The organism is Prevotella sp. P6B4, assembly GCF_000619985.1.
Lineage (GTDB): Bacteria > Bacteroidota > Bacteroidia > Bacteroidales > Bacteroidaceae > Prevotella.
This window is the reverse complement of the sequence record NZ_JHVE01000012.1, coordinates 57672-113408: the sequence shown is the minus strand read 5'-3', so window position 1 is coordinate 113408 and position 55737 is coordinate 57672. Positions and strand designations below refer to the sequence as shown.

General features: G+C 47.2%; 48 protein-coding genes and 5 pseudogenes (1 of these 53 cut by a window edge). 20 read left to right on the top strand and 33 right to left on the bottom strand.

What is annotated here, in order from left to right; all coding sequences use genetic code 11:
- Window positions 1–219: pseudogene (locus T491_RS0109495) on the bottom strand (IS5/IS1182 family transposase); the annotation flags it as partial.
- A 132-nt stretch (window positions 220–351) separates the two neighbouring features.
- On the bottom strand, window positions 352–1485 hold the full coding sequence (locus tag T491_RS0109490) for a transglycosylase SLT domain-containing protein (RefSeq protein ID WP_028903680.1): 1134 nt from the start codon (window positions 1483–1485) through the stop codon (window positions 352–354).
- Between the two features lie 117 nt (window positions 1486–1602).
- Here T491_RS0109490 and hisG point away from each other — a divergent pair, with 117 nt between their 5' ends.
- The 3 genes from hisG to hisC are packed head-to-tail and all read left to right on the top strand — an operon-like array spanning window position 1603 to window position 4791.
- Window positions 1603–2454, top strand: a complete 852-nt coding sequence (gene hisG / locus T491_RS0109485) for an ATP phosphoribosyltransferase (RefSeq protein ID WP_028903679.1) — start codon at window positions 1603–1605, stop codon at window positions 2452–2454.
- A complete protein-coding gene (gene hisD, locus T491_RS0109480) occupies window positions 2451–3737 on the top strand; it encodes a histidinol dehydrogenase (protein WP_028903678.1) in 1287 nt (428 codons plus the stop codon). Before hisG ends, hisD begins: the two co-directional genes overlap by 4 nt.
- Before the next feature lie 19 nt (window positions 3738–3756).
- Entirely contained in the window at window positions 3757–4791 is a 1035-nt protein-coding gene (hisC, locus tag T491_RS0109475; protein ID WP_028903677.1) for a histidinol-phosphate transaminase, read from the top strand.
- An 82-nt stretch (window positions 4792–4873) separates the two neighbouring features.
- Here hisC and T491_RS17690 read toward each other — a convergent pair whose 3' ends face one another.
- Window positions 4874–4975, bottom strand: a complete 102-nt coding sequence (locus T491_RS17690) for a smalltalk protein (protein WP_155950094.1) — start codon at window positions 4973–4975, stop codon at window positions 4874–4876.
- A gap of 19 nt (window positions 4976–4994) precedes the next feature.
- Window positions 4995–5519 carry a hypothetical protein gene (locus tag T491_RS0109470; protein WP_028903676.1) on the bottom strand — a complete coding sequence of 175 codons (525 nt, stop codon included), beginning with the start codon at window positions 5517–5519 and terminating at the stop codon, window positions 4995–4997.
- Between the two features lie 544 nt (window positions 5520–6063).
- On the opposite strand from T491_RS0109470, the gene T491_RS0109465 reads away from it, so the two are divergent.
- Window positions 6064–7116, top strand: a complete 1053-nt coding sequence (locus T491_RS0109465) for a hypothetical protein (protein ID WP_155950093.1) — start codon at window positions 6064–6066, stop codon at window positions 7114–7116.
- On the opposite strand, the gene T491_RS16190 is transcribed toward T491_RS0109465, so the two are convergent.
- The 8 genes from T491_RS16190 to T491_RS0109425 form a co-directional block, all read right to left on the bottom strand.
- Window positions 7113–8318 carry a glycosyl hydrolase gene (locus T491_RS16190; protein WP_197018842.1) on the bottom strand — a complete coding sequence of 402 codons (1206 nt, stop codon included), beginning with the start codon at window positions 8316–8318 and terminating at the stop codon, window positions 7113–7115. The two genes, T491_RS0109465 and T491_RS16190, sit on opposite strands and share 4 nt — an antisense overlap.
- A gap of 1 nt (window position 8319) precedes the next feature.
- A complete protein-coding gene (locus tag T491_RS0109455) occupies window positions 8320–9540 on the bottom strand; it encodes a glycoside hydrolase family 27 protein (protein WP_369699756.1) in 1221 nt (406 codons plus the stop codon).
- Window positions 9541–9585: 45 nt separating this feature from the next.
- Window positions 9586–12660, bottom strand: a complete 3075-nt coding sequence (locus tag T491_RS0109450) for a glycosyl hydrolase (RefSeq protein ID WP_081773325.1) — start codon at window positions 12658–12660, stop codon at window positions 9586–9588.
- Window positions 12661–12813: 153 nt separating this feature from the next.
- A complete protein-coding gene (locus tag T491_RS0109445) occupies window positions 12814–14145 on the bottom strand; it encodes an IPT/TIG domain-containing protein (RefSeq protein ID WP_028903672.1) in 1332 nt (443 codons plus the stop codon).
- Between the two features lie 25 nt (window positions 14146–14170).
- Window positions 14171–15877: a RagB/SusD family nutrient uptake outer membrane protein gene (locus T491_RS0109440; protein WP_028903671.1), complete on the bottom strand. Its 1707-nt coding sequence runs from the start codon at window positions 15875–15877 to the stop codon at window positions 14171–14173.
- Window positions 15878–15894: 17 nt separating this feature from the next.
- Window positions 15895–18669, bottom strand: coding sequence for a SusC/RagA family TonB-linked outer membrane protein (locus T491_RS16185; RefSeq protein WP_081773324.1), 2775 nt, complete (start codon window positions 18667–18669; stop codon window positions 15895–15897).
- An 18-nt stretch (window positions 18670–18687) separates the two neighbouring features.
- The gene (locus tag T491_RS0109430) at window positions 18688–20664 is read right to left on the bottom strand and encodes a RagB/SusD family nutrient uptake outer membrane protein (protein WP_028903670.1); all 1977 of its coding nucleotides are present in this window, start codon (window positions 20662–20664) and stop codon (window positions 18688–18690) included.
- 4 nt (window positions 20665–20668) lie between these two features.
- Window positions 20669–23863: a TonB-dependent receptor gene (locus T491_RS0109425; RefSeq protein WP_081773323.1), complete on the bottom strand. Its 3195-nt coding sequence runs from the start codon at window positions 23861–23863 to the stop codon at window positions 20669–20671.
- Between the two features lie 247 nt (window positions 23864–24110).
- On the opposite strand from T491_RS0109425, the gene T491_RS0109420 reads away from it, so the two are divergent.
- From T491_RS0109420 to T491_RS0109400, 5 genes are all read left to right on the top strand, one after another.
- Window positions 24111–28046, top strand: a complete 3936-nt coding sequence (locus tag T491_RS0109420; RefSeq protein ID WP_028903668.1) for a hybrid sensor histidine kinase/response regulator transcription factor — start codon at window positions 24111–24113, stop codon at window positions 28044–28046.
- A gap of 251 nt (window positions 28047–28297) precedes the next feature.
- A complete protein-coding gene (locus tag T491_RS16180) occupies window positions 28298–28990 on the top strand; it encodes a Rha family transcriptional regulator (RefSeq protein ID WP_081773322.1) in 693 nt (230 codons plus the stop codon).
- Window positions 28987–29271, top strand: coding sequence for a hypothetical protein (locus T491_RS0109410; RefSeq protein WP_028903667.1), 285 nt, complete (start codon window positions 28987–28989; stop codon window positions 29269–29271). Before T491_RS16180 ends, T491_RS0109410 begins: the two co-directional genes overlap by 4 nt.
- Complete coding sequence (locus T491_RS0109405; protein ID WP_231480227.1) at window positions 29226–31625, top strand: BT4734/BF3469 family protein; 2400 nt, start codon at window positions 29226–29228, stop codon at window positions 31623–31625. Before T491_RS0109410 ends, T491_RS0109405 begins: the two co-directional genes overlap by 46 nt.
- A 56-nt stretch (window positions 31626–31681) precedes the next feature.
- Window positions 31682–32089, top strand: coding sequence for a hypothetical protein (locus T491_RS0109400; protein WP_028903665.1), 408 nt, complete (start codon window positions 31682–31684; stop codon window positions 32087–32089).
- Between the two features lie 95 nt (window positions 32090–32184).
- On the opposite strand, the gene T491_RS0109395 is transcribed toward T491_RS0109400, so the two are convergent.
- Both T491_RS0109395 and T491_RS17905 read right to left on the bottom strand, forming a co-directional pair.
- A complete protein-coding gene (locus T491_RS0109395) occupies window positions 32185–32559 on the bottom strand; it encodes a thioesterase family protein (RefSeq protein WP_028903664.1) in 375 nt (124 codons plus the stop codon).
- A gap of 53 nt (window positions 32560–32612) precedes the next feature.
- Window positions 32613–32753: a hypothetical protein gene (locus T491_RS17905; protein ID WP_197018844.1), complete on the bottom strand. Its 141-nt coding sequence runs from the start codon at window positions 32751–32753 to the stop codon at window positions 32613–32615.
- 152 nt (window positions 32754–32905) lie between these two features.
- Between T491_RS17905 and T491_RS0109385 the strand changes: the two genes are divergently transcribed.
- The 3 genes from T491_RS0109385 to T491_RS0109375 are packed head-to-tail and all read left to right on the top strand — an operon-like array spanning window position 32906 to window position 33893.
- Window positions 32906–33115, top strand: coding sequence for a DUF4250 domain-containing protein (locus T491_RS0109385; RefSeq protein WP_028903663.1), 210 nt, complete (start codon window positions 32906–32908; stop codon window positions 33113–33115).
- A complete protein-coding gene (locus tag T491_RS0109380) occupies window positions 33112–33357 on the top strand; it encodes a hypothetical protein (RefSeq protein ID WP_028903662.1) in 246 nt (81 codons plus the stop codon). Before T491_RS0109385 ends, T491_RS0109380 begins: the two co-directional genes overlap by 4 nt.
- A 5-nt stretch (window positions 33358–33362) precedes the next feature.
- Window positions 33363–33893 (top strand): hypothetical protein, encoded by a 531-nt coding sequence (locus T491_RS0109375; RefSeq protein WP_028903661.1) that lies wholly within the window; start codon window positions 33363–33365, stop codon window positions 33891–33893.
- A 438-nt stretch (window positions 33894–34331) separates the two neighbouring features.
- Here the strand turns inward: T491_RS0109375 and T491_RS0109370 are convergent, their stop codons facing one another.
- The 7 genes and pseudogenes from T491_RS0109370 to T491_RS0109345 form a co-directional block, all read right to left on the bottom strand.
- The gene (locus T491_RS0109370) at window positions 34332–35456 is read right to left on the bottom strand and encodes a YhcG family protein (RefSeq protein ID WP_028903660.1); all 1125 of its coding nucleotides are present in this window, start codon (window positions 35454–35456) and stop codon (window positions 34332–34334) included.
- A gap of 41 nt (window positions 35457–35497) precedes the next feature.
- Window positions 35498–36289 carry an HNH endonuclease gene (locus T491_RS17075; RefSeq protein WP_051523082.1) on the bottom strand — a complete coding sequence of 264 codons (792 nt, stop codon included), beginning with the start codon at window positions 36287–36289 and terminating at the stop codon, window positions 35498–35500.
- Window positions 36290–36303: 14 nt separating this feature from the next.
- Entirely contained in the window at window positions 36304–37302 is a 999-nt protein-coding gene (locus T491_RS0109360) for a hypothetical protein (RefSeq protein ID WP_028903659.1), read from the bottom strand.
- Window positions 37303–37316: 14 nt separating this feature from the next.
- The gene (locus T491_RS0109355; RefSeq protein WP_028903658.1) at window positions 37317–38123 is read right to left on the bottom strand and encodes a hypothetical protein; all 807 of its coding nucleotides are present in this window, start codon (window positions 38121–38123) and stop codon (window positions 37317–37319) included.
- Between the two features lie 30 nt (window positions 38124–38153).
- A pseudogene (locus tag T491_RS16170) lies at window positions 38154–39854 on the bottom strand (DNA translocase FtsK); the annotation flags it as partial.
- Window positions 39855–39878: 24 nt separating this feature from the next.
- Window positions 39879–40034: pseudogene (locus tag T491_RS18095) on the bottom strand (DUF4236 domain-containing protein); the annotation flags it as partial.
- Between the two features lie 5 nt (window positions 40035–40039).
- Window positions 40040–40261 carry a helix-turn-helix transcriptional regulator gene (locus T491_RS0109345; protein ID WP_028903657.1) on the bottom strand — a complete coding sequence of 74 codons (222 nt, stop codon included), beginning with the start codon at window positions 40259–40261 and terminating at the stop codon, window positions 40040–40042.
- 344 nt (window positions 40262–40605) lie between these two features.
- Between T491_RS0109345 and T491_RS0109340 the strand changes: the two genes are divergently transcribed.
- Window positions 40606–41148, top strand: coding sequence for a carbonic anhydrase (locus tag T491_RS0109340; RefSeq protein ID WP_028903656.1), 543 nt, complete (start codon window positions 40606–40608; stop codon window positions 41146–41148).
- Window positions 41149–41182: 34 nt separating this feature from the next.
- On the opposite strand, the gene T491_RS0109335 is transcribed toward T491_RS0109340, so the two are convergent.
- Both T491_RS0109335 and T491_RS17685 read right to left on the bottom strand, forming a co-directional pair.
- Entirely contained in the window at window positions 41183–41641 is a 459-nt protein-coding gene (locus T491_RS0109335; protein WP_028903655.1) for a GNAT family N-acetyltransferase, read from the bottom strand.
- Window positions 41638–41799, bottom strand: a complete 162-nt coding sequence (locus T491_RS17685) for a hypothetical protein (RefSeq protein WP_155950092.1) — start codon at window positions 41797–41799, stop codon at window positions 41638–41640. Before T491_RS17685 ends, T491_RS0109335 begins: the two co-directional genes overlap by 4 nt.
- Window positions 41800–41895: 96 nt before the next feature.
- On the opposite strand from T491_RS17685, the pseudogene T491_RS17430 reads away from it, so the two are divergent.
- From T491_RS17430 to T491_RS0109315, 3 genes and pseudogenes are all read left to right on the top strand, one after another.
- Window positions 41896–42051, top strand: a pseudogene (locus tag T491_RS17430) (flavin oxidoreductase); the annotation flags it as partial.
- A gap of 10 nt (window positions 42052–42061) precedes the next feature.
- Entirely contained in the window at window positions 42062–42610 is a 549-nt protein-coding gene (locus tag T491_RS0109320; RefSeq protein WP_028903654.1) for an exonuclease domain-containing protein, read from the top strand.
- A gap of 124 nt (window positions 42611–42734) precedes the next feature.
- Window positions 42735–43562 (top strand): carboxypeptidase-like regulatory domain-containing protein, encoded by an 828-nt coding sequence (locus T491_RS0109315; RefSeq protein WP_081773321.1) that lies wholly within the window; start codon window positions 42735–42737, stop codon window positions 43560–43562.
- 342 nt (window positions 43563–43904) lie between these two features.
- Here the strand turns inward: T491_RS0109315 and T491_RS17070 are convergent, their stop codons facing one another.
- From T491_RS17070 to T491_RS18255, 4 genes and pseudogenes are all read right to left on the bottom strand, one after another.
- Window positions 43905–44459: a hypothetical protein gene (locus T491_RS17070; RefSeq protein ID WP_028903652.1), complete on the bottom strand. Its 555-nt coding sequence runs from the start codon at window positions 44457–44459 to the stop codon at window positions 43905–43907.
- Between the two features lie 34 nt (window positions 44460–44493).
- Window positions 44494–45717, bottom strand: a complete 1224-nt coding sequence (locus tag T491_RS0109305) for a leucine-rich repeat domain-containing protein (protein ID WP_028903651.1) — start codon at window positions 45715–45717, stop codon at window positions 44494–44496.
- A gap of 70 nt (window positions 45718–45787) precedes the next feature.
- Complete coding sequence (locus tag T491_RS0109300; RefSeq protein WP_028903650.1) at window positions 45788–47083, bottom strand: Fic family protein; 1296 nt, start codon at window positions 47081–47083, stop codon at window positions 45788–45790.
- Between the two features lie 113 nt (window positions 47084–47196).
- Window positions 47197–47894: pseudogene (locus tag T491_RS18255) on the bottom strand (AAA family ATPase).
- A 298-nt stretch (window positions 47895–48192) separates the two neighbouring features.
- Between T491_RS18255 and T491_RS17680 the strand changes: the two are divergent.
- From T491_RS17680 to T491_RS0109270, 4 genes are all read left to right on the top strand, one after another.
- Window positions 48193–48315, top strand: a complete 123-nt coding sequence (locus T491_RS17680) for a hypothetical protein (protein ID WP_369699755.1) — start codon at window positions 48193–48195, stop codon at window positions 48313–48315.
- Window positions 48290–49051 (top strand): MBL fold metallo-hydrolase, encoded by a 762-nt coding sequence (locus T491_RS0109280; RefSeq protein WP_028903647.1) that lies wholly within the window; start codon window positions 48290–48292, stop codon window positions 49049–49051. Before T491_RS17680 ends, T491_RS0109280 begins: the two co-directional genes overlap by 26 nt.
- Window positions 49044–49526 carry a DUF4112 domain-containing protein gene (locus T491_RS0109275; protein WP_028903646.1) on the top strand — a complete coding sequence of 161 codons (483 nt, stop codon included), beginning with the start codon at window positions 49044–49046 and terminating at the stop codon, window positions 49524–49526. The genes T491_RS0109280 and T491_RS0109275 overlap by 8 nt, the downstream gene beginning before the upstream one ends.
- An 82-nt stretch (window positions 49527–49608) precedes the next feature.
- On the top strand, window positions 49609–51072 hold the full coding sequence (locus tag T491_RS0109270) for an ATP-binding protein (protein ID WP_369699754.1): 1464 nt from the start codon (window positions 49609–49611) through the stop codon (window positions 51070–51072).
- A 120-nt stretch (window positions 51073–51192) separates the two neighbouring features.
- Here T491_RS0109270 and T491_RS16155 read toward each other — a convergent pair whose 3' ends face one another.
- The 6 genes from T491_RS16155 to T491_RS0109240 all read right to left on the bottom strand — a co-directional run.
- Entirely contained in the window at window positions 51193–51435 is a 243-nt protein-coding gene (locus T491_RS16155; protein WP_036915831.1) for a nuclear transport factor 2 family protein, read from the bottom strand.
- 116 nt (window positions 51436–51551) lie between these two features.
- Entirely contained in the window at window positions 51552–52385 is an 834-nt protein-coding gene (locus T491_RS0109260; protein WP_028903644.1) for an SDR family oxidoreductase, read from the bottom strand.
- Between the two features lie 13 nt (window positions 52386–52398).
- Window positions 52399–53475, bottom strand: a complete 1077-nt coding sequence (locus T491_RS17420) for a carboxymuconolactone decarboxylase family protein (RefSeq protein WP_028903643.1) — start codon at window positions 53473–53475, stop codon at window positions 52399–52401.
- Window position 53476: 1 nt separating this feature from the next.
- Window positions 53477–54649: an iron-containing alcohol dehydrogenase gene (locus tag T491_RS0109250; RefSeq protein WP_028903642.1), complete on the bottom strand. Its 1173-nt coding sequence runs from the start codon at window positions 54647–54649 to the stop codon at window positions 53477–53479.
- A gap of 14 nt (window positions 54650–54663) precedes the next feature.
- Entirely contained in the window at window positions 54664–55509 is an 846-nt protein-coding gene (locus T491_RS0109245) for an aldo/keto reductase (RefSeq protein WP_028903641.1), read from the bottom strand.
- 12 nt (window positions 55510–55521) lie between these two features.
- A protein-coding gene (locus T491_RS0109240) for a flavodoxin (protein WP_028903640.1) crosses the window boundary here: on the bottom strand, window positions 55522–55737 show its final stretch. The gene runs 390 nt beyond the window's last position; only the last 216 of its 606 coding nucleotides appear in the window; its start codon lies off the right edge, out of view — the gene reads right to left on this strand; its stop codon occupies window positions 55522–55524.

Sequence of the window (55737 nt, the reverse complement as noted above, 5' to 3'; positions counted from 1 at the left end):
GATATCATAGATGACCTTAAGGAGCAGGTACTTGAACATGCGGATAGGAGACTCTGCCATACGACCATTGTCTGGACAGTATTTGTCTAACAACTCTTGATAGACAAAAGAAAAATCAACGAGCCCGTTGATACGTCTCAGAAGATTGTCTTGTGGGACAACTATGTCGTACAAGGCACTATACTCACTCAATACTAACTCTTGTTGTTGCGACAGCATAAGCACTCTCTTTTATGCTGTAAAGGTACAAAAAAATCTGCACATAGCCAAATGTTTTACTGACTATGTGCAGACTGTAATTGTTAAAAAGTGCCTAATAGGACTTTTTCAGTGCCCTCCAATTGCCGGGGGTTAATTTTTGATATCATACTTTCCTTTTCGCTGTTCGGCTTTCCGGGGCTTGCCTACCCCATGGAATCCCATGTGAGGCGTCTTCACGCCCTGATAGCCCGCATGGCGCTGTCGGATGCGCTGCACGTAATCCACCGTCTCCGATCCACGCATGTAACCATATTTCACAATAGGATCATTGTAATACCGAGGCTGTGCCAGCTTCAGCACATAGGGCGCCACCTCGCTCCAGCGATGCGGATTCCTACCGTCGCGCTTAGCCAGATTCATGGCATCGCGTATATGGTGCGCACCACCGTTGTAACTGGCCAGAACAAAGTTGGTTCGCTCGTACTGGTCGCGCACATCCGAGAAGGTTTTCTGCAGTTGTCCGATATATTTCACCGCCGCACGTATGTTGGCCTCGGGCTCGTACAACTGACTGCGCGGCACACCCAGATGGTCGGCAGTACCAGGCATGATCTGCATCAGCCCCTTGGCACCGGCAAACGATACGGCACGCGGGTCGAAGGTCGACTCCTGATAACACTGGGCAGCCAGCAGGCGCCAGTCCCAACGGATATCGCGGGCATACGTCATGAAATAGCTGTCGTAGTGCGAGATGATACCGCCCTTGGCATCGAGCATGGGCGAGAAGATTCGGCGATGCACCTTGCGAACCGTCAGCAGGTCGTTCTCCTCCTTCTGTACGGCAGCTATCAGCGCGGGGCGATACCAGCCCTGCAACTCCTTGGCCAGATCGTTCTTGGCCGTATCGGCATCGATATGTCCGGGTGTGGGCCACGCCACGATATCCACCTCGCCTTCGGCAAAACGTTTTACCAACTCCATACTGTCGCGATACACCTCCACACGCAGTCGCACCCCCAGCGAATCGGCGAAACGCTGACAAATCAGAAACTGCGTACCCAGGTACTTGCCATGATACTCGTAGTACGTCTGCGGACCGCTGATGGTGGCCATAATCAGTTCGCCACTGGTCTGGATGTCGTGCAGGTCGAACTCATCCGAAACCGAAACGGTATCATCAATCACACCCCAGGGTGCCACAATGGGTTCGTGCTTCTTCTCGAAACACGACACCAGCGAAAGCAAAAGCGCCCCGAAACCGACATATTTATACCATTTTTGCATCAATCTGCACCATTTTGTTAGTAAAAACGGTGCAAAGGTACTACTTTTTGTGCACGAAGCGCACGAAATTCACGAAAAAGTTGTAATTTTGCACCCGATATTTTTAGATTTAACAATATGTTAAGAATTGCAGTACAATCAAAAGGACGTCTGTTTGAAGACACGATGAATCTGCTGGCAGAAGCAGACATCAAGGTTAGTGCCTCAAAGCGCACCTTGCTGGTGCAGTCGTCCAACTTTCCGCTGGAGGTGCTTTACCTCCGCGATGATGACATCCCACAGAGTGTAGCCAGTGGAGTGGCTGACATCGGCGTGGTGGGCGAAAACGAGTTCGTTGAGCGTGGCGAAGATGCTGATATCATCTCACGTCTCGGCTTCTCAAAGTGCCGCCTCTCGCTGGCCATCCCCAAAGAGATCGACTACAAGGGAGTAGAGTGGTTCAACGGCAAGAAGATTGCCACCAGCTACCCCGAAATCCTCCGACATTTCCTTGAGCAGCATCATATCCATGCAGAAATCCATGTAATCACAGGTAGCGTAGAAATCAGCCCGGGCATTGGTCTGGCCGATGCTATCTTCGATATCGTATCATCAGGCTCTACCCTGGTGAGCAACAACCTCCGCGAGGTAGAGGTAGTGATGAAGAGCGAGGCCCTGCTGATCGGCAACAAGCAGATGAGCGACGAGAAGAAGGCCATCCTCGAACAGATGCTGTTCCGCTTCAAGGCCGTTAAGGACGCCGAGGACAAGAAGTACGTACGCATGAACGCTCCTAAGGCTCGTCTGCAGGAGATTATCGACGTGCTGCCTGGTCTGAAGAGCCCCACCATCATTCCTCTGGCCGACGAGGACTGGTGCTCTGTTCACACCGTACTCGACCAGAAGCAGTTCTGGGAGATTATCGGCAAACTGAAGGAAATGGGCGCCCAGGGCATCCTGGTAACGCCAATCGAAAAGATGATATTATGAATGTAATTCGATATCCCGAAAGAAGCGAATGGGCAAAGATTGTGGAGCGTCCTCATCTGGACGTTTCACAACTTAATGATACTGTAGCATCGGTGCTGGCCGACGTGAAGAAGCGCGGCGACGATGCCGTAAAGGGCTATGAGCTGAAGTTCGACCATGTTGATCTGCCCCAGCTCGCAGTTACCGAGGCCGAGATGAACGAGGCCGAGGCACTGGTGAGTCCTGAGCTGAAAGCTGCCATCCAGGTGGCCCACTACAATATCAAGACCTTCCACGAGTCGCAGCAGTTCAAGGGCAAGAAGATCGAGACACAGCCCGGCGTGGTTTGCTGGCAGAAGAGTGTAGCCATCCAGAAGGTTGGTCTCTACATTCCTGGCGGCACCGCCCCACTCTTCTCAACCGTGCTCATGCTCGCCACCCCTGCCAAGATAGCAGGCTGCGAGGAGATAGTGCTCTGCACCCCTCCAGGTCGCGATGGCAAGGTGAATCCCGCCATTCTCGTGGCTGCCCGTATCGCAGGCGTCAGCAAGATTTTCAAGGCAGGTGGCGTACAGGCCATCGGCGCTATGGCCTACGGTACCGAGAGCGTGCCCAAGGTCTATAAAATCTTCGGTCCTGGCAACCAGTATGTGATGGCCGCCAAGCAGCAGGTAAGCCTGCACGATGTGGCTATCGACATGCCCGCAGGTCCTTCCGAGGTGTGCGTCATCGCCGATAAGCATGCCAATATCGAGTTTGTGGCAGCCGACTTGCTGTCGCAGGCCGAGCATGGTATCGACTCGCAGGTGTTCCTCATCACCACCTCCGAGCAGGTGATTCTCGACGTACAGGCCGAGGTGAACCGCCAGCTGGATATGCTGCCCCGTAAGGAGATGGCAGCCAAGGCACTCGACAACAGCCGCCTGGTACTGGTGAACAGTCTGCAGGAGGCTATCGACCTCTCGAATGCCTACGCCCCCGAGCACCTCATTCTGCAGGTGAAGGATTACGCCAAGGTAGCCAATAAGGTAGTCAACGCAGGTAGCGTGTTCCTGGGCGAGTATGCCTGTGAGAGTGCAGGCGACTATGCCAGCGGCACCAATCACACCCTGCCCACCCACGGCTATGCCACTGCCTACAGCGGCGTGAACCTCGACAGCTACTGCCGTAAGATCACCTTCCAGCACCTCAGCGAGGATGGTATCCGCAGCATCGGTCGCGCCGTAGAACTCATGGCCGAAGCCGAGCAGCTTGATGCCCACAAGAATGCTATGACTGTGCGCATACGCGCAGTTGAAAGTTGATAGTTGACAGTTGAAAGTTATGAAGTCATTAGAAGAACTTACAAGACCCAATATCTGGAGCCTGGCACCATACAGCAGCGCACGTAACGAGTACGCTGGCCGAGAGGCACATGTGTTTCTCGATGCCAACGAGAACCCTTACAATGCGCCTTACAACCGCTACCCCGACCCCTTGCAGCTGGAGCTCAAGGCAGCCATCGCCAAGGTAAAAGGCGTGCCTGCCGAGTGCATTTTCTTAGGCAACGGTAGCGACGAGGCCATCGACCTGCCCTATCGCTGTTTCTGCGAGCCAGGCGTGGATAACGTGGTGGCCATCGAGCCCACCTATGGCATGTATAAGGTGTGCGCCGATATCAACAATGTGGAGTATCGTACCGTACTGCTCGACGAGCATTTTCAGGTAACTGCCGACGCGCTGTTGGCTGCCACCGATGCCCATACCAAGATTATCTGGCTGTGCACCCCTAACAACCCCACCGGCAACTGTCTGGTGCGCGAAGAGGTGATAAAGGTCATTGAGAATTTCGACGGCTTGGTGATTGTCGACGAGGCCTACAGCGATTTCGCCTCGCAGAAGCCCCTTCGTGCCGAGTTGGCCAAGTACCCCAACCTGATTGTGCTCAACACCATGTCGAAGGCATGGGGCTGCGCCGCTCTCCGTCTGGGTATGGCATTTGCGTCGCAGGATATCATCGCCCTGTTCAATAAGGTGAAGTATCCTTATAATGTAAACCTCCTCACCCAGCAGCAGGCCCTCGAGGCCCTGAAGGATCCCTACGAGGTTGATCAGTGGGTGAAGGTGCTCATCCAGGAGCGTGGCCGCATGATGGAAGCTTTCCGCGAGCTGCCCATCTGCGAGAAGGTATATCCCACCGATGCCAACTTCTTCCTGGCCAAGATGACCGATGCCACCAAGATCTACAACTATCTGGTTGATCAGGGCATCATCGTGCGCAACCGCCATCGCGTGCAGCTCTGTCAGAACTGTCTGCGCATCACCATCGGTACCAAGACCGAGAACAACGAGCTTGTAGCCGCCCTGCGCCAGTATTAATCGCAGGCCGCGGCCCTAAATACCAAGCACCCTGCCTCATTCTACTGAAGCAGGGTGCTTACTTTATGGGGAGGACTACTTACTATGCGCCGATGCACGATGTGGCTCCCAGTGCCGTTACAATCGCCGTTGCGATGGATGCAATCAACTGCACGATAAACTTGATACTCTCTTTCTTACTCATAGCTTTCAATATTTAATGGTTAATCTTCGGTACTGCCGCTTCCTCCGGTGTTACCGCCAGTATTGCCACTCTGGCTGTTGTCGCTGCCTGAGCCCGACGAGGGTGCGTCGCCATCGAGTGCGCCGGCCAGCGTCTCGGCATTGACGAATTCGGCCTTCTTGATGAACTCACGACTCGAGATGTCGGTCTCGGTGGTTGAATCGGGCAGGAATCGGATGTGCAATCCCTTCAGGTTCTTCTGAGGCAGGAACTTGTCCTTGCTCTCAGCACCGCCTTCGGTGTTCTCGAGGGTAGTGAAGAAGATACCCAGACCGTCGATCTTCACGCGCTTAGAGTTGAGCAGCATCTCCAACAGACAGCTGCGGAACTTCTCGAGCACACCGAACACTACGTCGGGGGTGTAGATAGAGCCGTGCTCGCTGATGTGGTTCGCCAACTTGCGGGTGTTCAGGGTCTCGATGGTTTTCTGACGGGCGAACCATCTGCCCAGCACCTTCGAGTTGCTCACCTTGTTCTGTTTCAACAGATAAAATACTTTTGCCATAATGTGTGTGTATTAATTAGACTTAAGTGCGACTGGCTGCATCGGGCAGCCGCTTCCCGTGTGTGCGTTTCATATCTTATTTTCGTTGCAAAGATACAAAAAATAATCCGAACCACCAAACGATTTGCCCATTATTTTATAGCAAATATATAAATTTTTATGGTCTATGCATCTAATGAGCTGAAGCGTAACTTTTGGCGCCCGGAAATGACGTTTCAGGCCACCAGAAGTTACGTTTCCGCGATCGGGAGCACGCCCCCGTTTTATTCACTATTCATTTATTCACATGTACAAGAAGGTTTTCTGGTTTGTAAGCAAGAGTATTTATATTATATATTATATTATAATATAATATATAATATAATATTAATCTACTTCATAGCAACTCACAAGTGGAGTGAGTGCTAAAACCCTTCCTGTACATGTGAATAAATGAATAATGAATAGTTTTTATCACCCAAATAATTTGCGTAATTGCAAAAAAATTGCTACCTTTGCACCATTACTATTAACGAACCATACTTTAAAAAGTTTTCAAAACATTATGAGTAACGAAACCCCATTATCTTTCAAGCAGATAATCGACGTATTATCTGCAAGTATCAACCCGGAAAATCGCGTCATGGACCTTGTACCAGACTACATGCAGGAGTTATTGTACAGCAGCCTCGTCACGTCGCTCAGTATCGTCACAGCCTCAGAGATGGTAATCAACTCCGGCGGACAGATCGACTACCAGCAGATGTACGACCTGCTGAGGCCCTTACTAACCGACAAGAAAGTGATTGAGAGCTACAACAGCTGGAAGAACGATCTGTACGGCATGACACCCGAGATGCTGAAGCGCAAGCGTGTGCAGGTGATATTCGAGGTGCTGCGACAGGGTATCATGCGGCACGACACGACACCATGCAACATGGAGATCGACAATATTCCCAAAGAGAAGATCAAGCCATGGCTATCGTGCGGAGAAGACATCGACGACAACACCAAGAAGGACATGGCCCGCCTGATGCGCTATCTGATCATCGATGGCGACATTGTGATGATCAACCGCACCAAGTTCGGCAAGTATGCGATGAGTCACGCGAAGGATTTCTCGCACAAGGACACCAAGGCCATGTTTAAACTCGATGCGATACTCGACCTGGTGAATGCCGATCTGGTGGCACAGAACCCCAGGTTGCAGGCGATTATCAACAAGTACCGCCTGCAACCTGAGCCGCTCAACACTTTTGCGCCCGCCAAGAACATCAAGCGCATCCTCACCCAATCGGAAGTGCTGGCACTGGTGAGCAACAGACAGAAGTACACCGCCGAGTGGATAGAGCAGTTTGTCGACGACCTGTTAGCATCGGAGAAAGGCAAGAGCATCATCGTGGATTGGGGCAACAGTAAGAAACGCAACAAGCTGCCCGCCTTAGTGGCAGGCAGCTTGGTAAAGGCCGGTGTATTCGGCTGCAGCTACCCCGTACTGGCCCGCGCCATCCGTATGCAACACGACTTCAAGGTGAAAACCGAGTGCTACGCCACCTACATGGGTAAGCAGCGCGAACAGCCCTATCTGGACTGGGTGCTGGCGTACGTGAAATGCTAATGTTTCCCGCAGGATAAGACCACTTTCTTTCCATCCTTTATATATAGGCCTCGACCAGGTTTTGCAACGCGTCGGCCATCAAGCGTGTAGATGCCTTTGCCATCTACTGTGGTCGCGTGAGTTCTGGGTGCTGACAATCCACTTGTCAGCATGGCCTTCACGTCATCGCGTGTCAGTACATAATCGTGACTGAACGCCTCGTTCCACCATGAGATATCGGCATTACCGTGGGCTGTGCCATTAAAGGCGCTACTGTTCATATCGTTACTCACGGCGTAATCGTACCAAGGCATAAACCACAGCCATTTAGCTCCTGCCGTCCACTGATTGCCGATAGTAGCCACCGAACCGCACTCTGTAAGAGCCACAAGTTTCGAGGGCGAATACTCATTCAGAAAATCGTAACATTTAGTACGAATCGTACTGGCATTGCTCTCGTTATAGATATCCATTCCCACCACGTCGACATAGTCGTCGCCCGGATACCACCGATAGCCATCGCTATAGGACTGGCCCCATGCAGAGCTTTGTGTCCACACCCACACCAGGTTATCGACGCCCAATTCCTGGAATCGGCGATACATGGTGCGCCACAGCTCATTGCAGCCATCGGGATCGCGCCCCCACCAGAACCACATGCCACCAGCCTCGTGCAGCGGTCGCCACAACACAGGGATGCCTTTCTCCTTGAGTTTGAGCAAGATACCGGCCACGCGGTCGATATCCTGCATCATGATCTGGTATTCAGCCGATGTCGTGTCGAAAATCTTCTTCACATCGAAGGTAGTCTGCTCATCTTCCTTACCATTATCGGTTCCCCAGTAGAAGGCATACTTTCCACTCTTACCGCTGCGGGCAGGCACGTTCCAGTGCCAGCAGATGCTGATGATGCCCCCCTGCTGGTGCCATTCTTCGAGCACACTGGTGTTATCGTAATCTATCCATCCTCCAGCCGACGACCATGGCAGATGAATCAGATCAAAAGTAGCGATGGCGGGCCACTTTTCAGTATGCTGATGAACCCACTCTGCCTCGCTGATATTCCAGTTTACACAAGCCATCGTACCCGACAACGTTTTCTGTCCGTTGATATCATTCAGCAACTGCATCAGTTGCTGCGCTGCATCCGACTTAACTGGTTCTGCAGCACAGATGCCACAAGTCATCATGACAGCCGTTAGTATAGCAGCCAGTCTTTTCATGTTATTTACCATTTATCAGTCGATAAGAAACCACATCGCGGCTCTTCACCACGAGCTTACGATCAACCTTGTTCTTCAGTGTTGTCTTGCCCTCTTGTTTGTGGGTCCACAGGTTATACACCTTATAGACCTTGGTTGCAAAATCGGTGCTCAGCTTGCTCACCTCACGATCCGTGAGATTGAAGTCCTGCCAGTTCAGGCAGCAGGTGATATCCTGGCGCGTGGGATTGAGGATGGTGAATGCCCAATCGCCTCCGGCAAGCGGTTTGAACCAGAACTGCAAACCGTCGCGGTCGCAATAGTGTAGTCCCTGCACGCCCAATGTATCCTGATCGATGGCTATCATTTCCTTATTCATGATAATGTTGCGTGTAGCCTCGCTCATATTACGCAAATCGTTGCCAAGAATCAGCGGACTGGCCATCATACACCACATCGTGAAGTGTGCGCGGTCTTCGTTCTCAGTCATGCCGTTGCCAACCTCCAGCATGTCGGGATCGTTCCAATAGCCCTTTCCTGCATACTGACGCAGGGTGTCGTTATACGCTATGCACTGCATAACCCCGAACTGACTATAACCAGCCTCAAAAACGCGCAGCGAATCGAAATCGCACCAGATGTCTGGTGTGGTACGCCATGAGTGACCTATCTGTCGGGCCCATTTCCAAGGGCGGCTACTCCCCCACTCGCACATACTGAGGAAAATAGGGCGCCCAGCAGCACGCAAGGCATCGCTGATGAGTTGGTAGGCACACTGTGGGTTCACGTTGGTGGTGTTACACCAGTCATACTTCAGATAGTCTACTCCCCAGCGGGCATACTGCAGTGCATCCTGATACTCATGTCCTAACGAACCAGGTTCGCCGGCACAAGTAGCGGTACCGGCATCGCTGTAGATACCCAGTTTCAGGCCCTTACTATGCACGTAGTCGGCCAATGCTTTCATACCGTTGGGAAACTTCTTGGGATCGGCCGTAATAAAGCCGTTGGCATCGCGCTTGCCGTGCCAGCAATCGTCGATATTAATGTAGGTATAGCCAGCATCGCGCAGGCCACTCTCTACCATCGCATCGGCAATGCCTTTAATCACGTCCTCCGAGATGTTGCCTTGGAACTTATTCCAAGTACTCCATCCCATCTGTGGCGTATCAGCCAGACCTTCCCATTTCTGTGCCTTTACAGGCAGTGTCATCAGGGCAAGCATACTGCCCAGGATGATCATTTTCGTTTTCTTCTGCATATTATTCTGTTCTAATTGTTATTTCGATCAATAAAGTGGATTCGGATTGCGTGATATATTTGCAACAGCCTTGGTACGACCGAGAGGTGTTATCTTCAGATTGTCGAAGTAAGGCGTGCTGACACGGCGCTCTTGCAGGGGTGCCATCAGCGCGGCCATACCGTGGGTGTAACGGTCGGATGTGGCACGGCACACCTGTTGTCCATCCACATAACCAGTTATCTCATCGCCCTCAAAACGCAAACGCAGGTTGTGCCAACGTCGGGCGTCGAAGCCCTTAACCTGCGTACTGTCAAGTACATACTCGCCTCCCACCTCGATATCCTTACGGGCCAGGATGAGTGCCTGCTGCTCAGCATCGCCTATCAGCTCCTTCTGGTCCAGCTTACCACGAGTGATATAGAGCTGGCAGCGTCCGTGTTCGTTGATCTTCAGGTAGTAGCCTTTTGCCCATACGCCATAACCAGAGCCCACATCACATACACGCCCCATAATGGCTGCCTCGTCCTGAGGATTCAGCAGCACATCGGCACTCACCTCGTAGTCCTGCCATGCGGCATCACCGATGATGGAGTAATGGTGCCATTCGGGCGCCCAACTCAGCGTATGCTCACCTACCGTCTGTTGCAGGCATGTGCCCGAACCGCCATCAGGTGCCTGGCGCAACTCAAAACATCCGATGATGTCGGCCATGTAATGCGGCAGATAGCCCCATTGTGCAGGGTGACCATAGCCATCAAAGTCGTCCTGATAAGGCATTGGGAACGCAGCTGTAGCCGGAACATCGGCAAAACTGCCCTTCTGCTGACCTGTGGTAGTTGAGAGAGAGTAAACACAGTCAGGATTCAAAGTAATGGTAAAGCTACGACTTTTGGGGGTGATATCAGCCAGTCGTACAAACTGTTCCTGCTCATTGCTGCGCCATACGCAGAGTTTAGCCGCAGAGAGGCCTTTTGGCACACTGATGCGTATAGTCTGAGGAGCGGTAGCCTCCTTCGTCTCGAAGATGATGCTATAGTCGCTGGTAGCAGGATTACGCAACATGCACATAGAACCGCCACCATCAAGTTTCCGACAGCCATCGTCCACATACTGCCAACCCACTTCGGTAAACTGTCCGTAGTGTGCATAGCCCCACAAGGCCTGGCGCACGCTATAGTTGCCGCTCCAAGGTTGCTGAGCTATCAGCATGGGCGGATCTTGGCTATAGGGCTCTAATGGATAGGTAGCACCAATGTCGTACCAGTTAATCACCTTGGTGGCACCGCTCACGATATAATTCTCATTAAAAGCTTTTACGATGCCTATCAGGCAGTCGAAACCCTTGAGATAGATATGGTCCTCGCTGTTCCAGATGGGCTTGCCCATGCTTTCGGCCATGGCACGCTGCTCTGCCGTAAGGGGGATCTCGCTGAATGTATGAGCACTCACAGCATAGATGGCATCGCGTAACTCAGCATCGTGCGTCATCGCCTTCATAAACTCCATCTTGTCAGGTCCCCAGTTGTCGAAGGCATGTAGCTTCACATTCTTAAAGCCTCGCTCATTCATGGTGCGGCGCAACATCTTAGCGAACTCATTATTCCAGCCCTTTTCGTTATGACAGCCTATGGCATTCAGTTCCAGTCCGTATTGTTGACGCAACCCCGTAAGCCAGTCCACATAGTAATCGGCCATATCCTGCGTCCAGAAGTCGCCCACCCAGCGAGGTGCGCTCCACCCTGTAGCATCAAGGTCGAGCTTGGCGTTGCGCTGCTTAGCCTCGCGCATCACCCACCATGTGTAGCCACGCTGAGCATTGAAATCGCCACGGTAGTGACTGTGCGACGGCATGGAGCCCTGCGTAGAATTACCATCGCCAGGTATCTCTACCAGCAAAGAACTGACTGAAGCACCGAACTTAGGCTTATATACCAAATCCATAATCTGCGAGCGCTGCGGTTCAGGATAGTCCTTCAGCAACACCGAAGTAGCCCCGCCACCATTCACAGCACCGATACCATCAAACTGTTTTCCGCCCGATGTCGACTTGATACGAACCATCTGGGCTTTATTTTTTTTACCTATTGAATATGGAGTTTCATCGCGCGTAAGAACCAAGTCAGTATTCAGGAATTGCTTCCAGAAATCAGGTGTGTTGTTACTGCCGAAAAGGAAAGGCACTGTCCACGGAGCCACATACAACCATTTAGCGCCGTCTTTCATCATGGCCTCGGCACTTGGCATACAATCACATTCGGCCAGTGCCAGCATCTTATGTGGATACTTGCGGCTTAATATATCGTACTGTTCTTTATAGCTGCCATGATTGGTTGAAATATGATACTGATCGCGGGCCACAATATCAACAAACTTGTCACCAGGATACCAATCGTCATCATCGAGTTCTGATGTCCACACGTATATCAGGTTGTGTACACCATGCGCCATCAGGTAACTCTGCATGAACAAATACAGTTGTTTGAACGTTTCGGCACCATCGCTGCCCCACCAGAACCATGCTGTTCCACCACGGTTGCTATTGCCAGCCGCTTCGTGGAACGGACGCCAGATGATGGGGATGCCCTGTTTCTGATAGTGCAGCAACAAGTTGGTGATACGCTCCAGATCGTGCATCAGGGCCTGATTCTCGGGTGTACCTTTTTGTAGCGCCTTACGTGGCGAAAATGTAGTGCCCTCCTGTGGCGTCCGTGCTGCCGAAGGGGTATAGAACGAATACCCTTTATCAGGGGTCATCAAGGTATCTACAGGTACACTCCAATGCCAGATAAAGCCCACAATACCACCCGCCTGATGCCAATCCTTGGCAGTATCGGCCAGATAGTTAATATGCTCCATTCTGAAATGCTGGAAGTCGAATATATTGATGGCGGGATACTTGCCTGTACTTTTTCTCACTTCATCAGCATCGGTCGTGTTATAATCCCATCGGGCCTGACAACCAGAGAGCACCTGCTTGCCCCAAACTTCGTTCCTAAGATACTGATACAAAGACGCCGCCTCTTTTGTAGCCTTCTTGTCTATCGGTCTGGGGGCTATCTGCCCTAACAAGCACAAGAAAGGCATAACACCCAATAATAAAACGCTGCAAATTCTTTTCATATAGTTTTACATTTTCTCCGCAAAGATAAACATTTATACTGAAATCACAATACTTTTTACTGAAAAAGAGGGAGAGAATCACACCAAGGAGTTCCCTCCCCCCTAACCAAATCTAATACTAACTAATAACTAATAATACTATAAATCCGTTCTTTACTGTATAAGCACAACTTTCACAGCTGTGTAATTGCATCCGCTGATGATCAATCCGTTATCCTGAAGTAGCGGCAGGGTTACATCGTCGATGGTCATCTCGTAATAGCCTATTTCGAAATCCTGGGTTGATAGACCTATCACGCCGAGTTCGTCGGTAAGTCCGCCCCAGTCGCTGCCATTCTTGAATGAGCCCTGTTGCCATCCTTCTACCTGATTCTTAATATACACACGTATAATATTACCTGTTTTTGCATTTTCGAAGGCTTCCTTGCCTATGATGATGGCAGCCGACCAGCCACCCATATCGGTCTCGGTATCATTCAGTACTGTTTCTACTGGGCCGGCAGTATTGGGCACCCATACTGGCACTACCAGTACCACCTTTACGGCAGTAAAATTAATACCACGAATAAGCAGACCAGTGCTTTGCATAGCTGCCAGCATATTTTCATCGAGTGTAAAGTCCTTATAGCCTGCAGCCATATCCTCGTCGCTGGCACGCTGGGCTGCAAGTTCGCTCCAATTACCATCGGACAGGATAACCCAGTTATCGTCGCTGGTCTTATCCTTAATATACACGCGGATAACGTTGCCAACCTGTGCATCGGCCAGGACGCTCTTATCAATCATGAAGTAGCTGCTCCAGTCGCCCTTCATCACTACATCGCCATCGTTATAGATGTCAATCTCCTGGTCTTCCCAGTGTCCGCCTTGAGCACCGCGCTCAATATCCATATTACCCAACACCATCAACTCACCATTATCGAAAACTGCGCTAATAGGCTGCTCATTGCCAATAGGTGTCTCACCAGGAAGCGTAATGGTGATGTTATCGTTTGATTTACGCTTAAAGTCGATGGCATTGATAGTAATCGCCTCATCACCCATACCAATGTTAACCTGCTTAACCAGCATTAAATCGTTACCTTCAATCTGTAGGTCATCGTATGTTTTTACCGACTCGGCCGGATTAAAATAACGCAGTGCGGGCTGTGCCTTACGGATAGTCTGTCGGCTCTGTGCCTGCTCTGTGCCTGTTGATACGGTAAGTGTGCCAGCCTCGGCATCAACACCTGTAGGGGCAACGGCTATGATACGCGAATCGTTGATAACCTGAACCGATTTGGCTACTTGACCACCAGGAAACTCTACCGTCGTTACATCCGAGAGGCCTGTACCAGTGATTGATACCTCGGTACCATCCATTACAATCGTAGGATAGAAAGCCGCTACCGAAAGTCTCTCTACAGTGCTATCGGCATCATCCGAACAGGAAACAACACCCATTGCCATGGCCAAAAGCATCATGTTAAATGTATTCTTTTTCATATCGATGTTTCAATTTTATGAGTTTTTATTTGTCCCAATCAGGGTTTTGAGTAAGATTAGGATTCTTACTAATCTCGACAAAGGGGATGGGGAAGAAGTAGAACTTATTGTTCCAACCTCGACTCAGAGCACCACGGTGTAACAGCAGCTGTCCATCCGCATCCTTAGTAATGCTAATGGTATTGACCAGCTTCTGCGTATCGCCTTTCTTCCAGCGACGGATATCCCAGAAACGCTGATCCTCGAAGGCCATCTCAACCATACGCTCACGCTCGTAGCGCTGCAGCCAATCAGCTGTCGAAGTTGTCCAGTGAGGCATTCCCACATCAGCACGATCAAGTATGGCATTCACCGCATCATTGGCGCTCAATGTAAACTCGCCCTTGGTGTTGGCATTACCATAATAGTGGTACATGGCCTCGGCATAGTTCAGATAGAACTCGCCCAGTCGCATCACAATCCAAGCATGCAAGGTGGTTGTGGCATTATTCGTTGAAATATTAACATTGGGGTCGCAATACTTCTTCAGATAATAGCCCGTATTGGTAGCATTGGTCAGCGGCGAGGCATTAAGACCGCCCTCGAAAGTCTCGATAGGGTTATCATTGTAGTTGGGCCAGATGTCGCCATTCTTACATACCGTCATGCCGAAACGCGGATCCAGATTCTCATAGGGATCGGTCTTACTCAAGTTGATGACCGACTCAGGATGGCGCTCACCGAAGGACTGATTGCTATCCAGATACTCGTAGGCATCGACCAGCGACTGTGTGGGGCACATGCCCGACTGTCCATTCTCTACACCAACAGGATAGTTGTAGGTTTCCCACGAGCTTGAAGCGCCACGCTTCACGGCAAAAATAATTTCCTGACCATCGCCATTGGCTGGTCCCCAGAGTTCGGAATAGAGCCCCAGTTTAATGCCCCACCCATTGGCCCTCACCAGCAAATCGTGGCTGGCACGGGCAGCATCAAGCCACCATTGCTTATTATCAGAGGTATTGAACAATGGCGAAGCCTTATACAACAGCGTACGTGCCTTGAGTGCCAGGCACATGGGCTTAGTGGCACGTCCGATATCGGTATTCAGCTCGTTGGCATAGGACACAGGCAGAAATTCGGCAATGGTATTCATCTCTTCCACAATCCAATCCATAATGGTGATGGCCGATGTGCGGCTCAGCTGATTGGCCTCGGCATTAGTGAGCGATTTGAGCGTAAAGGGCACATCGCCATAGGCACGCACCAGCTCGAAATAGAAATAAGCACGCAAAAAACGCGTTTCGTATTCGAACAGCTCAAACTTATTTTTCATGGCCTGGAAATCATTGTTGTTCTCGTAGGCCGACAGATCTATCTTATCCAGTTTTTCCAAGAAATTATTGGCTTCGGCAATCGCTTTGTAGGAGTTCTCCCAAAGATAAGAGAATGGGTTGATAGGACTCCAACCGCCATTGTACAGCTTACGGATATTATCGTGCGAGAGGGCACAGTCGGCCTCATCACAGGCAGCGGCAAAGGTAGCACCGCTACCGCCCTCGAAATTCTTACTCAAACCGTTGGGAACACGTGCATAGACACTAGAAACCAGATGCTCTATACCGTACTGCGGACTTTGATACACCCACTCTTCGTTGTTGGTGGTCACCTCGCTATAGTTTAAATCAACGCAACTGGTACACCACACAGCAGCACCAAGCATGGGTAAAATGATATGTTTATAACTCTTCATAATTGTACTGTTTTGAATTAGAATAATAATGATGCGCCTACGCTGACGGTCTTCATGATAGGATAACCGGTTGACATGGTTTCGGCATCGAGCTGTTTCATATTACTGAAGTCGAGCAGATTCTCACCCTTTACAAAAATCTTGCATTGCGAGAGTCGGATATGAGAAATAAGCGACTGAGGCAACAGATAGTACACCTCGCAGTTGCGCAACTTCAGGAAATTCACGTTCTTCCACCACACATTGTTGGCTCGGTAGTTGTTGTTATTAGCCTGTGAGGTGAGTCGGGGGTACTGTGGAGCATTACTATTATCCCAGCAGTTATCATAATAGTCTTGTGTCAGGTTTGCACCACCAATCATAGGTGTCCATACGCCAGTGGCACCCATATAGCGGGTGAACATGCCAGCTCCCTGCAGCAGGGCACTGAATCCGAAGTTGCCAGCCTTAAGTCCCATGTTGATGGCATAGTTGAGTTCGGGCACCGAAGTGCTGTAGCCCATCTTCACCACATCGTTCTCGTTGATAGTACCATCGCCATTCTGGTCCTTATACTTAAAGTCGCCAGGCTTGCAGTTGTCAAACTCCTGTTCGGGCGAATTGGCGATGTCGGCATCGTCGGCGAAGAAACCAAGCACCTCCAGGCCCCATGCCTGGTTTACTCTACCATCAACAGACGACAGATAATCGCTGGCTACATTCTCGATGGTACGACGGATGCGGTTGCGCCCCCATGTGAACTGTCCGCCCAGATTCAGACTAACATCCTTACCCAGTTTCTGCACCCAGTTGGCACCCACCTCAACACCATAGCTGGCCACGCGGCCCCAGTTGACATAACCCGATGGCACACCAACAATCGACGAAACAAGTCCATCGCCAGAGAGCAGGATGTTATCACGGTAGTTATAGTAACCATCGATGGTTAGATCGAGATGCTTGAACACTCGCAAGTCGGCACCCAGATTAAACTGATAGGCTGTTTCCAGCTTAAAATGGTCGGTGGGCTGATAGGAAATAAAGGTGCCCCACGTTTGATAGCCATTGCCGGCACCAAAGTAATAGTCGCCACCGCCACCATTATAGTTCTCGAGCCAGATGCCATTAATGGGCACATAGTCGAGATGGCGGATGGCACCCGAGAGGCGCAGTTTACCATAGTTCAGAATGCTACTTGCATCGTTGTTGGCAAAGATATAACCCAACGAGAGTGCAGGCGAGAACGACCACTTTTCGGGATAGGAACGGTTACTGCCATTGGCAGCCAATGTGAGATTGGCTATATACTTATTATTCAAGTCGTAGTGCAGACAGGCCATCCAGTTCATACGATTAAAGGTGAGGTACTGGCCGTTAGGTGTTTCGTTCTGCTGATTCCAAATGAGCGAGGCCGAGAAATGATCATTGCCTGTAAACTGCGTTTGATAATCGGCTGAAAGCGACAGATAGGATGAGCGGAGATGCTGATCCTGCCAGTAAGCAAAAGTGGTGTTATCCGTTTTATCACCAGCCGAATAGGTGGTTAAACCATTCACGCTTCCATCAGCATCAAAGGTGTATCGCTCGTAACCATACATAAAGCCCTTGGTGTTATGCTCATAAATCTGCGAATAGTTATTGTAACCAAAGCGGGCTGCAACCGAAAGTCCGCTAAGCAGTGCGCCCAGATCCTGACGCAACGTGATGTCGCCCTGAAACAGGCGCGAGTGCGACTTGCGGAAACCAGATGACTGGATTTGCGCGACAACATTGTTGGTGCTATAAGTGGTGTTACCACCCCACACGCCAGCCAGTTCGCCATCAGGGTTATTGGTAACAGGGAATGCCGACGAAGGCACTTTGTAGAACATGTCAAAAACATCGTTGGCCGAAACACCTGCAGGACGATTAGTCTCGACAAACGATCCCAGCAGATTAATCTGCATAGTGGTAGTCTTTGTCAGTTCGGCATCGATATTGGTACGAATATTAGCCTTCGAGAACTTCAGCTGCGAATTGTAATCGTCTTGCTTGGTATCCTTCAGCAATCCGCGACAGTCGGTATAATCCATGAACGAGAAAAACTTCAGGCGCTTGCTACCACCATTTAAAGCCAGGTTGATGCGGTTTTCGGCTCCCATGTCCTTGAGTGCCAGATGCTTCCAATCCACTTGTGGATAATAATAAGGTGCACTCTGATTGGCAAAAGCATCAATCTCTGTCTGATTATACATGGGCGAAAGGCCATCATTAAATCGGGCCTGATTCATGGCTTTAGCATAAGTGGGAGCATCCACAAAATCAGCCGTCTTGGGGGCGAACACAAATTTGTGGTTATAGCCCACCTGCACCGACAGTTTCTGTTCGGCTCCGCGCTTGGTTTTAATCAAGATGGCACCATTCAGTCCCTCATAGCCATAAATGGCTGTTGCAGCGCCATCACGCAGCACCGTCACCGATTCGACCTCATCCACGGTCAGATAGTCGATAGAGCGCTTGATGCCATCCACCAGTATCAGTATATTATTCTCGCTTGTGGTTTGAGTGCCACGGATATTGAATGTGGCCCCAGCACCGTCATCGCCAATAAACTGTCCGTTGTTAAGTACAGTCAGTCCCAGCAGCCTGCCATACAAAGCTTCTTTCAACGTGGTAGCAGCCGTGTGCTGCAACTCCTCCCCCGAGATAGTATGCGAGGCATTGGTAGAGAGCTTGTTGTTATCATTCAACAGGCTTTGTGCTGCAACAGGTAATGCCATCGGCATGAGGCATGTTGCGAACACCATTGATTTGAGCAATATCTTACTATTCATATTTACATCTTTGTTAATTTAATTCCAACCAGGATTCTGAGTCAATCCGTAATTCTTATTAATCTCATCGGGTGGCAGTGGTGCCAGGAACCATTTGTTCGACCACGCTTCGGGATGACTCCAAACAAAACGTGCATTACCGGTTTTTTCGCTGATAGCGTAAGGCACATACTCGAACTTTGTAGGGAATGGTTCGGTGTCGGGATTCCACTTGCGTTCCACACGATTTCCAGCATCATCAATTCTGTAAATCTTCATGCCACGCAGCGGTTTCACAAAGTCGGCAGCCATCATGCGTCGGTTCATATCATGGAATCGGCTTTCGAACTCGAATCCCAACTCGCAGGCACGCTCACGCATAATCTCCTTAATCAGATTGTCCTTATTCGAACTGAGCGAAAGTTCAGGATTGGCTGCTGCGATATCGGGAAGTCCCACACGGGCTCTCACAATATTCAGCTGCTGAATGGCATCTGCCAGTCGGCCGGTCTCAGCCAAAGCCTCGGCATAAATCAGATAGAGTTCGGCCAATCGCATATAGGCAAACTGCACCGGCTCATCGTCGATAATGCCCTGTCCTCCCTGGTCGTCGGAGCCCAGATCGAGCACGTACTTATAAGTGGCAAATCCATGAGGGCGACAGTTCCAACCTGTTGAACCGGTAACGATAAACTCGCCTCCCTCCCACAACTGCACGGGGTTTGCCGGACCATACATCTGATATTTATAATCTTTTTTCTGAACCAGCATCGACTCGTAGAGACGAGGATCGCGATGCTCGAAGATATCCACTTTGGCAGGTTTCTGATTGTAATATTTCTGCCCGTCGAAATTCTTACCATTGGCCCATGGGAACATCTCCATCCAGTCGAGCGTAGCAGCAATGGCGCCGGAGTGCCAAACGTTAGCAGGGCACTGGTCCCATTCTTTCATATACACACGATCGTGGATCGACAACAGAGCCTCGCGATTATCGCGACTGCGATAAGCCTTGCGGAAAGCCAAGCGATAGGCCTCTTCGGTGTTGTCAGTAGCCGTTATCAGCTGGTAATAGTCGCCATTGGCAGCGTTCATTCTGAAGAACTCTTCGCAAGCATCCACTACAGCCTGCCAGCGCTTCACGTCGTAATTGCCATACCACACCTGGCGCGCCTCGACAGCGTCCTGAGGATCGGCAGTGCAATAAGGCTTATCGCTATTAAAGATAGGACTGGCCACATAGTTGAGCAACTTAGCCTTCAGACCCAGAGCCGATGCTTTGGTAACACGTCCTTCCCAAGTAGCAATCTCGGTATCAGTAAGGTTCCAAGGCAGGTTGGGCTCGGCCACAGCCTCATCAATGAGGTTTACGGCAAAGGCCACAGTCTCTTCCAATGTAGCACGTCCGCTCTCCATCTGGTCCTCGCCTTTAAAGGCATGGTCCACGATTGGCAGGGCACCAAAATGGCGGATGCCATCCAGATACTTCGAAGCCAGTATCACCTTGGCCTCTGCCTTGAAACGGGCCTTCTCGTCGTTGGTCATATCGGGCACTTGGTCCACATTATCTATCAGCAGTTCGCAATCGCGCACGCAGTTCCAGATAGAACGCTTTGACTGGTTGCTCATGTTCTGGATACCGCCCTGCGAGATGAAGGCAAAACGACTCTGCACCCAACCTGGGTTAGCATTGGCAGCACTCAGATGACCTGTATAGAATTCGCGGCCTACATCGTCCCAGCCTAACTCGGAGTGCATGATATCCGATAGCGACTCCATCACACCGGCATTCAAACTATAGCAATTTTTAAAGGGGCAGTACAATCCCTCGTAGCACTGCCACAAAAGATATTCGGTATAGACCTTCTTCGAGAAAATCAGGTCCTGATTCACATCCTCGCCCTTGGCTTTATCAAGGAATGCATCGCCCACCTTCACATCGTCGACACACGATGTGCAAATCAGAGGCATAGCTGTGAGCAAGGCTGTAATGATATTTATATATATTTTTTTCATTGATTCAGAAATTTAGTTTTACACCTAAGTTATATACTCGCAGTATGGGGTACTTGATATACTGCAGATAGCCTCCACCCATGTTCTCAGGGTCATTGGCTTTGAAGGGCGAGAAAGTGAGCAGGTTGGTACCATTCAGATAGAACCTGGCACTGCTAAGACTCTTGAACCAACGCGGCTGGCGGATGGTATAGCCTATCTCCACATTCTTTAATCGCAGATACTTTGAATCGTAGTCCCATAAGTTTGAGAAACATTGGTTCTGCTTCTCGTTTACAAAGGTAACACGTGGCAGCTTGGCGTTTGTATTCTCGGCTGTCCAGGTGTTATCGGCCACCCACTGTAGCAACGAAGAGTGATACTGCTGACCAAAGGGCTGACGGTAAACACCATCCAGGTTACGCGTAACATTGGTAGCACCCACCCATAGCATGGTGAAATCAAAGTTTTTGAACTCAAGATTGGTGTTCAGAGAGAAAGTATAATCAGGACGATCGGTCGTGCCCAGGAACATCTGATCGTACTCTTCGGATATCGTGCCATCGCCATCGATATCCACATACACGGCATCGCCATCCTTCAGGTCGTTAACCAACTGTGTGGGCAGAGGCTGACCGTAGGTCTGCATGTATTGCTCCTCGGTGATGCCTTTTTGATAGAAATCGAAGAACAGATAGCCTTTGCGTTCGCCGATACTATGCCCGGTATAGTAGGTCCAGTCGGGCGACACCTCGGTATCCTCGGTCAGTCCCAATTGTTTACCCATATAACTGTCGGCCTTCACCAGCTTGTTGGCACGCTTAATCTCGGCCTGCTCAATAATCTTGTTCTTCGAATAAGCCATCGATGCCGAAATCTCCAGTCGAAGGTCGTCGCTCAGTTTGTCGGCATATTTCACCGTTATTTCATAACCATGATTCTTCACTCTACCATAGTTGATATACGATGGTCGCAGAGCGGAGGGTGCCTGAATCATCGTCTCATTATTGATGAGAATATCCTTACGATCCTCGTAGAAGTAATCAAAACCTATGCTGATGCGATTATTCCAGAGTTTCATATCAAATGCATAGTTCTGCTTGATGGCCGTTTCCCAGGTCACATCGGGTGATGCCGACGAATACTCGCGAGCCACATTCAGGAATCGGGTATTGGTGGTACCGAAATTGTAGCCACCAAAATCGCCAGGATTGTTGTAATATCCCTCGGTAATCTTCCAAGCGGCAGGCAGATACAGGAATCGGTAGCCCTGACAGTTATCGTTACCTACTGTACCAACAGATGCACGCAACTTCAAGTATGATACGACAGGAAGAATGGGTTTCCAGAATTTTTCTTCCGACACGGTCCAACCTACCGAAGCTGAAGGGAACACGCCATAACGATTGCCTTTTGCAAAGTTTTCAGAGCCATTATATCCCATGTTCAAATCAAGCATATAACGGTGATTATAGTCGTAAGTGGCACGAGCCACCACTCCTACATAGCCTTTAGGTATCGAGATATACATACTGCTCTGACTATCCCAAGGATAGTACGACTTCGACTGGTTGTAAAGCAACAAGGCCGATACATTATGGAGTCCGAAACTGCGACTGTAATTAAAACTGGTTTCGAAATACCAGTTACGGTCGGGCCAGCTTGATTCGTCGTAACCCAGATTCCAATAGTCGCCCTTGCGCTGCAGCACAATGCTACCATCCTCTTTCACAATAGGCATGAAACTGGCAGGCTGACCAGCTGTGCGGTTCTTACGATGATAGTAGGTAGAGTTATACGATCCCTTGATACGGAAATCAAGGCCACGCGTAAGGAATCCCATATCCAGTTTGTAAATCACATCGGCATTCAGCACATTGGTGGTTTGCTGCTGGTAGCCCTGACCATAGAATGTGCTCAAGCCATCGTTTCCGCTCACAGCATCCTCTTCGGAGATATAGAGCGGATTCGTTTTAATCCACTTTCCATCCACAATACCTGCGCCCGAGAAAGGCTGGCAGTCCATCAGGGTATTAAACAGGTTCGACTCACCATTACCGATAGAACGCTTGTTCTCTACACGACCGCCGATATTGACCGACAACTGATGCCATTTTCCGAGATTCAAATCAAGGTTGGCACGATAATTATAACGCTGATAAGAGAAATTCGACTTGGGGTCTTCGCCAAGTGTCTTAAACAATCCATCCTGATCGAGCATACCCAACGACACGAAGTAACGCGCCGTTTTATTGCCGCCCGACACACTCACATTATGCTGACTCTGCAAAGCCACATCGTTCATGGCATAATCAATCCAGTTGATGTTAGGATAAAGTAAAGGCTGATCCTGATTCTTGAAATGATTGATTACTTCGTCGCTGAAACGGGGGTTGCCACCATCGGTTATACGCCCGCGGTTAAAGGTTGTGGCGTAGGTGTAAGAGTCGGCAAACTTAATAAACTTGGTAACAGTCTGTAAGCCCCACGACGTAGAAGCCGAAATATGCGTTTTGCCTTCTTCGCCTCGTTTGGTAGTTACCAGAATCACGCCATTAGCGCCTCGCACACCATAAACGGCAGTAGCCGATGCATCCTTCAGAACGGTGATATCGGCCACCTCGTTAGGGTCGATCTGTGTAAAACTACGCTCCACCCCATCAACCAGTATCAGTGGATTCGAGCCGTTAAGCGAAGCTTGTCCACGAATAAAGATATTGGGATCGTCGGCACCAGGAGCACCCGAATATTGTACGGTTGACAAACCTGGCAACTTACCGGCAATGGCATTACCCAGCGAAGGCGTTGGCGATTTTAGCAAATCGTCGCCAGTAACGTTCACAATCGAACCGGTCACCGTCACTTTCTTCTGCTGGCCGTAACCAATAACCACAAGCTCTTCGACCACCTTCGAATCGGGTTCGAGCATAATTTTGGGGTTCGTGCCACCTGCCACACGTACCTCTTTACTAAGATAGCCCACAAACGAAACCACCAATGTCTTCTGTCCCGACAAATCGAGAACGAAGTTACCATCCATGTCGGTGATTGTTCCGTTGGAAGTACCTTTTACCAACACTGAGGCACCAATAAGTGCCTCGCCCGTCGATGCATCAGTAACAGTTCCCTTCACCTTATTAGTCTGTGCAAAGGAAACCATGGGCAGAATTGCGAACAATCCTGTAATGCACCACAAATAGAAACCGTTTTTAATTTTCATTAAGTTGTTATTAAATATTAGGATATTAGTAATTCGCTGGCAAAAGTAGTCATTCTGCGGGTTTTCGACAGACTCGTTTGGTTCGAACAACATCCCTTTTGTGCCGAGGAAACATTTGGGAAGTAAAATAACACAAACAGGAAGTTGCCTGTTCTTTTTTCGTTTCTCAACCGCAATTATTTGCCTAAACTTATCTCTCGAATCAGAAAAAAAAGTATCTTTGCAACAAATAAATAAAACAATCGAAATGAAGAAACTGATTCTTTTACTACTCATTGGTTTAATACAGCTACATGCATTTGGCATCAACCAACTGATGTTTCATAAGATAGATGTAAGATCGGGGCTCTCCGACAATTACGTCAAAAGCATCATCCGGGATAAATACGGATTTATGTGGATGGCCACCAGCAATGGCATCGACAGATACGATGGCTACCAACTTAAAAAATATACCGTAACCCAACTGGGCAGCTATAATAACGACACCAATTATATCATAGAGGATGCCGAAGGCACCATTTGGGTAAGAACGATACAGAAACTATACACCTACGACAGGTGCTTAGACAAAATCGCCGATGATGCCACCCAAAAACTATCTGCACTTGGCATCAAAGAGCCTATCAAAGAGATTATGACCGATGATGCACAGAATTTGTGGACCATATCCACCAAATATCTGTATCGCTACGACTTCAAGAAACAAGAACTCACCACCATCCCACACCAGTTTGGCGATAACATTCTCAGCCTGACTGCCAGGGGAAACCAAGCCTATATCCTAACCAATGATGGCAGGTTTTATCAAGTCGATATCTTGCAGCATTGCCTGAATTACGTCAGTCAGATAAAACTATCCACCAACTTATGGCACCAAGTATATTTAGACTCCAGAGGCGCACTGTGGTTCTATACGGCCCATTCGGCTTCAGATGAACTACGCTGTTATATCAGCGCCACCAAAGAGTGGAAAGACATACCCTCGCTGCATCTGCTGAAAAATGTGATTCTTACCACACTCACCGACGACGAAAAAGGAAGGATATGGATAGGCACAGAAAATGAGGGCATCTATCTGCTAAATGCCCACAGTCAGGAATTACAACAGATAACACGCAACGAAGAATATCCGTTCACACTGCCAAGCAACCATATCAGTTGCTTTTATCGCGACGCCCAAAACCTGATGTGGATCGGAACCAGCAAACGCGGTGCGGCTTTTACCGACCTTTCGCCACATGTATTCGACTTAACCCCGCTAAAGAACAACGAGGATGTGAGTTGTGTGTCAGAAGACAAACAAGGTAATATCTGGGTGGGATTTGATGGCAACGGAATCGTATGCCTATCCCCCAACGGCACGAAGACCGTTTACAACAAGAAAAACGCCCTGCTGAATAATAATCTGGTTACCTGCTCATTAATCGACCATAATGGCCATCTATGGGTAGGCACCTATGGCGACGGCGTGTTTTGCTTCGACGGTCACCGATTCGCCAAAAAGCAATATCACAACCAGATTAATAAACGCGCTGTGTATATGCGATGCATGGCCGAAGACGAACAGAACAATCTCTGGTTTGGCACCATCAACAATGGTTTGATTTGTCTCAGACAAGACGGGAGCGACAGCTGGATAACGATGGACAACTCTGACTTGAGAACCACCAGCATAACTGCGCTACACTGTGACAGAAAGCGCAAACTGTACATTGGCACAAGCACAGGATTCTATATCTATCAAACCGACCTGCGAAAATTCTTAAAACCAACGCCTTGTATCCAGCAACTGACCAACGAATTTGTAACAACTCTTGACAAAGATAAACACGGTCTGGTGTGGATAGGTACACGCACCGGCATTCGCATCTACGACGAGAAAAATGACACTCTCTACTCACTCACCGAAAACGAAGGCTTATCCAACAACTACGTCAGAGCCATCATCGCTGATAACAAACAAAACATCTGGGCAAGCACCGACCACGGACTAACTTATATCCGGACATCGAAAAAGGCAAACGCACCCTACGAATTTGTTTGCACGCCTTTTTACGACGAAGACGGACTTGAAAACGCCACATTTAATAATGATGCCACATGCCTGACCACAGACGGATGCTGCGTGATAGGTTATACCGATGGTTTACTGCGCATCGGCAGCCAGCAGCAAATCACCAACTATCTGCAGGCTCACATCGTGTTCACCAATCTGGCTGTAAATAATAAGAATATCGTTCCTGGCGACGAGAGTGGTATCCTTCAGCGCAATCTGCAGTTGCAGGAGTCCATCTGCCTGAACTACAGCCAAAACAGTTTTTCCATCGACGTTTCGGCCATGAATTACGGCAAAAAACACAAACTGCATTACATGTACCGACTGAAAGAGGTTGGCGGACCGTGGACACTGCTACCGGGCAATCGCATCAGCTTCAATGCCATCACTCCAGGCTCATATACCCTCGAGGTTTGCGCTTCAGATATGGGTGGCTGGACCAGTGAGTCATCTGTAATAAAAATTCGCATCAAACCACCATTCTGGAGGTCATGGTATGCCTATCTGCTGTACCTTTTACTCATCATGGCGGGCATCTATTTCTATATTCAGTGGCTCAAGCGCAAACATCAGGCCACTCTGGCTTTGCAAAAGCTGGAGATGGAACTCGAACAACAGCAGCAGATGGAGGATAAGAAAATGCAATTCTTCACCAACATCAGTCACGACCTGAAAACACCCTTGTCGCTCATCATCACCCCACTTGAGAAATTACTCTCAGGCAATCTGGAGAAGAGTATCCGGGTTGAGCTCGATCTGGTTTGGCGAAACGCACGCATGCTGATGGACGAGGTTGTACAGCTGCTTGATATCCGCAAACTGGATGCTGGCAACGAAGAAATACACCCTGCACATGGCGACCTTATCATATTTGTACGCAAAATCTGCGAGCAATTCAGATTCTATGCCGAAAGCCGTGGCATTCAGATGAATTTTAAAATCAATGCCTCTCATCTTGAAATGGATTTCGATCAGGCCAAAATGCGACGCATCGTTATGAATCTGCTATCCAATGCCTTCAAATACAACACCACTAAGGGGCGTGTAGATATCCTCATCGAGCGCGATGGCCCCATGGCACGCATCGAAGTTGCCGACACCGGCATTGGCATCAAGGATAAAGACAAACCTCATATCTTCGACCGGTTCTTTCAAGGCGATAACCACACCGACTACGTTGGCAGCGGCGTAGGATTACATATCGTGAAGGAATATGTAACCATGCATCACGGCCAAATACAGGTAGCCGACAACCACCCCAAAGGTTCGGTTTTTATCGTAACCATCCCCATCCAAATATCTCTGTCGGCATCTGGAACTGCCAGTGCTATCAGCAACGACAGCAACACCAAAAAGGCCATAGAAGACACAGGCAACAAATCGGTTCTGGTAGTTGAAGACAACCACGATTTCTGCCAGTTCCTGGAACGATGCCTGACCGACCAGTACAACGTTTTCACAGCATCAAATGGCGTTGAAGCCCTACAGATACTGTCCGAAAACGACATTCATATTGTTATCAGCGATATCATGATGCCCGAAATGGATGGCTTGGAGCTTTGCCATCACATCAAAAACGACATCAACCTATCGCACATACCTGTCATTCTGCTCACTGCAAAATCAACCGAAGACAATATTATCACCGGGTTGAGAGATGGAGCCGACGACTATATCACCAAACCTTTCAATCTTAACATACTCAAGTTACGCATCGAGAAAATGATAAAATGGACCGACAATAATCATCGTGAATTTATCAAACGCGACATTGCGCCAAGTGAAATCACAGTCAGTTCGCTCGACGAGCAGTTGATCACAAAAGCCATTCAGGTGGTTGAGGATAACATGAGCAATTCAGATTTCTCGGTTGAGGATTTCAGCGCTGCTGTAGGCATGACGCGCAGCCATCTATACAAGAAACTGATGGCCATAACCGGAAAGTCGCCGTTGGAATTCATTCGCATCATCCGAATCAAGCGAGGTCGTTCACTATTGGAACAAGGACGTACCAATATCTCTGAAGTTGCATACACTATAGGTTTTTCTCCCAAGCAGTTCAGCAAATACTTCAAAGAAGAATATGGCTGTCTGCCATCAGAATTTCTGCTTCAATCCAACTAATCGCATTTCAATTCAGTCCAATTAGCTTCTCCCAATTGGGGGGAGCTAATTTTTTTGTTTTTTCTGATACGGCGATAAACACAAGCATCACACATCGATTCTACATCCCAACCAACTGGCTGGCGCAAAAATAATATTGGCAGTTGGATAGTTGGACTCTACTTTTGCAACCGCAATCCAATCAACAACGATTGCGCGATCTTTGACATGCTGAAACAGGCCACATTAATAACAACTAAAATGTATTTATTATGAAACAGAATCATTCATTAAAAACGCCGATGGATGCGCAACGCATCACATCGCGCGAAATCGCAAACATTACAGGTAAACTTCACAAGGTGGTGCTGAAAGCCATCCGCGAAATGGAGCCTGCCTGGGAAAAGGAATGTGGGCACAAATTTGTGCTGACATCCGAGGTGATCAACATGCCGCAAGGCGGCATACGACTCATCCCGGTATTTTCGCTCACCAAGACCGAGAGCCTGTTTGTGGCCACCAAGTTTAACGACGAGGCGCGCGCCCGTCTGGTGCTGCGCTGGCAACAGCTGGAGTTTCAGCAGGCCATCGACGAGCACCCGGCGCACGAACCGCAGCCGCCACTGCTGCTCGAAACCGAGCACGACATCATGCAGCGCTGCGACGAAATCCGCCACGAGCAGATAGCCACCCAGAACGCTCCAGCCGACGGCTGTCTGACCACCACCGAGCTGGCCGAACTGGCCGAGATGACATTCACGCAGATGGCACGCTTACTGGTGAAAAAGGGACTGCTGGTGTTCCGCGGACGCCACTACCATCTGGCCGAGGCCTACGAAGGCACCGGACTGGCCCGCGAGCGCATACATCAGTATTACACGCTGCGCGGCGACATGCGAAAGTGTACCTATCCCGTCTGGACCCGACTGGGTTGCCAGAAGATCTTTGAACTACTTGCATTATGACACTGGAGTATTTAGAAATCACTGAAGACATGAAGAAGTGGAAGAAACAACGTAAACGACAGGTGGCCACCGTGCCACCTGCCCCACCCGACGGCAAACCGCTGCTTAACCAGCAGCGCCTGAAGGTGCTATACGAACAGAACTCACGCCTCGTAACCGTCTATCAACGGTTCGAGGTAAACTCTCTCAAGGAATTACGACAGGAATTATATCGACAAACAAGTGAAATAGACAAATGTTTTGTTATCAACAACAACTTACTGACTCGCGAACGCGACTGATTACACCCGAGCTGTTCTGGGCCTACTGCCGCGCGCCACGTACAGCCAGACTGGTGAACGAAGCCCGCCAGGCACGCCTGAATGGCGACGAGAAGACCTACAACCTGAAGAAGAAGCAGTTGGCGCTGATGATCTTCGTGGGCACCTTCGAGGAGTGGGAGCGCGAAATAGAGAACAAGCGCACAGGCAAGAAGCGAAAGGAAACGGCCATGTGGCGCAGTCAGAGTCACGTACACCTGAACGGACTGGTAGTGGCCGACTACGACCATCTGGAGGGAGACGTGCGTCAGATCTGGACTGAGGCCTACCAGCGCCTCTCGCCCGAAGACCAAGCCCGCATCGTGCTGGTTTACATCACCCCATCAGGCCAAGGCCTGAAGCCGGTGTTCACCGCCGATCCTGCCATCGGCAACCTCATCGACAACCAGATCGACTTTTCGCTCAAGCTGGGCCTATCCCTCGATGAGTCGTGCAAGGACGGCAGCCGAGGCGCCTTCATGACCACTGCCGACGACATTATTTACATTAACGAAGAAAAACTGTTTACCTATGAAGATGAAACATTTTCTGCGCGATTTGACCCTCTATATCGAAACGGTCAGTCGCAGGCTACGAAAGAGAATAATATAGGCACGAATGACAAGGCTGTTTCTGCTGATGAAAAAGTCCTAAAGTCATGTAGTCCGTTGCAAGAAACCTATAACGGCACGCCGGTATCGGAGATCATCGACAAGTATCTGGAGGGCGTGAACCTATCCAACAACCGTCACAACACACTGGTTGATCTGGCCAGCAAGCTGCGCTATATCGTGGGCCGGAACGCCAAGAAAATCACCGAAGTAGTGCTGACACTGCCCTGGGTGCAGGAACTGGCACGCGATGGCGAGGATGTGGAAGGCACGGTACGATCGGTGATGGACTTCAAGTTCTACGAGCACATGCCGGTGGAACTGAAAAAAGCCATTGCCCCAGCCGGACAACAGGCCGACATCTACTCCCAGTTGCCACTGGATAAATGGGCTGCCGAACTGCTCGAGATGTCCCAGTACTACCCCTGCCTGAAAGAACTGTTTGTTAACCTACATCCACATAAACTGCCCGCCGTACTCTTCTCGTCGGGCGCTCTCTTCGGCACGCTGATGACCCGTGCATGGTACCACTTCTGGTTCGACCCCAAGATCATGCGCCGACTCAACTACTGCATCTTCATCATCGGCGATCCCGGTGCAGGCAAGCACATGATCGAGGAGTTCTACAAGCAGATAGCCGACCCTATCATACAGGCCGACCAGTTTATGACCGACGCCCTGAACCGCTATAAGGAAAGCCGCACCGAGCGCACCACCAGCACCAAGGCCCAGAAAGCCGAGGCACTGAAGAAGCCCGAGGTAGGCATACGCATCCACCCAGCCCGCACCGCCACTGGCGAGTTCATCCGCCACATGCTGGCAGCCAGGGAGATCATTCAGGGAGTGCCGCTACAGCTGCATATGTTCTCGTTCGACTCCGAGCTCGACAACGTGAACAAGAACAACAAAGGCGGCGACTGGAAGGACCGTGAGATTATGGAGCTCAAGGCCTTTCACAACGAGGAAGACGGACAGATGTATGCCAACCAGGAGAGCATCAGCGGCATGTTCAACGTGTACTGGAACTTCATCTACACCGGCACCCCTTATGCCCTGCATCGCAAGGTGAACCAGCGCAACTTCGGTACCGGTATGAGCAGTCGCCTGGCTGTCATCCCCCTGCCCGACCGCGGCAAAGCCAAGCGTCATCAGGAGGTGATTGAGGGTGCCGACGACACGCTGAAGATGTGGGCCTACCGACTGGACAAGGTAGCAGGCGAGCTACCCATCGAACCGCTGAACGACGAGACCTACGAGTGGCAGACGGAGCACATGGACATTGCCGAGTTCAACAACGACAAGGCCGACCGCATGCTGCTGAAACGCATCCCCTACTACGGCATAGGCATCAGCCTGCCCTTTATCCTGATGCGCCATTGGCAGGAGTGGGACCAGAACCGCACGCTATCGATGGACGACACCGATCGCCGATTCTGCCGTCTGGTGATGGAGATACAATATCGCAGCCAGCAGTTCTTCTTCGGCGAGATGGCATTCCACTACTTTGCCGACCAGGACAAGGAGTTTGTGGTTCGCCGCCGCTCCACCCGCTACGACGAGTGCTATCGCCAGTTGCCCGAGCAGTTCAAGGCCAAACACGTCATCGAGGTATTCGGCTGTTCGCAACCCACCGCCTCGCGTAACATCAGTCGTCTAAAGGCCGACGGCATCATCGAAGACATCGGCAACCACACCTACCGCAAGCTCCTCCCAGAGCTCCCCTAATGTTCTGCTCGCTTTTCAAAAAAAGTTCAATGTTCAATATTCAATGTTCAATGATTATGTCTCGAGGAATCAGAAATTGTAATCCACTTAACATCCGTCGCTCAGCCGACCAGTGGAAGGGTCTCAGCGCCCAGCAGACCGACGCAGCGTTCTGCCAGTTCAAACAGATGGAGTATGGATGGCGTGCAGCCCTGGTGCTACTCACGCGTACCTACTACCGCAAGTACCGCCTCTACACTATCCGTAAGATAGTAGAGAAATGGGCACCACCTACCGAGAACAACACCCAGGCTTATATCAAGAATGTAGCCGCCACCACCGGCATAGGTCCCGACGACGATCTGGGCGATCCGCAGCGGCACCCAGCCAACTGGCTACTCCTGGCCGCCGCCATGGCCATCCAGGAAAACGGTCCCAACTGTCGCGACCCCATCTCCCTCCTCCGCGCCTGGCGCCTCCTCTAACCCAAGCAGGCTGGTATCCCCAATCCGGATATCAGCCTGCTTTTTTATTAAAGAAACTATTCATTTATTCACATGTACAGGAAGGGAAATATCACTTAACCGAGTTTCGACAGGAAGCGCTCTCTATCCACCATGAAGCGCAGGTGGGTGCCCTCGCCTATCAGCACATCGCCGGCATAGGCCGCAACCTTGAACTCTATCTTCCTGCCATCCACCTTCACCACCTCGGCTGTAGCCGTAATCTTATCGCCTACTTTCGAGGGTTTCAGGTGCGATGATGCGATATGGCCGCCAACGGTGGTACTGCCCTCGGGCAGCTCACCAGCCACTGCCAGCATGGCTGCATTCTCCATCAACGCCATCATGGCTGGCGTGGCCAACACAGGCATATCGCCCGACCCCATCTTCACGGCAGTAACGGCGTCAGTTACTATTAACTCACTGGTATGTTTCAATCCAATTTCTATCATCTTCTTATGCTATTTATTAATATTTGTGCAAAGCATGACGCTTATAACTTAAATCAATCGTTAATATAGGATTTCGTCGTCATATCATAATACAGTGCCTCCAGCTCCTGGAGGGTCAGCTTCTCCACAGAGTGCTCGATGATTCGGATCAGCTCGTCGCGACGGAAATCGTCAGTCTGATTAAATCTATTCATGTATGCCATCACTATCTGAAATCGTTAAAATTCAACTTATGTTAATTGTGAGGGCAAAATTACGAATTTATTCTTAAAAATGACTACCTTTGCCGTAGCTTTTAATATGTTTTGTGATATAAGATGAGGTATAATGCCTTTACATTTGTTATATGGACTACCTACCCAAAGACCCTGCTATACTGGTTTCGAGCGTGAATATGCTCCTGAGAGACGAAGAGTTTGACACGCTGGAATCATTGTGCTACAACTTCGGGACAGAGCCGGAGGATATCAAGAATTACCTGTTAGGCCACGGATTCGTGTACAGCGAGCCACAACGGCAGTTCCGCCCGATAGGATATGATGAAGAAAGAAGATGATAACCAAAGACAGTATCGAGACCGCCTATAGTTTTCTGCATCAGAAGCAGAGAATATATGTTCATTCCACGCTCGACTGGCAGAAGGATGACATAGAGATGGCTATTTCCGACTATGCCAACGACATGAGTCAGGAGCTGTATCATGCCATCAGTAACGGCAGAGCTGACTTCCTTCGAGACCACAAGCGGTTCAAGGAAGACATCACCAAGGCCGTGGAGATACTTGAGAAAATGCTATAATGATTATGAAGAGTTTTGAAGAAGAATTGCGTAAAGACCTGCATCAGTTCCTGCTGAGCATGAACGAGGTTGACGAAAGGATGCCAGAGTGTCCTGATGTAGAAGATAAATGGGAGGAGATAACCAGAGCCTACCTCCCCGACGGCATCCGCGAGTTTCAGGGTTACCCATCGGTATCGCTCGGCTGGATGATGTATCTCGGCATGGCCGTGGCCAAGATGTGGGACACGGAATGGGAGATCTATTCGAAAGTAGAGAACCTCTACGCCTATATACGCGACAAGCGGGGCTACGATGCGATGGACGAATATATCCGCGAGGAGGTGCTGTTGTTGCAGGGCGATGACTACACCGCTCTGGAGAAGTTGGCTGGCGAGTGTGCCTCACGCGTTTACAATGCCCTGATGCACCAGCGGTATGAACCAGGCACGAAAGAGGCCTTCAACGGCTACGTAGCCTGCCTGCACCAGCTCTACCTGATGGGCGCCGCCATACAGCTGAAGCGTATGGGGTATCACATGACGCAGATGAACTGATACATTCGTGGATTTATGAGGATTTTCATCGCAAAGATACGCATTATCTTCGTTTTTTTGTAACTTTGGAAGAATTTGCAGGATTTCTTTGTATAAAGGCAGTCTGGGGAATTGAAAGAAAATGGGGTTACGAATTGGCAACCGTACTCAATTCCACATTCTTCCACCTAAAGGTAGAAGTGTGGCTTCGCATTCTGCTATGAAATGCATTCAATGAACACCCGATGATGTGCCACCAGCCGTTTTATGGCTCATCATCGGGTGCAAAGGTAATCATTCTATTTCAATTAAGCAAATCTATTCATACATTTTTCTTCCGAGCTTACTCTCTGTTTCTGCAATCACTGCGGCATCTTTTGTGGCACCTGCCATAAAAGTGCGTATTAGGCTACGTCCTATTACCCAATATTAGTGACGTATCGCACACATTGGCTACACTCACATGAGTTTTCTCAACTCCTCTGGTTCAGGAAGTATACCTTGGTATTCCTTGGGTAACTCTGAAGATGTGCGATAGGTTGCTACACCCATTGGCTTGTTGATGTCTCGGAATGCGAACTCCACCGTTTTTGAATCTCTGTCCTTGCAGAGAATAATTCCGATGGAAGGATTCTCATGAGGTAGTTTCACATACTCATCAAGTGCTGACAGATAGAAATTCAACTTCCCTGCATACTCTGGCTTGAACTCACCCCGCTTCAATTCAATCGCGATTAGTGCCTGAAGGCGGCGATTGAAGAACAGCAAATCTATGAAATACTCTTTTTCGGATACAACAAGACGATACTGATTACCCATAAACGAGAAATCACTACCCAATGCCATGATGAAGTTCTTGATATTGTGAACAATCTGCTGTTCTATTACACGTTCATCTGTCTCGTCGGGATCTTCAATGTTCACAAAATCAAGCAGATATTCGTCCTTGAACGAGCGTAATGCCTTACTGCGCAAATCCACATTTGCAATGGTTGTAGCAAAGTTATTGGGCATGTTGCCACGCTTTCCAAACAAATCGTCCTTCATATAATATTTCAACTTGTCGCCATTCCAAAATCCAGTGGCACAATTCACGATATAGAACAATCGTTGCTCTACGTCCTTCTTTTGGGCCAGTATTTCATAATGGTTCGTAAAACCAACGGCAAGAAAGGCATCTAATGTATCTGGAGGCAATTCGTCCGTTGTCAATGGACGAATTTCAATATGTCCTTTGTCGCCTACTGGAATGATGCTATTTTGTAAATCGTCCGCTGACAATGGACGATTCTCGAACATGCCACACCATGCCTCGTAGAAGATACGCATACGTTTGATGCTGGTCTCAGAAAAACCTCTTAGTCCAGGTAGTTCCTGTTGCAGCAATTCTGATATGGTACCAATAGCATTGCTGCCCCATCTTGCTGATCTGCTTTGAACGGAAATATACCCGCCAATGGCATAGTAAAGAGCCAACACTTCCTTGTTTACTAACCGTGCTGCACGATAGCGACTTTCCAATATCGCTTCCTTAATAGCCTTTACAGCCTCAGCATACGTCGCTGTTATTTGTTTCTGTTCCATATTAATCGTTTGCAAAATTACATATAAATATCAAAGTATTATTAGAATTTGCCTAACTCTTTTAGGTCATCCACATCGTATGGAGGATCTTTCCTATGCAACATTGCATGACAATTAGGACAAACAGGTACAAGATCCTTTATCGGATCCAATTCGTATTCCTTGCCAATTGATGAAAGGGGTACTTTATGATGAACATGAATATAACCACGACCTATTGGTCCATACACTTCTTCAAAGTTCATACCACAAACAGCACATTTGCATCCATGAGCGGCTATACACTTTTCTCTTGCCTCACGATTGCGTTCATAACGATTGACCACTATCTCTCTCTTCGCTCCTTCAAATACCGTTTCTGGATTAGGTATTTCATCATAATCTGTTTGGGAGACCATAAACACATCTAAAACGTATTCTAGAAGACTCCCATAAAGTTTCCTAGGTCCTTGTGGGACACCTTTCATCCCCCTTTTCTGCAATTCAGTTATATGTAAAGATTGGGATGTAGTTCGACCCAATAGTTTTAGTCTATGATATAGCTCTTCTGGGTTCGTCGCTCCTTTGGGAGTATGTTTCTCTCCCCAGTAATTAATATCGTTTATGGTATTTTTATATGGTATGTTTATTTCAGATACTTCCATCATGTAGCAAATTCGTCGAGCAGGCTTAGTTCGGTATATAAATACAACATCACCTTTCTTTGGAGAGAAACTAGCCTGCCAATCTACATACTTGTTATCGGCCAAATAGTCTTCTAATCTAAAAATATTGTCGTTAGACGAAATGAGCCAATAGGTATTTGTTTCTTTTAAACTATACTGTTTCATCATACACATTATTCACCCTAAACACCTTCATACAATTTGTTGTCGACAAAAGAATACCAACGGAACCAAATAGGCAGATTGTATTTGTCCCGAAGGAGTTTCATATATGCCTTATCTTTTTCGTCAGGCTTTTCCGGTCCAATTATAAATAGTTTTTCTGCCAATTCGACATTGGGGTAATGAGCATATTCTAATATTTGCCCTAAAGCCTCACGGATACTCCTTTTTGCGGACATGGTTTTGACTTCAAAGAAATGCCACTCTTGCTCATTCTTTGAAAAACCCTTAATATCAACTCTTTGCTTTATACTATCTAGAGCACCAGATTCTACTTGAATACTATTGTAGTCTTTTTTTAGCAAATCGACTACAGCATTTTGTATTTTCTTATGCAAAGGGTCTATGAGAATCTTACCACCTTCTAAAATACGTTCAAATATACTGGTATCTAACATCTTAGTGTTTCCATCTTCGTCTTTTTCAAACTCAAATGGTCCATTCTTGTCCATTAGATTATACCTATGCCAAACACTGTCAGGTTTTAAAATTGGTTGATTTGAATAGTTTATCTCGGCATCCTCAAATCTAAATTTGATGTTAAACATAAAAGAAGGGGTAAAATCCTTGGCAGTTCCTCCTACATAAAGAACATCTTGACGCATTTCATTTAACCAGCCTTTCTTTTGGTAGAAATTGTATACAGTTTGACTTTCTTCAGAAGATACGCCAATTGCATTTCTCAAGCAGCCGATATAAACTTTCTGTTTGTTTGGACTTATTGTGAACAGATAAATGTCATAGACCTTTCCAAAATGTTTATCGCTTTTTACCCTCATTGGTTCAAGGAAGCCATAGTGATAACCATCTGGCATTATTTTAGAGTCATCTAACAACCACTCCTCATGACCAAATCCCATTTCATTTTCATAGGCATCATTAGACTTTGATTTACCCATTCTTCCAGAAGGGCGTCTCCATTCATTAGTGTTCCAACATAGTCTTGCTATTTTTTCCATATATAGTAATAAGGTTAGATATTAATAACTCTTCTTACCCAATCCATGACAGCAGGAGAACCATCCATAATAAATTCCTGTCCACGTGCCGCCGATTGGAAATAGTCTGATTTCCATCCGTTAGGATTATGTGATATGGGCGTTCCGTGCATAGATGCTGGAAATTCCCATCGACTGCGACTATAACCATTTTTTGTTAATACGAGTTCCTGTCTATAGGTGAATATGCCGCTTCCAGACAATTCTGATGCAAAAGACAATCTTTCTGAAGGCAGATATATGGCGTTCTGCTTTTTTTCCCACGCTTCTTTATAATTATTGAGATTGGCATGAGGATGATATTTCAACCATTTTGGAATCTGGCTAACCAAATCTACTATATTTCCAATCTGCATATAGCCATAAATCACATGCAAATTTGGTGATTTAGGTATATAGCGCAGCTGACCATTATGGTACTCCGTTTTTTTGAACCATCCAAAAAACAGGAACAAGTCTCCTTCCTTAACTCCGTTATCCCTTAACTCTGTCAATGAACTTCCTGTTTGGCCAAAAGCAGGTTTCCACCCTTTTGTTCTTAACAATGTAGTAGCTCTCAAATCAGGATCAAGATGGCAATGACTACCCTCATTCAGTGTGGTTTTGTATTTTAATTGTTTGATAATGTCGAAATAACTTAAACATCCCCATGAGAGTTCACTATATTTATGTACGTCATTAGAAGGGATAGGTAGTGACAATAAAGTCCCATCGGGCAATATCGGACTAGCTTGGCCTCCACATGAACTATCAAATCCTTTTCTGCTCAATATGACTTTCATGGAATAACAATCTATTAGAAGTTATATATATCATCTCAATTGAAGCAAAAGATTCTCAAGGCTCATATTATCCGCAATTAGCACTTCACGAGGTCTGCTACCATGAGCAGCTCCAACTATACCAGCCTTTTCCAACTGATCCATTAATCTGCCTGCCCGATTATAGCCAATTGCGAACTTTCTTTGGATTAGATCTGTTGAGCCCTTTTGGGTCATGACAATTAAACGTGCTGCATCTTCAAACAATGGGTCTAAATGAGTCATATCAACATCATTCACATAACATTCTTCTTCATCATAATATGGATCAGGCAATTCAAAAGAACTGGTATATCCTTCCTGGCAAGAAATAAACTCATTGATACGTTCCACTTCTGTTGTATCCACAAAAGCACATTGGACTCTTATACAATCAATGCTTTTACCCGCTCTAAACAACATATCACCATTCCCTAACAATTCTTCTGCTCCATCACAATCTAGAATGACCTGAGAATCTATCCGTTCTGGCAGTCTAAAAGCAATACGTGTAGGGAAATTAGCCTTGATTGCTCCTGTGATAATATCGTTAGTAGGACGTTTCGTTGAAATAATCATGTGAATGCCAACTGCACGAGCATATTGAGCCAATTGAACTATTGGGGACTCGAAATCTTGTCCCCTTTCTTCAATAAAGTCACCATATTCATCAATAGCAACAACGATATAAGGTATGAATCTATGCCCAATTTCGGGATTTAACTGACGATTTACAAATTTGTTGTTATATTCTTGGACATTCCTAACACATGCCATTTTCAGCAAATCGTAACGAGCTTCCATCTCCTTGCATAAACTGTTCAGCGTACTAACTGCCTGACTACTATTAGACACAACTACAGGTTCATCAGGCAACGAAGCCAAGAAATGATTAGCAATTTGAGCATACATACCAAACTCCACTCCATAAGGGTCCATGAGTACAAGTTTTAATTCTGCTGGATGTTTCTTATAGAGTAAGGACAAAATCATCGCATTTAACGCTACCGATTTACCCTGACCTGTTGAGCCTGCCATAAGAATGTGAGGCGCTTTAGTTAAGTCGAACATAAAGACCTCATTGGCAATAGTTTTGCCTATCGCACAAGGCAGTCCCATCGTTGTTTCTTGGAATTGTTTGGTGTTTAGAATACTATCCAAAGAAACAGTATAAGGGCGTATATTGGGAACTTCTATACCGATAGTGCCTTTACCTAGTATTGGAATTAATATCTGAACATTATGCGAACACAATGCTAAAGCTAAATCATCTTCTAATCCTCTCAACTTAGAGGCATTCACGCCAGGAGCAAGCGTTATCTCATATAAAGTGTTTCTTGGACCAACGGTGGCTTTTATTGTCGATACAACAATACCAAAACTCCACAAAACATCCACAATTCGATTTTTATTGGCTTGTTGCTCTTCCATATCAACGTATGGTGCATCGTCATAATCATACTTTTTTAGTAAATCAAAGGTTGGATAGCGATAGTTCTCCAAATCCTTTTTAGGGTCGTATGGCATGGAGATATCACCATAATTAATGTCACTATGATTATTTTCTCGATTGACAGCTGTATGGTGTGTGTTCAGCTGAGAGCCTACAGAACCTCCATATTGTTGTTCTTCATTGTTGACAGTTGGGGTGACTTCTTGTGCTCTATAATTTTGCGGTTCTTGTTGAATTTCCGTTGAACTATGTTTAGAACTATCGACTTTATCTCTTTTATACAATCCTGTTCCTGGGATGCCTGTATTAACATATGTCCCATTAGGACCTACTGATACATTTGCACCTTTTGGACCAATATTTACCCCTAAACCGCTTTTACTAATATTAATGTAAAAGCCAGGAAATATCTTTATGCGTTTTCGAAACCTCCATCCCATATACCCTAACTATTATTAACAGATTCCATAAATTTCTTATTGAACAACTCCTCCACGCCAACATTCAATAGTTTTGAGATCCTTGCTAAAGTCTCAATATCAGGCTGTGAAGAGTTGGTACACCATTTAGAAACTGTAGATGGACTCACTCCAAGTTCCTCGGATAACCATTTACTGGTCTTCTTTTGTTCCACTAAAACTATTTTTAGGCGATTTACGTCTTGCATACATTTCAAATTTATAGTTTGGGTGTAAAGTTAGTGAAAACTATTCATCCTACAAAGAAGAAAGTTCTTTTTTTAGAGTTTTTTATGAACATATGCCACAATAGCGGTCGCCTGTTATTCCCTTTTGTTTGCCATACCGCAAACGGGTTACGATTTGGCAACCTAACTCCTTCACCAATCCTCCCCAATTTGCTTTTTGCCCCAAATTAAACTTCCTCATTCTTCCCCGTCTTGCCTTTATTTCAGGCCGAATTGCGTTAATCTTCCCAAATCGCTTCGCTTTTACAAGCTTTTTTCGTATTTTTGCATCCAAGTTTACAATACTTTAAATATGTTTTGTGATTATGATAGACCAGATTATTGAATTCAACAAGACATTTGTTGCACAGAAGGGATACGAAAAATACATAACCGATAAGTATCCTGACAAGAAATTAGCAGTACTTTCGTGTATGGATACCCGACTGACCGAACTGCTGCCTGCTGCTCTTGGTCTGAAGAACGGTGACGCGAAGATTATCAAAAACGCAGGCGGTTTGGTTATTTCGGCTTTCGACTCAGCCATGCGTAGCCTGATTGTAGCCATCTACGAGCTGGGCGTACAGGAAATCATGGTGGTAGCCCACTCTCATTGCGGAGCCTGCCACATGAGCTACGACCACTTCCACCATGAGATGATTGCCCGTGGCGTGACGGACGAAACGCTCGACACCATCCGCAAGTGCGGCATCGACCTCAACCAGTGGTTGGAAGGTTTTAAGGACACACCAACCTCTGTCCGTAAGACAGTTGAAACCATCAAGACCCATCCGTTGGTGCCAAAGGATATAGTGGTTCGAGGGTTTATCATTGATTCAGAAACAGGAGCGTTGGAGGAAATCAAATGAAGTGGACAGTATTATATGTGCGCTGTCCACTTCATCATAGCTCCTTTTTCCAAGTCATTTTAATGTGAGGGATTCCATCAAGCATGAAGGTGTCGGATGACTGCTTGAATCCTACACTTTCATAGAATCCTTTGGCATACTCCTGCGCTTCAATATCTATAAGTTTCGCGTCGAAATGCTCTATCGCTGCATCTATGGCATGGAGCATGATTTGCTTGCCATAGCCTTTCCCACGTTCAGTGGTGATGACTCTGCCAATCGAAATCTCCTTCATGTGAGTACCAGCAGGACATACACGAGCTAAAGCAACAATCTTGTCGGCTACTGTCAGCCACAAATGAATGGATTCCTGGTCATCTCCGTCCATATCCTGATAGACGCAGTTCTGCTCAACCACGAACACCTCGCTACGCACTCTAAGGAGTTCGTATAACTCGTCCGTAGTCAGCTCCAGGAACGTTTTCTTATGCAGTTTCGGTTCAAATTGTTTCATTGTATTTCCAAACATATAATATCAACAAGTTCCTCCATACGCCCAATGATGAAGTTGGCTCCGGCTTGCTCCTCGATATTGAGGGATGGCACTTTCTCAACCATTTTGGTATTACCGTTCTCTCTGGGGCTTCCGTTAATTAAAAGAACCTTTGCCATTCTTCTTTCTTAAAGTATTGTAAACTTGGGTGCAAAAATACGAATTTAATCCTGAAAATTACTATCTTTGCCGTAGCTTTTAATATGTTTTGTGATATGAAGAGTTTTAAATCAACTGCGTGGCTGTTGCCACAACCCGTGCTGATTATCGGCACCTACGACAAAGAAGGTAAGCCCAATGCTATGAATGCGGCTTGGGGCGGTCAGTGGGATATGAAGGAACCGTTGGCAAGGCATTCTCTGACGGTAAACAGATGAAATGATCCGGGATTTCATTGCTATCGATTTCGAGACGGCCAATCAGCAGCCGTCAAGTGTCTGCTCCATCGGAGTGGTCATGGTACGTAATGGGCAGGTAGTTGACAGTTTCTATAGTCTCATCCAGCCCGAGCCCAACTACTATAATTATTGGTGCCAACGGGTACATGGGCTGAGCCAACAAGATACTGACGATGCTCCCGTATTCTCAAAAGTATGGGAGCGATTAGAGGAAAAGATAGCCAATGTTTTCTTCTCAGAGCAACAGATAATTGATGATCTCCGCTACCAGATAGCTTCCCTACCCTTCGTGGCCCACAATGCCCGTTTCGATGAGGGATGTCTGAAAGCAGCTTTCAAAGTCTATCAGATGGACTATCCCGATTATCGCTTTTACGATACCCTCACAGCCGCCCGCAGGCAATTTGGTCGTTCCCTACCCAACCACCAACTCCACACGGTTGCAGCCGCCTGTGGCTACGACCTGAAGAATCACCACCACGCACTGGCCGATGCCGAAGCCTGCGCCGCCATCGCCCTATATATACTTTAGAATCATGCAACTATTTCTGCTTGTAAAACGTATTAGCCATTTGGCTCTAAAGTCAAGTGGAAGGAATCGCAACCAGGTTGTCTCAGCGCGTTTATAATTCTTGACACATTATTTCAATGAATAGATGAAAAAGACCATTATTTTTGCGATGCTAATTGCCATCATGATAGTAGCATCGCCAGTATCGGCACAGACCATAGTCAAGGGCAACGTTGTCAACGAACGAGGTGAGGGCATCGAATACGTTAGCATCGGATTCGAGAATGATAGTGTTGGCGTCATCTCAGACGCAAAAGGACACTTTGAGCTTACAATTCCAGCTGGACGGAAAGATGAACTGTCATTCAGCCATGTATCGTATCTTAACGCAGAGGTTTCCTACGAGGAATATGCTAAAAAAGACAAGCTCACCGTAGTTTTGAAAGACAAAGTGGTAGAACTGGCTGAGGTGGTGATTGGCAAGAAGAATAAGCCCAAGACCATCGTAGGCAAAGGCATACCTGCCCCAGGACTCGTTGGCACTTCAGGACAAGGATCGAACTTAGGGCCTGAAGGCGGTGTAGCTTTTTCGTGTAAAAGGAGTTATGTCATCAGCGATATCCTGGTGAAGATATCCAGCTGTACCTTCAAGCAATGTAAGGTAAGTATTAACATTTATGAAAGGAAAGGCAAGCAATTCGTGAATATTCACCAGAAGCCGATATACGAAACACTCACCAACGATAAGAGCAAGTACATCTTAGACATCCGCCCAGAAGAGAACATTGTACTAAAGCCCAAGACAGACTATTATGTTAGCATTCGCGTGGTGGATGGCTTTGGTAAGAAGGGGTTCTTATACCTGAATGCCTACATGAAGAATGGGCTGTATCGCAATGCTGTGAAAGGAAAGACCAAGAAACTCCCCGTCTGTCCAGCAATTCAGGTGAAAGGGTATGAAATAGAACAATAACTCAAAGCAATAAGATTGTACTTCGACATCCTCTCAAATGAGATATTACAAAGAGACCTGCCCAAACGGGCAGGTCCCTTTAATTTATATCAGTGTGATATTTACTCTTCAACAGCAGCCTGCGCGGCGGCTAACAGATGCTGATTATCAACAACTTACAGAGTTATTGTAAACTACTGGCGACACTTTTACGACACATTCTGCACGTTTTTACACGCTCATGGCAACGAAAACGTGTTTTTACGGCAGAAAAATCTCTTTCTATGTCATATTTATGTATTTTGCTAAATTGGAATTTATTTGTTGATTTTATATATTCTCTACATTATATGCATCTACTATCTATATTTTAGGATTTCCTTTATAATCCCATGGATATGCTGCATATCCCTTGTGTTCGGTCCAGAGTTCCCTTGGAATGCAGTACCTGAAATTTTGTCTTTCAGATATATTATACCGTGTAACTGCAATAGGCTCAATTGCTCTTGCCCTTGGACAATATTCTAGCGCAGGAACAGCCCCCATTTCTCCTAAAGCATCAAACTGGAATAGCAAGGCTCTGGTCTTTAATGGTCCATTGCAAAATTTACCGTTGCACTCGATGGAGCGGATGAGTATTCCTCCGTATGACTTTTCATTACTCTTGAATGCAAGATCAACACCATAGTCATGGTTGAACCACTCTCCAGCCTCAGTCATACGCTTGTACGTTATATGCGCTGTGTCAGTTAAGTTATAATAAAACTCTATCTCGACCATGTGATATAAATTTTTTCCTTTTCTGATGACAAAATTGTTGAGCAAATTCTTAGCTATTCCCTTGAAAATGCTTTCAATTTTGGTAGGATATGTCTCTGTTAACACAAGACTATTTCTTAAACATTCCAATTCTGTCATATAATAATCAAATCAACTTAATCAATTATTATATTTATTGTATTGGCACAAGTTTGCCAAATGCTTTCCAACTAATATCCTTCTTATACTTTTTAACAACGGGAACATGCACGGTAACTTGTTCCAGAGGGACATCATCAAAAGCACCATCTATCGCTGGTGGCATCTCCAAATAACAGTATATATCCGTGAGGCTATTACATGAACAGAAAGAACCGTAACCAATTTTAGTCACTCCCTCAGGAACAACGATTTCAATAAGCGATGAACATCCTTGGAATACACAGTTGTTTAATGCAGTCAAATTTCTTGGTAGCTCTACTTTTTTCAAACTTGTACATTCCCTGAAGGCAGAGCGTTCAATTTTGTATATACTTTCTGGGAACTCAATGCTAGTGAGAGCTTCACATTTCGCGAATGCTGCTTCTGGAATCACCTTTAACGATTTAGGGAACTTAACACTTTCAAGAGAAGTGCAATCAGAAAAAGCATAAGAAGCTAATGCTTTAAGACTATTCGGTAAAACAATAGATTTTAATGCTTCACAATGAAGGAAAGCCCCCTTTCCTATAGATTGGAGTCCCTCATTAAAGTTTATAGTCTTCAAACTTACACAGTTATAGAATACCTCTTCTCCTATCTCTGAAATAGTCGAAGGTATCGTTATGGATGAAAGTTGCTGACAATTGTGAAATACGCCTGACTCGATACGAGCAACACTACTAGGAATAACAATCGATTTGAGCTTAACACAATTATAGAAGGCGCGATAACCTAGTGTGGAAAGTCCCTCAGGTAAGACTATACTCTCCAACTCAATACAATGATTAAAAGCATTGCTGCCAATTTCTTTTACACTAGAGGGTATTGTTATATTTTTTAATCCATGGCAACGTGCAAATCCATTAATTCTGGTTACACCTTCTGGTATAATTACCTTCTCGAGCTTTTCGTTTTGGTTACCTACGTCGTCACCGAGAGCAACAATCTTATATGTCACTCCGTTATAATCTATAGACGAAGGAATTATGAGTTCTGTATCGTTCTCACGGCCATACCACCTTTTAAAAATAGCCGTATGGGTATTTTCGTCAATATCATAAAAATATCGACCACCTATCTCTAATTGTACAACATTTATGAAATTTCCATCATCGTCCATACTACGATATTCAGAGCGTCTTATCTCTGTTTGCTGTGCGTACAATTGCATTATTGATAACGCAATCGTTAGAAATGTAAAAAGCTTCTTCATCATTTTGTACAAATTGTTTGTTTATATGAAAAATAATGTGGGCAGATATATTCCGATTTATCTGTTTATTGAACTATTCTTTATTGCTTCCAACTACATACGAGCAGTATTTACTGAGCAGATTAGCTAATGGCAAATCACCATTCTGATATCTGTCTGCATCGAGCCTTAAGATTCTTTCGCAGATAGTTTTCTTACCTTTATATAAAGCATTGAGATATGGAATGCCATTCTCCTCTGTGATGTTTATATCGGTGAAGAATTGCGTAAGGTCTTCGGCGTCATAGACGATGGAGTAACTTGGTCGCTTGGCTCCTGGGATATCCTCAATCAGGATATTCTTCTCAACGAGATCCTGAATATCACGTATAGCTGTATCCTTCGAGCATTTTGCCAATGTTGCCCACGTCTTTGACGTTATCTTTGCCTCATAGCCGTCAAGGAACAGATTGAGCATCTGCGTTTGCCTTTCTGTCATTGGAACAGACGATGCCTTCTGCCAGAAGAAGCTCTTATTCAGGATTGTGGTGACGATGGTGTCTGCCTCGTCAAGTGCATCCACCAATTTCTGCATGTACCATACCAACCACTCCGTTATATCTCCGTCACCATGCTGCATACGCTCCAGAATCTCGTAGTAGTGATTCTTGTCCTTGTTAATCTGTGATGAGACATTGTAGAAACGGAAATCGCTCTTTTCTCCACGAGCAAGAAGCATGTCTGAAAGAATGCGGGCCAATCGCCCATTGCCGTCCTCGAAGGGATGTATGCTCACAAACCAGAAATGAGCAATGGCAGAACGGATGACACTGTTCACCGGCTCCTCACCATCAAACCAAGTGAGGAACTTTTGCATCTCCTTTTCTACGCGGTCTGGAGATGGTGCAATATAGTGAATTTTCTCACGTCCGAACATTCCGCTGACAATGTGCTCCTCGTTTGTACGATACTGCCCCGTTTCTATCTGACCGCCTTCACTATAGCTTGATGGGAAGAAAGCTGCTTGCCATGCACATAGTTTCTGTTTACTGAGAGGCATATCATAGTGCTGAACCGCTTCGAGCATCACGCTGACAACGGAATCGACATAGTGCGAAGGCGCACTATACTTCACATTCTCAATGCCAAGCTTTCTGGCGATAGAAGAGCGAACCTGATCCACGTTCAGCCGTATGCCTTCTATCTCCGAAGAATACACCACATCGTATGTCAGGTTCTCAGCCATCGCTCGCAGCTTGCTATCAAAGCCCAGCGAACTCAGCCTGCCGTATAGCAAGCCCTGCATGCGGAATACCTTCTCCTGAAGGAGTGACACCTCAGAAGCGTTCCAACGGAAGTTTGTCCAATTCTCTCTTTCGTGTATATACATAACGCATTCCTACTTTGTGCAACATATTACAGCGACTAACGTCGCAAATTCTGCGGCAAAAATACTAAAATAATGTCGAATCGCCAAACAAAAACGCCACAAATATGAAACTATTATTTGAAAAGAGTCCTTATATCCATAGAAAGGAACTCTTCAGCGCTTATACCACCGTCACCCACGATAAATGCAGATTTAGGGCAGAACTTATCTCTAAACTTATCAAGTCCTTTCGTATTCTTTTCTGCATTACTCTTCACCTCGATGGCAACGACTGTTCCCTTCTTGCGAAGAATAAAATCAACCTCGTCGGCAAGTTCACGCCAATAGAACACTTCAATACGATGAACAAAAGACTGACTAACAATCCAAGCACCTATCCCCGATTCAAAGATGCGCCCCCACTCTTTTCGATCCATAATAGCCTGATCGAACGTATGAGGATTATAAACTATCTACCGAGCAGCAGCACCTTAATGTTGCGATCGTGCAAGGTATCATCATCCCACTCCTTCTTTACAACCTCACTCCAATTAGATATCTTCTGAATTTCATCGATAACAAGAATGATACTATCAAGGCCTTTGCTCTCCTTCAGACTTCGAACAGCAGCCCAACAGTTAGATACCCAAGCAGTATTTGAGGCAGGCACATTATCGGCAGAAAACTGCTGATAAGGCAAATCCAAGTCTTGAAGCACCTGCTTAACAACTGTAGATTTTCCCACCTGACGTGGTCCCATAACAAGCTGAATGAACTTTCTCGGCTCTTTCAGCCTACTTGTAATTACCTGATATTCAGCTCTTTTATACATAATTCAAAATTTTACTCAGTGGAGTGAGTAATTTTACTCAGTGCAAAGATATAAATCATAAATAGAATCACCAAACATTTTCCCAAAAATTTCAGTTTTACCACTATACCACCTATTTAGGTGGGGTACGTACCACCCTTATCACTCATATTTTACGCCCAATTTTTCATAAACTATCCTAATTGTTATGTCTAATTAATGAATAAATTCTTAAAAATGTCTATCTTTGCCACTACATTTATAATCACCACGCACTGGCCGATGCCGAAGCCTGCGCCGCCAAATGTATTTAGGCATTATGAGTATGATAGACCAGATTATTGACTTCAATAAGAGTTTTGTGGCACAAAAAAGCTACGAGAAGTATCTGACCGACAAGTATCCCGACAAGAAAAATGAAACTAACATATATATTCCATAGCGGCTTTGTGCTTGAGACGGAACATGCCATCTTGGTATTCGACTATTGGTCGGATCCGAGTGGAGTGATAGAAGATGTGCTTCAGAAACAAAAGCCTATCTATGTTTTCTCCAGCCATTTCCACGAAGACCACTTTACAAGGGCTATTCTTGATTGGAAAAGGCAAAAATCGGATATCACATACATCTTAAGCAAGGATATTCTTAAACACAGAAGAGCCAATAAGGATGATGCTGATGTATGGCTGGCAAAAGGTGGTTCGTGGTCTGATGAGAAAGTTAACGTCAAAGCACTTGGCAGCACGGATAGCGGCGTATCATGGATAGTAGAGATAGAAGGCAAACGTATTTTCCATGCTGGCGACTTGAACAACTGGTATGCAAGATTCCTACCAGATGTGGTACCAGGAGAAACTATCTATAGCGAGGAGTTCGATGAAGAGATAGATCCGATAGCCCACGAGAAACAATATTTAGGCGAGTTGAAAGATATTCGCAAAGTTGCGGATGGTTTCGACCTTGTGATGTTCCCAATAGACGGACGCATAGGCAATGGCTATACCCTCGGAGGCCGACAATTCATCGAGCGCTTCAAGGTTGGCATGTTCGTTCCTATGCACTTCGTCGCCAGCGGCTTCGAATCGTCCTGGCGTATGAAGGAATATACGAACGAAAGGCAGATTCCATTCTGGGAGATTAAAAGAGAAGGAGAAACAATACTGTTAAGTAATGGATAAAGACGAGAAGCGACTACTACAAAGGAAACGTCTGATGGACAATAAAATCTATCAGACAATGAACGATATCACTCGTTACATGGATCGCTATTATCTTGACGCTGTCATTGGAATCATTCCAGGATGGGGCGATGTAATAACCATGTTTTGTGTAGTTCCTTTCATCTATTTCTCAACGCGCGTCATCAAAAGCATCCCCCTTACTCTTGCAATTATCAACAATGCACTCCGTGATGTGCTATTGGGTATGATACCATTCTTTATTGGCGACGTTATTGATGTATTCCACCGCGCTAACACTAAGAACATGGCGATGATTCAAGGATTTGTTGACGGCAACGTGACCGTAACAAAGGAGGTGAATCAAAAAGCTATACAATCAGCCGTTATACTAATCATCCTACTTATACTCATTGCTCTTATGATATGGGCTTTGGCAAGTTTTGGTAGTCACTTATATTCACTAATCACCTAATAGTCAAGCATTTAGAATTAAATTGAAATTTTACTCAGTGGTATGAGTAATTTTACTCAGTGCAAATAAACTACACTTTTCAATGAGTTTTAGCACCCAAAAACTACACTTTTCAATAAAAATCCCCATACAAAATTACAAACAACCGAACCAAACTTTCACAAACGACCGAACAAAATCACCACAAACAACCGAAAAATCAAAAAAAATTTGGACAATTCAATATAAATCTGTAACTTTGCGCACAAAATCAACAACGAATAAAATGATGGATAATATGTATAAACCAAGAATTGTTGACAGACTTTTGGCTCGCAAGCTGGCAGGTAAGGGTGCAGTGTTGATTGAAGGACCAAAATGGTGCGGCAAGACAACGACAGCGCGCCAGCAAGCTAAGAGTCTGCTTGATTTAGGAGACACAGAAGTTTTAAAACAGAGCAAGCAGATGATGGAAATCAGTTCAAAGACACTCCTTCAAGGCGAAACACCCAGACTGATTGACGAATGGCAGACGATAACAGAACTATGGGATACTATCAGAAATGAAGTGGATAAGCGAAATACGTTTTCTCAATTCATCCTGACTGGTTCTACAGTTGCACCACAGGCTGAAGATACAGTTCATAGTGGGACGGGGCGTATTGGCAGAGTCAAGATGCGTCCGATGAGTCTATATGAGTCTGGAGAATCTACGGGTAGCGTCAGCCTAACAAATCTCTTTGATGGCGAGACGTTTGCTCCCCAACCCAATAGCATCGATTTGGAGCGCATTGCCTATCTGACTTGTCGTGGCGGTTGGCCTCAAGCAACAATGCTAGAAGGTGATATTGCACTGGATCAGGCTTTTGGCTATGTTGATGACATAGCAGAAAGAGATATACAACGAGTAGATGGTGTAAAACGCAGCCCAGAACGTACGCGTCTGTTGCTTCGTTCTTATGCCCGTAATATTTCTCAGCAAGTGCCCTATAGTACCATTAAGGCCGATATGCTATCAAACGATGCAAAAACACTTGACGAGGATACCGTCGCTGACTATATCAAGGCTCTAAGAAAGCTTTTTGTGATTGAAGACCTCGATGCATGGAATCCTAACATCCGCAGTAAGGCTGCGATTCGTACTAGCGATACTCGTCATTTCGTTGACCCAAGCATTGGTACGGCATCATTAGGTTTAGGTCCAAAAGACCTGATAAACGATTTGGACTCATTTGGTCTTATCTTCGAAGATATGGCTGTACGCGACCTACGTGTATTTGCTGAAGCACTTGATGGAAAGCTCTATCATTATCGCGACAGTTCAGGCCTGGAGTGTGACACGGTGTTACATCGTCGCAACGGCACATATGGACTAATTGAGGTGAAGCTTGGTGGCGAAAAACTGATAAACGATGGTGCAGATGCTTTGAATAAGCTTGCCGACACCATAGACACCACAAAAATGAAGAAACCTTCATTCAAGATGGTTATAACTGCAGTTGGTCCCTATGCATACCAAAGGCCAGACGGCATATTTGTGGTTCCCATTGGTTGTTTAAAAGATTAATATAAACAAGACAAACAAAAAATCCCCGCCAAGGTAAAACTTGACGGGGTTCTTTTTTATAGTGATTGAAGGGATTACTCTTCAACAGCAGCCTGGGCGGCGGCAAGACAATGCTGATTATCAATTACCGCAGACTTTGATCTCCATCTGTTCATGCTCGGCAGAATAATAATTCAGCGTACCACCTGCAATAGCCCTAATGTACTCTTGCTTTGACTGATGCATCCCAGTCATGTGGATCAGCACAAAATCATCGGCATGGATACGGTTTAATGTCACCGTATCCTTAGCCATCATAGCCTCATACATTACTCGGTAGAGGGCTTCTATTTGACTTTCGTCTTCTTTCTCCTTGCAAGGCATAGTGCAAGCAAGCTTGCCCTCAGCTCTTGCTTCGTTCGTCAGTTGTTCTTTGTCCGTCTTTGCTTGCATGATTATTGCCGTCATTCCAAGAAACAGTATCGTAATAAGGCGATTCATTAATGTGTAGCCTTGAGATACTGTAAGTCACCATACCAATAAGAAGCTGTACAGCCACCGTCAATCAGAAAGTCGGCACCGCTGATGAAACGTCCTCGGGAGGACATCAGGAACTCAGCCATATCACCCACTTCGTCGGGTGTTCCGGCACGGCGGGCGGGCATGCCCTCAATCATCTTCAGGTAACCATCCTTGCGTGGGCCATGCAATTCATCGTTGGCCAATGGCGTGATGATGATACCTGGTGAGATTGAGTTAATGGTGGCACCACGTCGTCCCCAGCGAGTAGCCTCGAACATCACGCGGAGCACATTGCAACGCTTCGAGTACTGATAGGCTTTCAGCGTGTCGTTGATTTCCTTCAGGAACGGCAATTCCAGCAGCTTGTCAACAGGAGTTGTGGCTAAAGCCTCGTTCTGTTCCTGCGATAAGGCTGGCAGACGATGACCGCTTTGTGACGAGATAATCGCACCTGATCCACCCTCTGCAATCACCTTGCCGAACTCTTCCAATAGAACACTTGTTCCATAAAGGTCAACGCGAAGGATCTCAGCTACGGGAGCCTGTGAAGGTGACACACCAGCGGCATTCACAACATTCGTTACGTATCCTTTGTTGGTGGCAAACCCCACCAACTTCAGGATGTCCTCTTTTGAACCAAGGTCGCATTGGATAGTTGAGCACTCAAATCCTGCATCTTCCAATGTCCTTGCTGCTCGCTGAGCATTCTCTATGGAGTAGTCTGCCAGCACAATGTGCTTACCAGCCGACACACGACGGATAATAGCCTGTCCGATACTGCCAGCACCTACTAATACTGATACTTGTTTCATTGTTGTTTGATTATCATTTCAGTGCATTATAGGTAGCATCATCTACTGGCTCGCACCACTCGTTTGAGGCATCTTCTTTTACATCCTTATGATATGTCAGGTGTTGGAACCACGAGTCTTTCTGTGCTCCGTGCCAGTGCTTTACCTCGGCAGGGATGGCGATGATAGTTCCGGGAGTCATCTCCTGCGGCTCCTTGCCCCATTCCTGATACCAGCCGCGACCTGCAACACAAATCAGTACCTGTACCTGCTTGTGGTGGATGTGCCAGTTGTTGCGGCAGCAAGGCTCGAAGGTGACGTTCATCACACCACCACCGACATCTGCCAGATAGCTCTGACCAATGAAATACTTTCCGTAAGGATTAGGCTCGCCCTTGGGCCACTTGGTGTTCAGGGTGTAACCTTCGTTGCAGAGCCAAGTGCAGAGCTCATCGACCTGTTGCTTTGAGTTGCCCATATTCACGGCGCCCTGCTTGTGGGCAGCCAGTTGTGGAGCAACACCATCGAGACCGCTCAGGGCTGCTACGGTTACTATCTCGCGATCTGCAGCAGAGAGCTGGTCGCCAGCGAAGATGTCACCAAAGAGGTGTGACTTCAAATAGTAGTCGTCCTGCGGACAGAACTCATAGTTAAAGGGCTTTCCTGAGAGTTGTGTCTGGTTCTTCACGCCCAGTTCGTAAGCCTTCTTAGCATCATTCCACTCTGCAGGACGCTTCCAAGGCTTGCCTTCTTGCCATTCCGGCTGCTTGTTGGCTTTGCCTTCGTCCGTCACGACTCGTCCATCTTCGAGCAAGCTCGGATGGCTCTCGCTGCTCCGTCCGTTCTCCAACACCTTGCTCAGCACGCCAAGTGCATTCAGCGAACGTGGAAAGCCGGTATAGGCATAGAGTTGCGAGAAGGCCTCCTTCAGTTCGTTGATGGTTACGCCCTTGTTGAGAGCCATACGCACGGTAGGCTCCAAACGATTCATATCACCCTGTGCCATGAGGCAGGCACATGCTGCCAATCCCTTTTGACGCTCTGTCAACGTCTGTGCATCTGCTGTTGCCATCATCAATAATGCTACAAATAAATAGACGATTCGTTTCATATTACATGCTCTCCTTAAGAATCTCTGTCACGTCTGACTTCGTCAGATTCAGATAACCGGCGGGATAGCAGATGGTGCCCTCGGTGATACCGGGAATCATATCTTCAGTGGCACCCAGTTGAGTGATGGTCAAGGGCAGACCTATCTCTTGCATCCAGGCTTTCAGGGCCTGCAGACCAGCATCGGCTATCTGTTCGTCGGTCATTCCGTTGCTCTGGATATTCCACACGTTCTTGGCGAAACGCACAAACTTAGACAGACCGTTCTGCATGGCGCGGCGATAGTAGGCCATTGAGACAGATGCCAGCGCATAGCCGTGTGGGGCATGTGTCCAAGCACCCACGCTGTGACCAATCATGTGAACCATCCAGTCCTGCTGCTTGCCCAATCCGATAAGGGTGTTCAGTGCCCATGTGGCTGTCCACATGATGTTCGAGCGTGCCTCGTAGTCCTGAGGATTCTTTACAGCGATGCGGCTGCTGTGGATGACAGAACGCATCAGTCCTTCAGAGAGGTAGTCGCTGGTGTTGTCATCAAAGTCCGAGAAGTACTGCTCCATGATGTGGTTCATGATGTCGTAGATACCCGCCTTCATCTGGTTCTCGGGTACGGTCATCGTGAACTTCGGATTGAGGATAGAGAACTTAGGCATCAGACGACTGTCGAACACATGCCCCACCTTGAAAGTATGCTCTGCATCTGTAATCACAGTGCCGGCGTTCATCTCAGAGCCTGTGCCAGCCATCGTCAGGATACAGCCCACAGGCAGCAGTCTCTGGTCCTCAGCAGGATTCTGCTGCTTCAGCCAGAACTTGTCCCAGTAATCGCCTTCATAAAAGACAGATGCAGCCACGGCCTTCGAGTAGTCGCAAACGCTGCCGCCGCCAAGAGCAAGGATCAAGTCTACCTCGTTCTCGCGGGCAATCTTGACGCCCTCATGCAGTTTCTCTAAGGTGGGATTGGTCATCACGCCAGGGTTCTCAACGATGGTCTTGCCTGCCTCTTTGAGGATAGCCACCACCTGGTCGTAGATGCCGTTACGTTTTACACTGCCACTGCCGTAGTTGAGCAGCACCACTGGGCCGTAGCCCTTCAGTTCGTCCTTGAGGAAGTTCAAAGACTCATCACCAAAATACAGTTTGGTTGGGTTGTAATAAGAAAAGTTTCCTAACATAGTTGTATTTTTTATTATCCGTAATTCTGAATTAAATATTTCACAAACTGTGGGTCGCCGAAGTTGATGATGCCCGTGTCGTGCTGGTTCAGCTGGGCAATCTGAGCTATCTCGTCATCGCTCAGCGTGAAGTCGAAGATGTCAAAGTTTTGCGCCATACGCTCCTTGTGGCTCGACTTCGGAATAGCCACGACACCGCGCTGGGTGAGCCAGCGGAGGGCAACCTGAGCAGCACTCTTACCATATTTCGCTCCGATGGCAGTCAGCGCCTCGCTCTTCACGATGCCGTCAACACCCTGTCCGCCAAGCGGTCCCCACGCCATCATCTTCGTGCCAAACTCAGCATGAATCGGTTCGATGTCTGTCTGCTGGATGAGCGTGTTGCACTGCAACTGGTTCACCATCGGCTTCAGCTCTACATAGTGGGCAAAGTCGAAGAAACGGCCTGCCTGGAAGTTGCTCACACCGATGGCGCGGACTTTGCCAGCACGATAGGCCTTCTCCATAGCCCGCCAAGTGCCGAACACGTCACCATAGGCCTGATGGATGAGCAACAGGTCGATATAGTCTGTCTGCAACTTGCGTAGACTCTCATCGATGCTCTTGGCAGCCTTTTCCTCGCCAGCATTAGATATCCAGACCTTTGTTACAAGGAACAAATCTTCGCGCTTGATGCCACTCTTGCGCCAGGCATTGCCTACACCTTCCTCATTCTGGTAGGCCTGTGCCGTGTCAATCAGGCGATAGCCCACACTCAGCGCATCGCTTACACAACGCTCACACTCGTCAGGGCTTACTAAAAATACACCGTAGCCCAATGTCGGCATCTGAACACCGTTGTAAAGTTTAATGTACTCCATATTATTCATTTTTTAATATCCTAAACCATTAAGCCACTTCTCGACCTTTTTCTTTTCTGTGCGCACCTCGTGACCGTAGATGCTGAAGCCCTTTGTAACATTTGCACCAGGGAAGGCTTTCTTTACATCCTCCACACAGTTGGCCAATCCAGAACCTTCGTGGGTGGTGAAAGGGATGACAGTCTTGCCCTTCAGGTCGTTTGCATGCTTCTTGAAGAAGGTGAACAT

Coding starts and splice junctions, on each gene's coding strand:
- T491_RS0109490 (WP_028903680.1), bottom strand. CDS start 1,485: ATGCAAAAATGGTATAAATATGTCGGTTTCGGGGCGCTTTTGCTTTCG.
- hisG (WP_028903679.1), top strand. CDS start 1,603: ATGTTAAGAATTGCAGTACAATCAAAAGGACGTCTGTTTGAAGACACG.
- hisD (WP_028903678.1), top strand. CDS start 2,451: ATGAATGTAATTCGATATCCCGAAAGAAGCGAATGGGCAAAGATTGTG.
- hisC (WP_028903677.1), top strand. CDS start 3,757: ATGAAGTCATTAGAAGAACTTACAAGACCCAATATCTGGAGCCTGGCA.
- T491_RS17690 (WP_155950094.1), bottom strand. CDS start 4,975: ATGAGTAAGAAAGAGAGTATCAAGTTTATCGTGCAGTTGATTGCATCC.
- T491_RS0109470 (WP_028903676.1), bottom strand. CDS start 5,519: ATGGCAAAAGTATTTTATCTGTTGAAACAGAACAAGGTGAGCAACTCG.
- T491_RS0109465 (WP_155950093.1), top strand. CDS start 6,064: ATGAGTAACGAAACCCCATTATCTTTCAAGCAGATAATCGACGTATTA.
- T491_RS16190 (WP_197018842.1), bottom strand. CDS start 8,318: ATGAAAAGACTGGCTGCTATACTAACGGCTGTCATGATGACTTGTGGC.
- T491_RS0109455 (WP_369699756.1), bottom strand. CDS start 9,540: ATGATCATCCTGGGCAGTATGCTTGCCCTGATGACACTGCCTGTAAAG.
- T491_RS0109450 (WP_081773325.1), bottom strand. CDS start 12,660: ATGAAAAGAATTTGCAGCGTTTTATTATTGGGTGTTATGCCTTTCTTG.
- T491_RS0109445 (WP_028903672.1), bottom strand. CDS start 14,145: ATGAAAAAGAATACATTTAACATGATGCTTTTGGCCATGGCAATGGGT.
- T491_RS0109440 (WP_028903671.1), bottom strand. CDS start 15,877: ATGAAGAGTTATAAACATATCATTTTACCCATGCTTGGTGCTGCTGTG.
- T491_RS16185 (WP_081773324.1), bottom strand. CDS start 18,669: ATGAATAGTAAGATATTGCTCAAATCAATGGTGTTCGCAACATGCCTC.
- T491_RS0109430 (WP_028903670.1), bottom strand. CDS start 20,664: ATGAAAAAAATATATATAAATATCATTACAGCCTTGCTCACAGCTATG.
- T491_RS0109425 (WP_081773323.1), bottom strand. CDS start 23,863: ATGAAAATTAAAAACGGTTTCTATTTGTGGTGCATTACAGGATTGTTC.
- T491_RS0109420 (WP_028903668.1), top strand. CDS start 24,111: ATGAAGAAACTGATTCTTTTACTACTCATTGGTTTAATACAGCTACAT.
- T491_RS16180 (WP_081773322.1), top strand. CDS start 28,298: ATGAAACAGAATCATTCATTAAAAACGCCGATGGATGCGCAACGCATC.
- T491_RS0109410 (WP_028903667.1), top strand. CDS start 28,987: ATGACACTGGAGTATTTAGAAATCACTGAAGACATGAAGAAGTGGAAG.
- T491_RS0109405 (WP_231480227.1), top strand. CDS start 29,226: ATGTTTTGTTATCAACAACAACTTACTGACTCGCGAACGCGACTGATT.
- T491_RS0109400 (WP_028903665.1), top strand. CDS start 31,682: ATGTCTCGAGGAATCAGAAATTGTAATCCACTTAACATCCGTCGCTCA.
- T491_RS0109395 (WP_028903664.1), bottom strand. CDS start 32,559: ATGATAGAAATTGGATTGAAACATACCAGTGAGTTAATAGTAACTGAC.
- T491_RS17905 (WP_197018844.1), bottom strand. CDS start 32,753: ATGAATAGATTTAATCAGACTGACGATTTCCGTCGCGACGAGCTGATC.
- T491_RS0109385 (WP_028903663.1), top strand. CDS start 32,906: ATGGACTACCTACCCAAAGACCCTGCTATACTGGTTTCGAGCGTGAAT.
- T491_RS0109380 (WP_028903662.1), top strand. CDS start 33,112: ATGATAACCAAAGACAGTATCGAGACCGCCTATAGTTTTCTGCATCAG.
- T491_RS0109375 (WP_028903661.1), top strand. CDS start 33,363: ATGAAGAGTTTTGAAGAAGAATTGCGTAAAGACCTGCATCAGTTCCTG.
- T491_RS0109370 (WP_028903660.1), bottom strand. CDS start 35,456: ATGGAACAGAAACAAATAACAGCGACGTATGCTGAGGCTGTAAAGGCT.
- T491_RS17075 (WP_051523082.1), bottom strand. CDS start 36,289: ATGATGAAACAGTATAGTTTAAAAGAAACAAATACCTATTGGCTCATT.
- T491_RS0109360 (WP_028903659.1), bottom strand. CDS start 37,302: ATGGAAAAAATAGCAAGACTATGTTGGAACACTAATGAATGGAGACGC.
- T491_RS0109355 (WP_028903658.1), bottom strand. CDS start 38,123: ATGAAAGTCATATTGAGCAGAAAAGGATTTGATAGTTCATGTGGAGGC.
- T491_RS0109345 (WP_028903657.1), bottom strand. CDS start 40,261: ATGCAAGACGTAAATCGCCTAAAAATAGTTTTAGTGGAACAAAAGAAG.
- T491_RS0109340 (WP_028903656.1), top strand. CDS start 40,606: ATGATAGACCAGATTATTGAATTCAACAAGACATTTGTTGCACAGAAG.
- T491_RS0109335 (WP_028903655.1), bottom strand. CDS start 41,641: ATGAAACAATTTGAACCGAAACTGCATAAGAAAACGTTCCTGGAGCTG.
- T491_RS17685 (WP_155950092.1), bottom strand. CDS start 41,799: ATGGCAAAGGTTCTTTTAATTAACGGAAGCCCCAGAGAGAACGGTAAT.
- T491_RS0109315 (WP_081773321.1), top strand. CDS start 42,735: ATGAAAAAGACCATTATTTTTGCGATGCTAATTGCCATCATGATAGTA.
- T491_RS17070 (WP_028903652.1), bottom strand. CDS start 44,459: ATGACAGAATTGGAATGTTTAAGAAATAGTCTTGTGTTAACAGAGACA.
- T491_RS0109305 (WP_028903651.1), bottom strand. CDS start 45,717: ATGATGAAGAAGCTTTTTACATTTCTAACGATTGCGTTATCAATAATG.
- T491_RS0109300 (WP_028903650.1), bottom strand. CDS start 47,083: ATGTATATACACGAAAGAGAGAATTGGACAAACTTCCGTTGGAACGCT.
- T491_RS17680 (WP_369699755.1), top strand. CDS start 48,193: ATGAGTATGATAGACCAGATTATTGACTTCAATAAGAGTTTTGTGGCA.
- T491_RS0109280 (WP_028903647.1), top strand. CDS start 48,290: ATGAAACTAACATATATATTCCATAGCGGCTTTGTGCTTGAGACGGAA.
- T491_RS0109275 (WP_028903646.1), top strand. CDS start 49,044: ATGGATAAAGACGAGAAGCGACTACTACAAAGGAAACGTCTGATGGAC.
- T491_RS0109270 (WP_369699754.1), top strand. CDS start 49,609: ATGAGTTTTAGCACCCAAAAACTACACTTTTCAATAAAAATCCCCATA.
- T491_RS16155 (WP_036915831.1), bottom strand. CDS start 51,435: ATGCCTTGCAAGGAGAAAGAAGACGAAAGTCAAATAGAAGCCCTCTAC.
- T491_RS0109260 (WP_028903644.1), bottom strand. CDS start 52,385: ATGAAACAAGTATCAGTATTAGTAGGTGCTGGCAGTATCGGACAGGCT.
- T491_RS17420 (WP_028903643.1), bottom strand. CDS start 53,475: ATGAAACGAATCGTCTATTTATTTGTAGCATTATTGATGATGGCAACA.
- T491_RS0109250 (WP_028903642.1), bottom strand. CDS start 54,649: ATGTTAGGAAACTTTTCTTATTACAACCCAACCAAACTGTATTTTGGT.
- T491_RS0109245 (WP_028903641.1), bottom strand. CDS start 55,509: ATGGAGTACATTAAACTTTACAACGGTGTTCAGATGCCGACATTGGGC.